A 56,944-nucleotide genomic window follows, 5' to 3' on the forward strand; every position below is an offset into this window, starting at 1 on the left:
GTTTAAAAAAGCAAACTCAACAAAGAAGCTTGTTATCGTTGGGAACTTCAACAAAAATGATCCGTATAGTAAACATCTCTTCAAACTGGCCAAGGGCAATGAGAATATACTTTTACTTGACCCAATCTATGACCGGGAAATCCTTGGAGTTTTAAGGAAGAATGCCTTTGCCTATATCCACGCCTATGAAGTTGGGGGGACAAATCCTTCCCTGCTTGAGCAGATGCTGTTCAAGAGACCTATCTTGGCATATGATGTCCCATTTAACAAGGAAGTCTTGCAAGAGGGAGGAATATACTTTAAAGATGCCGAGGATTTAGCCAATAAAATGGAGATGCTTGAGAGAGGGGAGTTCAATTTAAGGCTTATAAAGAAAACCCAGATTAAGAGAATAAAGAGACAGTACAACTGGGAGAAAGTTGCAGGGGAGTATGAAAGGTTGTTTAGACTAGTATTGCGGGGGCGGTCTTATGAGGGAGAATGATGTTAAAGTTTTTGTGCTGGGGCTTGATGGAGGCTCTTGGAATGTCATAATGCCGTTAATCACGGAAGGCAAGTTGCCCACATTCAAAAGGCTTCTTGAAAAAGGGGCTTATGGCAAATTAAAAAGTATCATACCACCAATCTCGGTTCCTGCTTGGAAATGCTATTTTACTGGAAAAGATCCCGGCAAGTTGGGGGTTTATGCATTTCTCAAGTTTGATCCAGGAACGTATAAACTAAAAGTCGCGGATTCTCGTGACTTTAAGTCTCTTGATCTTGCGGACATCTTGGGTATGCATAACAAAAGAATTGTAATCTACAAAATGTTCTCTACATATCCAGCCAAAAAGGTTAATGGTGTTATGATAACGGATTTTCCAAACTTGCCCAAGGGAACTTACCCGGAAGGGTTGTATGAGATCATTAAGAAAAAATTTGGGGAAATCTTTCACAATATTGCTTTTACTACGGACAGAGTACGCACCTATGAAATAGTGCTCGAGGAGACAAAGAGGGACTTTGAAGTCATTAAGTGGTTAATAACTGAAAATAATCCCGATTTCGTTCATATGAGTGTTCCCCACACTGATGGTGTCCAGCACTTCTTCTGGAGGGATATGCTAGATCCGGAATCTCCATATCATGATTACATAGAACGTATGTGGGTTATGGTGGACGGCCTTGTTGGGGATTTGCTGAAGTTCCTCGAAAGCACGGGAGATAAGTGGTATTTCTTCATAATGTCAGACCATGGTTTTACAGAGTGCAAATACCGCTTTAATATTGCAAACTGGCTGATAAAGAAAGGCTATCTGAAGCTGACTTTTAGAGGGAAAGTTATTAGGAGTGTTTCAAGAATTATCTCGCTTGATACTGCTTACAAGATTGTCGAAAAAACGATCAAGTTTGGCAATGAAAAACTGAGAATAAAACGACTTAAATGGGGAGTTCAGCACAAGCTGGCAGGTGACGTACTTTACCAGGTTATAGGCTTCAAAAACACGAAGGTTATACCCATTGAGGGCCAGCTGCTGTACCTAAACCGCCGGCTGTTCAAGAATGAAGAGGAAAGAAAACGCTTTGTCACCCAGCTTGTTAGTGAACTCAAAAATATAATAAGACCTGATGGTGAGCCATTTACACTGGAAATCTACGAGGGACATCAGTTATACAACGAGAATGCACCAGATATAATTCTGTTGCCCAATCAGACGTACGTGTATTCTCTTCCGTTCATCCATAGTGATTGGGACATCCCCCCAGAAGGCAAATGGACTGGAATGCATGATCTATATGGAATTTTTGTTGCCGTTGGAGGAGGGATAAAAGAAAATTATGAAGTTGATGGGGCAAGGTTGGTGGATCTAATGCCTACGATACTACAAGTGTATGGTATTCCGATCCCAAAAGATGTAAGTGGAAAAGTCTTAAGGGATATTTTTGAGGACAGAGAATTTAGAGAAGAGGAGCCTGAATATGTTGATTATAACCTTAAAATGCAAGTGAGGAAGATTGCAAAAAAGTTGAAACTGTAGGTGTGGTAATATGAGAATACTAATGACCGCTCCTCCTCTAGCCGATGTTTTATCTCCGGGGGGAATTTATAAAGTCATTAGGGAAATATCTAAAAATCTTGTTAAGAGGGGGCATGAAGTTATTGTTTTACAGTTAAACCCCCTAAATCGACCAAATGAGGAGGAGTATGATGGGTTTAAGATAATCCGAGTTGATTCAAAACATTTCTATGGACTGAGCCTTGGGATGTACTCCTACCTGAAAAAGCATTTAGCTGAGTTGGATCCAGATATTGTTCATGTTCATGGGTATCATAATTTGCTTGCCCCTGAAGTAATTTGGGTAATCAAAAGAAACTACCCCTCTGTACCTTTGGTATTTTCACCTCATTTGGATGTGGCTAGGAGCACATTGGGGGGTAGATATTTTTGGAGAGGTTATAATGCCATTATCGGAAAGAAAGCATTTGACCTAGCGGATCGTATAATTTCACCTTCTGAATTTGAGGTCAACATTCTTGTACACCAATTTAGCATTAGTCCAGATAAAATCTTAATAATACCACATGGTGTGGATATAATTGATACAGAAAAGCCTCTAAAGCAGAGAGATAAAATCTGCCTTCTTTATTCTGGTTATTTAATAAAGAGGAAAAGGGTTGAGTATGTATTGGAGAGCCTGCATAGCTTAGTTTATGATTTCGGAGTGGACGATGTTATCCTCACGATAATTGGGGAAGGTCCAGAGAAAAAAAGATTATTAGAGTTAGCTAGGAAACTAAGGATTATGAATAAGATAGAATGGAAACCCTTTTTACCAAGAAAGGAATTTATAAATAAAATAAAAAACGCAGATGTGTTTTTGTTGCTCTCTGAATCTGAGGCATATGGAATAACTGTTGCGGAAGCTCTAGCTTTGGGGACCCCGGTAATAGTAACAAAAAAAGCTGCTTTAAGAGAGTTTCTAACTGAGCCTGGGTGCTTTGGTGTGGATTACCCTCCAAATCCAAAAGAGGTTGCTAGATTAATACTAGAGATTGCTAATAATGATGTTAAAGTGGGGCCGTTTAGTAAAAAGATAAGAACTTGGAAGGAGGTGGTAAAAGACTATGAAAACCTTTACAAAGATATACTTGGAATATGAAGTCAAAAATAATAAAAAGATTAATGCTGTCTTCTTGAGTTGGTACTTTCCAAAAGGAAGTGGGGGATTTACATATCGGAAAAAACTTTTAACCTTGTTATCTTCACTTGAGTCAATTGGAAGGATAACGGTTTTGACAAGTGATAATGAGTTGAAAAAAATTCAGAATTCCAAAATTAGAGTGCTTATTTTAAATGATACTATTCCAAAAAACCCACTGTCTAGATTCCTTAAATTTTTGCTGTTCCAATTTAAGACAATACTCCATCTCATAAAACTTAGTAGAGATTACTCAATGGTGTTTGTCATGGCCGGAAACAATTTTACTTTTCCAGTGTTGTTTTCTAAATTCATTTTAAAAAAGAAAATTGTATATTTAATGTCTGGTGTGGGAGGCATGTCAGTATGGAAGTTATATTCAAAAAATCTCTTGTCAAGACTAGTTGCTATTTTGGATGAACTTGTTCTTCTGATTAGTGATTTCATTATCCTCGAATCTCCTGGATTAAAAGATACCCTCAAGCTTGATAGATACAGGGGAAAAGTTATTCAAAATGGACGTATGTATGTAGAATCAGAAAAAATGCAGTACATAACTCCCTTTTCTAAACGAGCAACTTTGGTTGGGTATATTGGTAGACTAAGTCCTGAAAAGGGGATTGTAAATTTTATACATGGAATATTAAAAATATTTAATGAGCCCAAAAGAAGTTCCCAGTGTGGATTTAATGTTATCATTGGAGGCAAGGGGCCTTTAGAGAGTAAAATTAGGGAATTAGTAATCCAGCAGAATGACGACATCAAAATGAAAATAAAAATTTTGGGGTATATCCCCGACAATGAACTAATAAATGTACTGAATAAGTTGAGACTTCTAGTGTTCCCATCCCCAATAAATAGTTTAGACGGATTGCCTAATATAATATTAGAAGCAATGGCATGTGGAACTCCGGTATTAGCAACGTCTACAGGAGCAATATTAGATGTAATTATTGATGAAACGACTGGGTTTATTATGGGTAGCAACTCTCCGGGGGATATCTCAAGGAATATTAAGAGGGCACTAATGCACCCAGAGTTGCTGAAAATATCGAAAAAAGGCATGGAATCCATAAGAAAAGAATTTAGTTTTGATAGTGCTTTAAGACGATGGGAGAGAATAATATCCACTTATCTTGGTGAGGGAAAATGGTAAATCGGATTAAAATTGTTATGTTAGTAGAGGCTATGATCTTAGCATTTGTTATATTGCTAGTAGATATCCTGACCAATAGGTTTTCTTATTACTCTGGGGATAATATCTTTATTGAATTTCCGTTATTGGCGTGGATTTTGATATTATTGATACCATGTATCGGTGGTTATATAATATGGACATCCAAAAACGAAAACAAAAAGACAACAATATTCATCCCTGTTGGGTTGATTTATGTACTTCTCCTTTATTCTCTTAACATATATTTTATAATTCCATATCGACAAGTTGAAACTACGAGTATTCCTCTTGCCATAAAACTACTCGTTAAATATCCTCACATTAACAAAGATCTTGCGGGTATTTATTCATACCCGGTTTCATATCCTCTTTTTTTCATAATGGCGAGATTTATCATGTTAATATCTGAGGTTGGAGCGACGACATTATACACTTTGTTCTTTATTATATTTCTTGTGATATTTTATTTTATTCTCCTATCATATTATTCTACTGATGAGGATATGTTTTCAAGTGTGTTAGCTGTTTTAGGATATACAGTCCTTTCTTTTTATGTGATAAATTTCCAATTCGCCCCTCAAACTTTCTCATTGATGTATCTTCCTCTTTTGTATAAGATTACGACATCTACATTACATTCAAATTCGATTGCAAAAAATATGGTGCTCTTATTTATTCTTTGGACATCATTAATACTCACACATCCATTTATGTTTATTTTTTATATTCTTCCCACATCTTTTCTACTTGGGTATCTGTATATAAATAAATCCTCGTATACATCAAAATTTGGGATAGCAATTTTTACTTTATGGGGGTCATACCTAGCGGGGTTTGTTTATATTTATTACCTCAAACTACGGGTTCCCCTCGTTTTGTTCTTTAGAACTATTGGAAGGTCAATGGGGGAAACTTGGTTGGTAATTAGGTGGTTTCTTAGAACAATGAGTAGCCCTCAGGCTCCTAAGGTATTCCCACACTATGATATGGTACCTAGATTTTTTAATGCCTTTCAAGCAACGGGCGTTAGATTGATACTAATTACGTTGCTTCTTTTGGTAATTTATGGCATATTCAAAGAAGTCATTACTGACAAAAGAACACTACAATTTGTGTATGATATCCTTGTGTTGATCTCTTCTGTGATTTTATTTTTAGTTGGACTTTTCACGATTTTTCTTGGTCAGAGAGCACTTCAGGTATTCATGATGCCCATTTCGAGATATATTAAAAATTTAAAAGCTTACAAACGTTTGTTATTAATGCTAATAATCATATTAATTGTGACGCCTTTTATGTATACTCTTAATGTCTTGATAAGTTTAAGTGTAGGGCCTCAGTTATTTGTCCAGGACACATATCTAGTGACATCAGGATTATTTGGAGAAATGAATTTTCCCGATGCTTGCAATATTTCTGTTGTGAGAGAAATATATCCAACAGTATATCCAAACCGTCATAAGTTTGAGTTTTCGACAGACTTCTATCCAAAGGCGAATTCCAACTGGGACTATTTATATTGGTCTCCAAAATTTACCCATGTGGCTAGATATTTCGGGATTTATGATGAGTATAAAAAAGAACAAATGGTATCAAATTGGATTTATAATAACTATATCGTAACTATACTGTCAGGATAATAATGAATCTAAGAACAGAGATAGTACATGTGAATCCCGATGTTTAATTGAAAGAATAATAATTCCGATGCTTATTTTAATGGCTACATGCAAAAAGCGATGAAAAAAGCTCAATCTGTCCGAGTGTTTCTGTATCAATTTAATATAATCTAAATGGGTCTTAATAAAGAGCTCCGGGGATACGCTTGCAACTTTCTTTCTGGCAACTCCCACTTTATGCCAAATCTTGGCTTTTGGAACATACATGTTAATCAATTCCCGTTTTGAGGCATGGATACAGAGATCAACATCTTCATTTCCAAAGAAATAGTCCTGACTTAGTATAGTTAGTCTTCCCAAGTTGTTAACTTTTAAAAGCATTGAAGCTCCAGTAATCCAATCCACACTAGTTGGGGAGGTGCTATACTTTTCGGCGATTTTTTGATCTCTGTGATAATAAAACCATCCAAATTGAGATAATTCTCCTCCGGCGAACCATATCACGTCATCCCTTCCATTGTAGTCGTAATAATATATTTTTGGACCAACAATTCCAATCTTCTCATCACTCTCTGCAACTTTAATGAGCTCTATTAAAAAGTTCGGATCTACAACGGTATCATTATTTAATAGTAACACATAGTCTGGGTTTAGAACACTCAGAGCAAACTTTATCCCAACGTTATTCCCGCCAGCAAATCCGTAGTTGTCTTCGTTTTTGATTAAAATCATCCTTCTATTGGAATCAAATTTCCCGTAATGAGGTCTGTTGAACTTCCCCTGTTTTGCTTCATTTTCAAGTATCTCAAAAACCTTAATCGGTTTGTTATATGGATTGTACTCAAAGAACTTTGAATTAACCTTGATTTTCCCCGCTGCATACTCTTTAATTTTTTGAACAGAGTCATCTTCTGACCCATTATCCACAACGATAACATCATAGTTGGGATAGGTTATCCGATAAAGCGATTCGAGGCATTCAATAGTGTCTCTCCAGCCGTTCCAGTTTAAAATGATAATCGAAACTCTAGGAACCTTCGACATATTTTTTCACCATTTTAACTACCGCATCCATATTTGCATACTCCCAACTTCCGAATCTTCCAATGCTGTCGATTCCTATCGTCTTTAAATAACTAAATATTGTTTTAAGATTTTCTTTATAATTCAGATCGTAAATCACATAGGCATACTTGAATCTATAAACTGTTGTTAGGATTACCTCATCCTTATCAATTATTCCTAACCTATCCAAATCTTCCACAGTTCTCTCTGCAATTTCTTTGTCACTCGCCCGGCTTACCCCATCCCCGTCTTTGTATGTTATCTCAGCCAGAACTGAAGACTTCCCTTGAGGAGCCCCATAAGGCGAATAGTTGGAGGGGAAGCTAACCCTGTGAGTTAAAACGTCCTTATCCGGAATGTAGAGCCATGAAAAGTCATTGAGTTTTGGCTTATCAACTCCTATTCCGACCGTTATTAGAGAGTTGAACTTCAAGTTATTTACTGCCTCGATAACTTCATTGGGCACGTCTTCTAGGGCTTTAATTAACTCTTGCAATGGAATTGTAGAAATTAGCTTATCAACTTCAAATTCTTGCTTCCCGTTCGAGATTATCCACTTCCCTTCTTCTTTTTTGATCTTTCTGACTTCAAAATTTGTAATTATGTTACCATTTATCGGCTTTTCAAAGGCTTTTGCCAGGCTCTGTATCCCACCGTATTTTGGATAATAGAAGTAGATCTGGTGAGTATAGCCTTCAGTTGGTATTCCAAGGGAGGACTTTATTATGTCCTCAACTGGTGGCTGGGGGATTCTATCGACCCAGACTGTGCTCATTTGATCTAGGGGGTACTTCCAAATCTTCTCGTTGTAGGGGATCAGATATTTTTCTGCAATTCCTTTACCAAATGTGTAGTAGAACCACTCTTTCATATTTCGTGGGGGGTTCAGTAGTCCCTTCTCTTTTGAGATTAGGTTCTGGACAAAGTAGTATAAGCACTCAAAATTGTCCCTCTTTGGCAAATCAGCTAAGCCGTTCTCGAAGGGATACTTTATGTAGTGTCCTTTATAAAGAATTTTAGTGTTTCTTCGGTTTCTAACAACGTTGTCTCCGAGCAGTGACACCATTAAATTGAGGATCCCTTTGTCCTTTGAAAATATTATGTGGGAACCGCCAATATCAAAGGTAAATCCATCTATTTGAATTGACTTTAACAATCCTGAAGTTTCTTGGTTCTTTTCGAGGATCATAAACTTATAGCTTTTTTGATTAAGAAAATATCCTAACGAAAGTCCTGTCAAACCACCGCCGAGGATCCCTATCTCTTCCTTCATCGAATATCCCTCACCTTTACAGCTTTAAATATGAAGGAAGATGAAAATAATTGGGGACGATACATTCTTTTAATGAGAGGATATATGGGCTGGAATCTTTTCCTTATAGTATACATCATGATCCCTATAGGCCTGTATAAGACTGCTCTGTCAGAGAAATCCTCTAAGATATCGAAGCCATAGGTACTTAGGAAATTTCTAAATCCTGAGTAGGTGTAGAACCGGATGTGAGGCCAGTTCCATTCGAAAAATTTCTCGTTTCTCCAATATCCCGCGTGATCCCGATATAGGTTCCCCCCAAACAGTATATGAATTCGAGACAGCAAACCGAAATGATTTGGAACGTCAACAATAAAAATTCCTTTGGGCTTTAATACCCTGTTAATCTCTTGTAATGTTTTATATGGCCTAACCAAGTGTTCTAAAACCTGGCTGCAGATAACTAGGTCAAAGGACTTGTCTTCAAATGGAAATCTTTCTTCAATATTAGCTTTAATAACGTTTATTCCCCTCTTCTTTGCCCTAGAAATTGCGACTTCGTTGATCTCTAACCCATAAACTTCATTCTTCTCGACTAACCATTCTATTTTTGATCCTGTGCCAACTCCAACATCTAGTATCCGCAGATTTTTAGGCTCCCCGATGATTTCTTTGAATAATCTCTGAGCTCCGTATCCTGTCTCCTCGTCTATATCTATCATCTTGAGGTAATCATTTTTGTAGTACTCCTCGATACTCTTCATACTATCCCATCTCCCTTCAGGGCTTTTTTGAATAATCTTTCTACATTATCAACAGTCTTATCCCAGGTGAACTGTCTTGCAGTTTTTGGACCTTCTTTTCTAAACTGTTCTCTTAAATCTTCATCTTCTAGCAATCGTAGTATAGCATCAGCCAATGCTTTAGGATCTTTTGGTGGAACAACTAGTGCATTTTTTTCATGGAATGCATAATCTTCTGTTCCGTATCTTGTAGTTACAACGGGGGCACCACACGCCATAGCTTCAAGCGGCGGGAGCGGGAAACTTTCGTACCAAGAAGGGGTTACAACGACGTCTGCGGAGGAGTACAACACGGCAAGCTCTTCGTCACTTGGTGATTGGACAAATGTGTAATTAACAGTGGGATGGGAGTACTTTGGCCTAGCTGGACCATATACTATAAATTCGATGTCTTTTCTGTGTTTAAAAACTATGGCCATAGCTTCAAGAAGTTCTGGGAATCCTTTCCATCTTCGATTTGAACCGTAAGCAACAACTCTTAATTTTTTCTTTTCTCCGTTAACTTCGCGAGGATAAAATATATTGTGGTCAATAGCAGGATTGAGTATGGGGGTTTCTACACCGTATCTCTCTCTGATGATATTGTGAAGCCATATGGAGTTTGATATCTTGTTTAGTGGTAAGTAATATGTGATCTCGGCCAACTTCTTTAGATAATGATCGTCAAAAAACAGGGTTTCATAATGTTGCATATGGTAGAATGGTATCCCTTTCCCACTTATGAAAACTGGATATGCCGTCAAACAATAGGTAGCGACGTTTATATCGCAATCGGGCATTCTTGCTGATAGTCTTTCTATCCCGTCGTATTGGGGCATGTGTAAGTTTGAAATCCTTCTTAGACCAAGTAGAAATAGTTTCCAAACTTTGTTCGGTCCAGTGTATATTAGATTAACCTTGGCGCTGATGGAAAATGGTATTTTTTTCACTTGTGGTTCATCCCCGAGAGTTGTTATAGAAATCTCATGGCCTCTTTCGGCTAGTCTATTTGCGATTTCAACTAATACTCGGTTCCCTCCGGTAGGGCCGATCCCGAACATGGTATAATTAATTCTCATATTTAGCCCTCCTTACCAAATTGTATTCCCCTTTACAGATTCTAATTGCATGAGTTGATGATTTTTTACCCACCCGGTTTCTTAACTCTTAAGATGTGATGTTAATCGGTGCATGTGGGCCTTGAGGACATTTCCGAAAATTCCCACCATTTTATCTTTGTTAAGGCGGTTTATATTTTTTTTGATACTGTCAGGATAAGCTGAGGGGTTATGTTTAAATCTGGTTATGACACCTCAGAAAAAGTGGTGGAGAAATATGAAGGCTGAAACCATTATTTACTGGTTGGTTTCAGCCTTAAAACCTTTTCGCAGGAATAAAATCCCAGTAGAGAAGAAAATTCAGGCGATAAACCTGTACTTACAGGGTTTGAGTTACAGACAAGTCGCCAGAATCCTCGGAATCAGTCACACAACCGTCTGGGAAGTGGTTCAAAAGTTCGGGGAGACTGTTTACCAGTTCAAGACTCTTGCAGTGAAGAAACAGCGGAATTTCATTGCAGTTGATGAGACTGTGGTGAAGATTAATGGGAAGAAGTGGTACCTCTGGGCGGCCATTGACATTGAGAGCCGGGAAGTGTTAACAGTCTGGATTACTCCTACCAGAAACCTGTGGATTGCCAAAAGGTTCATTGGGACTGTTTTAAACTCCTGTGAGGGGATACCGGTTTTTTGGTTGATAGGGCTGTCTGGTACCCGCCTGCGTTTAATGGTTTGGAATTGCCGTTTATTCACGTGACTTTTGGGCCCGGGAATTACGTTGAGCGTTGGTTTAGGACTGTTAAGGAGCGGATTAAGCGTTTCTGGAATAATTTCAGGGGTAAGGATTGGAGGAGGGTTCACAGGTTTATTTTCCTGTTTGCTTTCTGGTATAATTTTGTTAGGGTGCACTCCACGCTTGGTAGTCCTCCGGGCAATATTACCGAATGGTTTCAGGAGGTGATACCCCAGTTATCCTGACAGTATCTTCGCCGACTCGAACGTTATGTGCTATCACACTATTTGATATTGTAGTACCGAATCCTATAGTTGCGTGGGGATATTTGAGATTGTATATCACACTTCTCGCTATGAGGAAAATTGAGGTCAATAGTGATTTAAGGAGAGCCTCCACGTCTTACCATCAGACTCCTTATGAGTTTAAGTACTTCTTTTTCAATATGAGGACTAATCCCAAAGGCTTTTTTGGAATATATTATAACGTAGCTTGTTATGAATGCTTCGGTAAGTACAGTCGCAATTGCTGCACCTTCCGCTGAGAGCTGGGGGATGAGTACGAGGTTCAGAGCAACATTAATAAGGGCTCCGCTACCCGTGATTTTAGCAGAAATTTGTTGCTTATTAGATGCCTCCAAAAGTCGACCGTAAGGAGAACTTAAGTATACCGATACAGGAGCCCATATAAGTATCTTTAAAATCTTTGCACTTGGGAGATATTTGCTCCCAAATATGATTAAAGTAATGGAATTTGATAATGCTGTAACTGAAACACCTAGAAGGGCAGCAAGAGGTAGCATAAGTGTAAAGTATCCATTGAAAAGTTTATAAAATACTTTTTGATCACTTTTCCAATAATATGACATCGATGGATATATACTTATATTTAACAATGCTGGAACTGTAAGAGACAGCATTATTATCCTATATGCTGCATTATACCATCCTACGACTTCATCTCCTTTCATATAAGAAAGCATAACCGAATCAACCCAATAATAAATTGAAATAAATACTGCTGTTAGGGCAAATGGCCATGCTTCCCTCACAATGCTTTTCCAAAAATTTAAATCAGCCTCGATTTTGGGCTTCAAAAACTTCCAGGTGATTACAACTGTATGATACCCCAAAATGCACAAATTCACAATCAGGTAAATCATCGCAAAATATACCACGTCCAAGCCAAGTTTTATCACAGTTACTGCAAAAACTAAGTAAAGCATGCTCTGGAGGATCTGACCAAGGGACATGAACTCCATTCTCTCAAAAGCTTGATAAATATCACTGAATAGTTTATTTATCCCAGAAACAATAGTTGACAATGTTATTATGAGCACGACCATCTTTGTAATTTGTGGATATCCGGAGATATCTGCCACTATAAGAACAATCAGAAATGTTAGTGTCCCGAACAACAGCTTCAATACAAGTCCATTTGCAAGATATTTCTTAGCTAGGTTCTTATCCCTTGCAACTTCCCTGACGGTTAGAGGGTCAAGGCCGAAATTAGCAATAACTCCAAATATACCATTCAAGGCTAGAGCAAATGACAGAATACCATAATTCGCCGGGCCCAGATACCTTGCAGTGTACGTTATGTACAAAAAGCCAAGTAACAAGCTCGTTAGTTTAGCTACGAAGAGTACTGCCGTATTCTTTGCTATTCTCTTCCCGATATTCACGATTGGCTCTCACCTGAGAGTGTAATGTCATACTCATTTTTTAAGAATTATTGCGCTGTCTTATGATTCATTGTGTCAATATTAACTAAATAATAGCACTTGAAGAATTTCCGTTCTCTATAGAACGCCACCTCCCTTGGCAGGGCATTCTGGAAGCCTAGCATGGCAATAACAAGGGCTATATTTAAAACACTCAAGGCGAGGTTAAACACCCATCCTCCGCAGTGGAAAAGTGCCTCACTATTAGAGCCTTGCTCAAGAACCCGAAAAACATCGAAATAACCGTCCCGGCGAAGACAATCCCCGTCCCCCTGGCAATCTTCTGCACTGCTTGACTAGCTTCGCTCATGAGCGTCACTTTTACACAGTGGGTGAGGTATGCACTGTTCAAAGCGCGCTTGATGAGTCTTAATAAAAACAAATTAAGAGTGTACTGCATCGCTTTATCCAATTTGGGTATTAGAGATGCCCCTTCTCCATCAAATACTCTCTTAACGCATCACTCCATGGCCTCATCCAAATGCCGTGAGATTTTAGTTTTCCAACATTCAATGCTGAGAATTTTGGTCTCTTGGCTTTTGTTGGAAACTCGCTTGAAGTTATAGGGTTCAAATTGGCTTCCATGCCAGTTAGTTTAAATATCTCCTTTGCAAATTCATACCAGCTGCAAAAGCCGTCGTTAGTTACGTGATATATTCCATACGGCAACTTCTTCTCGAGTATCCTTTTAATGGCCAAAGCTGCGTCCTTTGTGTATGTGGGGGACATCACTATGTCATTAACAACATTTATCTCTTTGCCCGCTTTCCCAAGTTTTATCATTGTCTCAACGAAGTTTCCTCCTTTTCCACTGGCCCCTGCAACACCAAACAAGCTAGAAACCCTGATAATGTAGTGCTTGTCAGTTAGATATTTGGTTAAAAGTTCACCAGCGTACTTGCTAACTCCATAGACATTTATGGGGTCTGGCACGTCTTCTTCTGTATAGGGTTCTCCTTTGGTTCCGCTAAATACATAATCCGTGCTTATGTATATGTCTATTGCCTCTATCTCGCTGGATACAAGTGCAACGTTCCTAGCGCCAACGGAATTAACAAGAAATGTCTTTTCTGGGTTCTCTTCGCACTCATCTGTCTTATGATACGCGGCAGTGTTGATTATGACGTCCGGCTTCAATTCTTTCAAAATTTTCAGACTCTCAAAGTCTGTCACGTCTAAATCTTTGTGGGTTAAGGGAATAGCATCTTCTCCGAAAACCTTAACTAAATCACTTCCAAGCTGACCATTTGCACCGATTATTGCAACTTTCATCTGGATCACCTACCACTTAATTTTTGGAGATATAACCAAGAGAAATAAAAACCTCAAAATAGTTCCCCTTTTTCGATCAACTCTTTTAGAGTTGGCCACTTTTTGTCCTTTTCTGAGAGCATTGGCTCTTCTATCGGCCACTTAATTCCCACATCCGGGTCGTTCCATATCAGTCCGCCTTCGTGGTCAGGAGCGTAGATGTTGTCCACCTTGTAGGCTACTTCAGCCACATCACTCAGAACTACGAACCCGTGGGCAAAACCCCTTGGAATGTATAGCTGATACTTGTTGAACTCTGACAAGATGACACCAACGTACTTCCCGAAGGTCGGCGAGTCTTTTCTCAGATCAACGGCAACATCGTAGATGACGCCCCTAACGGCCCTCACTATCTTCGCCTGTGCGTAGGGCTCCCTCTGAAAGTGTAAACCTCTGAGAACGCCATACTTGGACTTTGAGTGGTTGTCTTGGATAAATTCCCCGGTTATTCCTGCTTTTTCAAAGTCGGACTTCTTGTAGGTCTCCATGAAAAAGCCCCTCTCGTCCTCAAAGACCTTGGGCTTTATTAGTATCACATCCGGAATTTCCAACCGTTTAAACTCGAAAGGCATTGACACCACCCCTATTTGTTCTTTTAATTTCATTTAAACATTTTTCTTTTTTCATTTATGGGTGATATGACCTCTTGATAGAATTTTCTAAGCATTCTCGTGTGCTCCTCTACCCACTCCCCGCTGACTTTTCTCCGTGCTACTCCCTCTTTCATGGCCTGTTCTGCGACGGCTCTGGCTTCTTTAGCGTAAACCTCGGGGTTTAAAGGGGAAGGAATTATATATTCTTCGTACAATTCATCATCTTCTACAACGTTTGCTATTGCCTTAGCTGCCTCGATTATCATTGTATCTGTTATAGTCTTTGCCATGACATCTAAAGCTCCCCTGAAAATTCCCGGGAACCCAAGGACGTTGTTAATCTGATTTGGAAAATCGCTCCTTCCAGTAGCGACGATTCTTGCCCCTGCATTCTTGGCTTCCTCGGGAAGTATCTCAGGCACTGGATTGGCCAGCGGGAAGACAATGGCATCGTCGTTCATCTTTGAAATCCACTCAGGTTGTATAATCCCCGGTCCAGGTTTTGTGAATGAAATCAAAACATCGGCCCCGTTTACGGCATTTTCGGGACCTCCCGTTATTCCATCACCATTCGTTTGGCTCAAAAGCCATCCCCTGTATGGAAACAGCTTTTCTAGATCCATGTCGCTTGTTAAAACCGCTGGCTTGCCATCAACGAGCTCGACAACCCGAACATTTCCGAGTTTTACTCCCGCTTTTGTTAGAATCCTGAGCACTGCAAAGCCCGCAGCACCGGCGCCAAAGAGAGCTATTGTAACTTCCTCAATTCTCTTTCCAACGACCTTTAAGGCGTTTAAAAGTCCTGCTAAAACAACGGCAGCTGTCCCCTGCTGGTCGTCGTGAAAAACCGGGATGTCTAGCTCCTCCCTGAGCCGGTCAAGAATGTAGAAACACTTAGGTGAAGCGATATCCTCAAGGTTTATGCCACCAAACGTTGGCGCTATCGCCTTGACGATCTCAATGAACTTGTCTGGGTCTTGTTCGTTCACCATTATCGGGAACGCGTCTACACCACCGAAATGCTTGAAGAGCAGTGCCTTGCCTTCCATGACGGGCAATCCCGCCAAAGCCCCAATGTTGCCCAAACCCAGAACTCTGCTTCCATCACTCACAACCGCAACAAGGTTGCCTTTGCTGGTGTACTCGTATACCCTCTCTGGCTCCTTGGAAATTCTTTTACACGGTTCCGCCACTCCGGGGGTGTATGCGAGACTCAGTTCATCTCTACTTTTCAGAAGGACTTTCGGGATGACCTCTATCTTACCATTCCCCGGAAAATTGTTCCTGTGAAAAGCTAAAGCCATTTCTCTAAGCTCGTCCATATTATTCACCAACTCTTAACTTTTCGACCCCAACGATTTCGGCTATTTGATTAAGCTCATCTACTACCTTCCTGTAAATGGGTATACCAAGTTTTAGTCTCGTTTCCTGTGTTAAGAAGCCTTTTTCACCATGAATCCATATCTTTTCAAAATCAGGATGCTTCTTGGAGCTCTTTATTTCTCTTATCATTTCGCTCATTCTTTCCTTGAATTCATCAAGGGGAAGGAATGCTTCGGTGTTTATTGCCATAAAGAAGTGGCCGACATCACTTCTTTTTTCGCTTGTATTCTTCACGTGTTTACTCCACGTTCCCCCACTGAGGATGCCTGCGAGAATGTCCACCATGAGGCTTAGACCATAACCTTTGTGTCCCGCGAAGAGCTCCCCAAAACCACCCAAGGGCAGTAAGGCACCTCCATTGAAGACTCTTTCGACGTCTGTTGTTATATTGCCCTCTGCGTCAATTGCCCAGCCTTCTGGAATTGGTTTCCCTTTCCTGCGATAAACCTCAAGCTTCCCAATTGGGACTACACTTGTGGCCATGTCGAGCAAAAACGGCTTATCTTTGGTCGGTACCGCCAGAGCGATGGGATTGGTTCCTATGAAGCGCTCTATCCCACTCGTCGGGGCGACTAATGGTCTTGAGTTTGTCATACTGATACCAATCATGTCTTCCTCCACGGCCATCAACGCATAGTACCCGGCTATGCCGTAGTGGTTGCTATTCCTAACTGCCACAATCCCGACACCACTTTCTTTGGCCTTCTCAATCGCCAGCTTCATTGCCCTATAACCAACAACCTGCCCCATTCCTTCGTCTCCGTCAATTAAAGCATAGGCTGGCCCTTCCTTAACAATCCTAATGTCCGGATGAAGGTTTATTCCCTCGTTTAGGATGCCATCAACGTAGCGCTTGAGCCTCTGAACCCCATGACTTTCAATTCCCCTCAAGTCAGCCATGACAAGATTATCTGCAACTATCTCTGCATCAGCATTAGGTACTCCAAGCTTTGTGAGAACTCTAACTATGAAGGAGAACAGTTCATCTTTCGGAACCCTTATATAATTTTCATCAATATTGCCTTTCTCAAACATGTCTCTCATCTCCCTTTGAAAGGATAAAAATAACGGAAAGAAACTACAGTATCACACCGTTCAATTCAACTTCTTTAACTATCCTGTGTGCTTCCAATAGGTACTTGTACCACTGGACAGTTCTAGTCTTTATGTCATCCCTAACCCTACCCTCTTCCAGTGCTTGGTATATCTCTTTTGCAGCGTCTTTGGGAGTGTATTTTGGTTTAAATCCAAGTACTTCCTTTATTTTTGAGAAGTCAACTCTGTAGGATCTTTTGTCGGGATCGCCATACCACTCGTACTGTAATTCCATACCAAGGGCCTCTGCCAGCATCTGTGCTAAGGGGAATATCTGATAGTTTTGCTCGTTGCTCCCCACGTTGAAGATTTGCCCATTAACAAGCTCATTGTCGGCTTCGAGAACCTTGATGAATGCCCTAGACGTGTCCTTAACATAAACAAACGGCCTCCACTGGGTTCCATCACGCATTATCCTGAGTTTTCCATCTTTCCAGAGGTACAACACCATGGCGTTTATTGCCAGATCAAAGCGCATTCTTGGCGAGAGTCCATACACGGTAGCCTGCCTCAGGAACGTCACACTGAACTCTCTGTCTCCCAAGGGCATTATATCTTGCTCCGCCAAAACTGCTGACTTTGCGTAAGTTGTAAGAGGATTTGTGGGAGAGTTCTCGTTTACAATCTCATCTTGGAATCCATAAACGCTGCAGGTTGATGCAAAAACATATTTCTCGGCTCCATGTTTTTTGGCCAGTTGCGCAACCCGTACCCTGCCTCTGTAGTTTATCTCTAGGGTCTTTTCAGGGTCAAGTTCACCAGAAGGGTCGTTGGATAATGCCGCTAGATCTATTACCGCGTCAATTCCCCTCATTAAGGAGGGATCGAACCATCTAATATCGTCCTTGACTAGTGTCAGTCTCGGATGTCCTTCAACCTCTTTTAGCGTTTCTTTACCAAAGAAAAATCTATCCAGCACCACGACGTCGAACCCTTCCTCCAAGAGCATGGGTACCATTACCGACCCAATATATCCGGCACCACCAGTGACTAACACCCTCATTTGCTTCACCTCATAAAACTACTTGTGATCTATCACCAAGTACTAGCTTTCTCCCAATTGGATGCTGGTTTGCCTCCACTATTTTGACCTCTTTCCCAATTAAACTTTCAACGATTCTTCCAGCGTTCCTGATCTCGCTTCCCTCCAGGACTATGGAGTCCTCGATTTCGGTGTTCTCAATGATGACGTCGTCCCCAATGCTGGTGTAGGGTCCAATGTAGGCGTTTTTGATCTTGCAGTTCTTCCCTATGATAACCGGCCCCTTGATAACAGTGTTCTCATCTATCTCGGTTCCTTCTTCGATTACAACCCTTCCGTGGATTCTCGCCTTTGTGTTAACCCCAATGTCGGTCTTTATGTCGTCGAGTATGAGCCTGTTGGCATCTAAGATGTCCTCCGGCTTCCCTGTGTCCTTCCACCAGCCGGTGACCTTTGTCCATCCAACCCGGTAGCCGTGGTCGATGAGCCACTGGATTGCATCCGTAATCTCAAGCTCGTTCCGCCATGACGGCTTTATGTTCTTCACCGCATCGTGGATAACCGGCTTGAAGAAGTATATGCCGACCAGTGCAAGGTTGCTCGGCGGAACTTTGGGCTTTTCAATGAGTCTCTTTATGGTCTTGCCGTCTTCGCTCAGCTCCGCGACACCGAACTGCTGAGGATTAGGAACCTCCTGTAGGAGTATGCTGGCATCAAAGTCGTTCTCTTCGAAGTACTTCTTGTGCTCCACTATTCCCTCGCGGAGAATGTTGTCCCCGAGGTACATTACGAAGTCCTCATCACCCAAAAAATCCCTCGCGATTAGAATGGCGTGAGCTAAGCCTTTTGGCTCCCCCTGGTAGATGAACTCAATGTTGGCGTCCCATTCCCTGCTTAAGACCGTCTTCTTAACCTGATCTGCGTTGGGACCGACTATTATTCCTATTTCGTGAACACCTGCTTCGATGACGTCCTCAATAGCGTAGAACAGCACGGGCTTGTTGGCAACTGGGATTAGCTGCTTCTGCTGGGAGTACGTTAGGGGCCTCAATCTTGTTCCATGGCCGCCAGATAGTATTAGGGCTTTCATATTAAACACCTCCTCAATATAATTCTCGGTACTCAATAAGATTTTCGTTGTTTCTGAGGTCAATTATCCCTATAATCCCCCTCAATCCCCTCTCTGTATCTTCGCGTGCCCTCCGACGAGGCTCTTCTTCAGCTCGAGGTTCCTTATTTCACACTTCTCGTCTATTATCGAGCGCCATATCGTTGCGCCCTTGAGTACGGTGCCGTTGAATACTATAGAGTCGCTCACGTCGGAGTTCTCTATGGTGCAGTTCTCCCCGATGTAAGCGTAGGGTCCGATTATTGATCGCCCCAGTATCTTCGTTCCCCTCTTTATGACCACCGGTGGGATTATCTTGGAGTAGGGGCTTATCTGAATCTCCTCGATGTGGCTCTCCTTCAGGAGCGTCTTGAGGGCCTCGAGGTAGCTGTCCGCCGAGCCTATGTCATACCAGTAGTCGTCGAAGCGGTAGGCGTAGACCTCAACACCCCTCTCGAGGAGCCACTCTATGAAATAGCCCGGGGAATCCCTGTTGCCCTCCCTCAGGTAGTCATCTATCATCGCGATGACTTCCCTGGGAAGGGCGTAGACGCCCGTGCTTATGAGGGTTGACCTCGGCCGGGCTGGCTTCTCCTGGAAGTCAACCACCCTATCCCCCTCGAGTACCACCACGCCGTACCTCTTTGCAAGCTCGAAGTCACCCACATCGTAGACCGCTATCAGCGGCTTCCCCTCGTATCTCCTGAGAAATTCCTCGAGGGAGAAGGAGAAGAGGTTATCACCAGCAACTATGAGGTAGTCATCGAGACCGAGTTTCGAAACCGCGTAGCTAATCGCCCCTATAGTTCCCAGCTTCTCCTCCTCGCGGAGGGTCTCCTCCACTATGAGCTCCACACCGTTTCTCTCCGCCCAATCCATGAAGTGCCCCTCAAAGAACTTGTTGGTGGAGACGTAGACCTCCCCGAGGTCGCGTGCCTTCTCAAGGATGTAATCGATGATGTACTTCTCCCCCACCGGAAGCAGGGGCTTGGGTTTACCCTTGGTTATGGGCCAGAGCCTTGTGGCGTAGCCGCCGGCCATTATTAAGACCTTCATCTACCTCACCTCACGAAGAATTTTACGGATGTGAGCTAAAAACTTCTCAATATCAGTTATGCTCTCAGTTATGATTCTGTATATCATCCGATTATCAACGTCCCAGTATATATGGACGAGCCGGTTCCTAAAACGAGCCATCAGGATAAGACGGTGCGCCAGTTCGCTATCTACGATACCATTCTCCTGGAGAACCCTAAAGGAGTCTGCATAATCTCTCGGAAGTCTTAATTTGTTTTTTGATATCAGGTGATACGCAATATCTATGCACGCCTCGATGGCGACCAGCAGGTTGTATTTGGCGCTCGAGATGTAGTGTTTGTTTCTTAGAAACTCCTCTTCATCAAGCTCCGCAAGTTCGTGGATTGTGAGAAGGGCATTCTCAGCCTCTGCCATCAGCCTTGTTATTCTCTCCTCCTCATATTCCAAGGGCCTCCCTCCTGTAGAGTTCGAGATAGTAGGCGTAATCGTGGTACTCCCCCATGGTCTCCTCCTCGAACCTGCATCTTGCCTTCTCGTCCTTCGAGAACAGCAGTTCCCCTCCAATGGCTCTGAACCTGAAGGTAACGGGAGCGTTGTTTAGAACCCTAACGTCTATCGGGTACCCTGTGAGCTTGGTGAGCTCATCCTCAAGCTCCATTTCGTAGAACGTATTCGGTTTCTCTTTCACGTAAACGGCTATATCAATATCCCTGAACGGTCCATTTTCAATGAAGGAGCCATGGACGTAAGCAAATAGAATCTCGTCTCTCCTCGAAAGAGACTGCCGGATCATCGACTTTATCTTCTCCCTCTCTTTGGGAGGAAGCTCGTAAATCCGCATCATGACTCTAAATCCACAACCCAGGTAAAAAAGCTTTCCCCCAAAGCTTAAGAACTTGAATTCAATAAATACCGCGGGGATGATGGGGATGAAGGCTCTAGTTACAGGCGGTGCTGGGTTCATAGGTTCTCACCTGGTTGACAGGCTGATGGAGAAAGGAAACGAGGTCCGCGTTCTCGACGACCTGAGCGCCGGGAGCATGGACAACATAAAGCGCTGGCTTGATAACGAGCGCTTCGAGTTCATCAGGGGCGACATGAGGGATGTTGGAGTTGTCAAAGATGCCGTTGAGGGCGTTGATGTCGTCTTCCACCTCGCCGCCAACCCTGAGGTGAGGATCGGCTCCCAGAGTCCCGAGATTCTTTACGAGACGAACGTGCTCATAACCTACAATCTCCTCGAGGCGATAAAAGATTCTAACGTTGAATACCTCGTCTTCACGAGCTCCTCAACGGTGTACGGCGACGCGAGCGTTATCCCTACTCCAGAGAACTACGCCCCCCTCGAGCCGATAAGCGTCTACGGAGGGGCCAAGTTAGCGGCCGAGGCCCTGATCAGCGGCTACGCCCACACCTTCAGGTTCAGGGCTCTAATCTTCCGCCTCGCGAACATAATAGGCGAGCGCTCAAACCACGGGGTAATATACGACTTCATCAACAAGCTGAGGAAGAATCCGGACGAGCTGGAAATCCTCGGCGATGGAACTCAGAGGAAGAGCTACCTCCACGTGAGCGATACGGTTGAAGGAATGTTCCACATCTTCGAGCACTTCAAGGGAGAGGACAAAACCGTTGACTTCTACAACCTCGGCAACGACGACTGGATAACGGTTAAGGAGATAGCCGAGATAGTGAGCGAGGGGATGGGGCTCAAGCCAAGGTTCCGCTTCACCGGAGGCGTTGACGGCGGCCGCGGCTGGAGGGGCGACGTTAAGCTCATGCGCCTCAGCATAGAGAAGGCGAAAACAACCGGCTGGAAGCAGGAGATGAGCAGCTACGAGGCCGTTAGAAGAACTGTTAGAGAGCTTTTGGAGACGATGTGATACCCGGAGGAAGGAGTGCTCCCGTCTCACAATTTCTTTTTTCTTGAAGGGGTTTTTGGTTTTCCCTTTCATTTCCGGCCACACTTGCCTCCGAAGTCCATTCTAAGGAAAAAAATAGAACAAGGCACGGATTAAATTGGCGGGCCTAAAAAGAAGTAGGGATCAGTATTTGGTGGGAGAAAGGTTATGCAAGGAATTTCTAATTAGGATCTCACCTTAACTACGTCGTGGTTCTCTCCAGTATTTCCCATAGTACCTTTATCCGGGGGTGCTTTTTCTTAAGCTTTTCCATCAGGCGTTCATACTCCTCGGCATCCGCTTTTTTAACGAGCTTCAGAAGCTCCGCCGCAAATTCATATGCTGCGCGGTTTTTCTTGGCAACCTCAAACTCCACGAGCTTCTCGATGCTCGGGAGTATGAGCATCAGCTCGTCTTCGATGAGCATGATTGCATTCAAGATTGTCCGTCGGGGCAGGGGGCCCTTCATGTACCTCTCGACGGCCTCAGGGAATAGCTCAATGATTCTTTCCCCGAGACCCAACTCAACCGCGCATAAAAACGCCACGTCCGGGCTTTCTTTATTCAATATCTCCTCAAAGACCTCAAATCTACCCGTGGCCTTTATTGCCTCACAAACATAGCTCGTGAGGTATCCAACGCCATCACTCGCCCTGTAGATGTCTATCACCTTTTCGTACTCCTTCCTTTTGCCAAGGTACTCTATAAGCAAACGGTGTTCCCGGTACTTCATTCCGAGCTCCTCCGCACGTTCCGGATTCACTTCGAGGAGAAGACCTACCTTCTCCCGCGGGCTTAAGTCTGAGCTTAATATCACCATTTCAGCCTTTTCTTTCTCTCCAATCTTTGCGAGCAACGGCGCTCTTAGCTCAACACGGATGTCCTCTGAGTTTAAAATATCCTCCCTAAAGACCCCCGCATTTCTCAGCAGTACTCCATAGGCGTATCTATAGACATCATCCGGAACATCCGAAGGCTCAAGGAGTCCTAAAAACCTGTCAAAATCTTCCTACTGATGTCCTTTTCTATAATTTCAAACAGGGGGCGCAAGACAACGTCGCCATAGTAAAAATCCCGATAATCATCGTAAAACCCACCGAAGTCGTAGTAGTGCTCGCGTATGTACTCAACCAGGTTCCAGGCTTCATCCTTTGAAAGACCACCCCTCCTGATTATCCTGCCCACTTCAACCGCGTCTTCATAGGAGAGGTACCCCTTAAAATAAGAGAAGATGTCTACCTCTCTTTTTATTTCGGACAGGAGCTCCGGATTGCTTTTCAGGAGTTCCTTTAAAATTTCCAGAATTTTCTCTTTGCTCTTCTCTTTCAGGGATTCGAGGAAAGCATCACCGTCGAGAAATTCCCCATTTGAGTACGCAAGAAATGCCGCCACACCATGTTTACAGTTCACCCCATAAGGGCATGTGCAAAGTGAGCTGAGCGCATTAAGATCAAACTCAACCTAGTACGTCTTGTTCCCCCTAACCCGGGCATAAACCACATCTCCAATTTTTATAGCGCTTAAAACCCTTCCTTCTCTGTAGTATTTCTCCCCTCTTGAAAATATCTTGTCCCCAAAAACCCTTCTCACTTCTTCCGTGTCCATTTTTAATACCCAAAAAGTGAGACTGAAGAGGAGTATAAAAATTTTACAGGGAAATAACTGGACAACGTCCCTTTGACAATATCACAGAGGTTCCTATCCCCATTGCTCTTAACACATCTTCTGGCGTAACACACTCTATGATCCAACACTTATCCCAACAGTCTTCCCACCCATCCGCGAAATCTTTATATATCCGGAAGGTTGCGTAATTACATGTCATTAAATATCATTAAATTCCGGAGGTGTTTGAAATGGCAGATGAGAAGAAGTACACGACCGTTTCCATACCAAAGCCCCTCTACGACAAGATAAAGGCCAGGATAGAGGGCACAGGCTTCACCTCGGTTTCCGACTACGTGACCTACGTCCTCCGCGAGGTTCTTGCGAGCCTCGAAGAGGAGGAGAAGGAGGAAGTCTTCAGCGAGGAGGAGGAAGAGAAGGTCAAGGAGCGCCTCAGGGCCCTCGGTTACCTCGACTGAGCAATTCTCCCTTTTCCTTTGAGGTGATACCATGGTTTCCAAACCCCACGGCGGCAAGCTTGTCAGGAGGATCGTCGCAGACAGAACCCGCGAGAGAATTCTGAGCGAGCAGAAAGAATACCCGCGCGTTGAGATAGACCACGGCCGTGCGATAGACCTTGAGAATATCGCCCACGGCGTTTACTCCCCGCTCAAGGGCTTCCTCACGAGCGACGACTTCGGGGGCGTCCTCGACCACATGCGCCTTAGCGACGACACCCCCTGGACCATCCCCATAGTCCTCGACGTCGAAAAGCCCAACTTCGATGAGGGGGACGCGATACTCCTCTACCACGACAGCCTTCCAATAGCCAGGATGCACGTCGAGGAGATATACACCTACGACAAGCGGGAGTTCGCCGTCAAGGTCTTCAAGACCGACGACCCCGCCCACCCCGGCGTCGCTAAAGTTATGAGCATGGGCAACCACCTCGTCGGCGGCGAGATAGAGCTCCTCAACGAGCTGCCGAATCCATTCGCGAAGTACACACTCAGGCCTGTCGAGACCAGGGTTCTCTTCAAGGAACTCGGCTGGAGGAGTGTAGTTGCCTTCCAGACCAGAAACGCCCCCCACGTCGGGCATGAATATGTGCAGAAGGCGGCACTCACCTTCGTCGACGGTCTCTTCATCAACCCGGTCCTCGGAAAGAAGAAGAAGGGCGACTACAAGGACGAGGTCATAATCAAGGCCTATGAAGCTCTCTTCAAGCACTACTATCCAAAGGACGCCGCGACCCTCGCTACCGTCCGCTACGAGATGAGATACGCCGGTCCCAGGGAGGCCATCCACCACGCGATCATGAGGAAGAACATGGGCGCGACCCACTTCATAGTCGGAAGGGACCACGCCGGTGTCGGCGACTACTACGGGCCCTACGAGGCCTGGGAGACCTTCGAGAACTTCCCCGACCTCGGCATAACCCCGATGTTCATCAGGGAGGCCTTCTACTGCAGGAAGTGCGGTGGGATGGTTAACGCCAAAATATGCCCGCACGACAAAGAGTTCCACGTCCACATAAGCGGCACCAAACTCAGGAAGATGATAATGGCCGGAGAGCAGCCGCCCGAGTACATGATGAGGCCGGAGGTCTTCGAGGTCATAAGGAGCTTTGAGAACCCGTTTGTGGAATGAGGGTTTCTTTGTTTATTACCCTATTTGCCGGTGAAGAGAATGGGGAACGCAGAAATCGGCATAGCGGATGTGGTTGAAAAGTTCAGTAGAAAGGTCAAAAGTGATGCCTTGAAGAAATTTATAGACGAGAGATCACGATTACCTCAGGCGGGGGAGAATCCTATGCACCTCATAATCCACCACTGGGACACGGACGGGGTGACCTCAGCGGCCCTTCTGGTGAGGGCGCTTAACCTGGAGGGGTTCACCAACCTAACCGCCCCCATCGGCGAGTTCCGCTTCGACGAAAGGATATGGGGTGCGATTGAGAAAGCAGAGAGGCTCTACGTCCTCGACTTCAACGTTCCCCACGAGGTCGAGAGGGTCAAAGTACCGACGCTCTTCATCGACCACCACACCCAGCCGAAGATCAACAACCCGTTCGTGGAGCAGGTCAACCCCTCGCTGGACGGCGAATATTATCCCTCGAATTCTCTCGTCCTCTCGGAGCACTTCGGAATATGGAACGCCTGGAGTGCCCTTGGGGTCGTCGGTGACATCGGCGAGAAGGCCTTTGAGATTGAAGCCGTTGACAAACTCCTCCGGAAGGCAAACCTCTCGCGGGCGGAAGCCTTAAGGCTGGTTGAACTAATTGACTCCAACTACATCGCGATGGAGAGGGAAGCCGTTGAGGAAGCCGTTAGGGTTCTCCTCGAAAACGACGTTAGGGTTCTCCTCGAAAACGAGCCGTGGGTCAGGAAGGCAGAAGCCATAAGGGAAGCTATAGAGAGTGCCGTTTCGAGCGTTGAAGATAGGAACGGCTTCGCCTTCGTTGAATTCGAGAGCCCGTTCAACATAATATCCAAGGTCGCGAGAAAGCTTGTCTGGGAGAGTGGCTACCGCGGTGCCGTTGTCTTAAACAAGAACTTCCACGGGAAGGCCCAGGTCTACTTCCGCGTCTCACGTGAAGAGGCGGAAAGGATAGATATGGGCGAGGTCATAGCCCGCCTTAGGGAGGTGGGCACAAACACAGGCGGCAAGCGGGAGGTGCTGGGCTGCATATGCGAGAGGGATAAAATCGGAGACGTTCTCACAATCATCAACGAATACCTGAGGTGAGAGTTATGGAGTTTGAAAAGAAAGTTAGGGATGGGATGGACGAAACCAAGAAGGTCTTCGTCATAGGCCTCGATTCGGCCCCACCTGAACTCCTGTTCAACCGCTTCATCGACGACATGCCCAACGTCAAGAAACTCCTCGAGAAGTCCGTTCACGGCCCGATGCAGACCGGGATTCCGGCGATAACCATCCCGATGTGGATGGTGATGGTCACCGGAAAGACGCCGGGCGAGCTCGGGCTCTACGGCTTCAGGCACAGGACTGGCTACTCCTATACGGACTACTGGATAGCCCACAGCAGGAAGGTGAAGGAGCCAACAGTGTGGGACTACCTCGGTGAGCGCGGGAAGGAGTCGATAATAGTCGGTGTTCCGCCGACCTACCCGCCGAAGCCGATACGGGGCCACCTCGTGGGCTGCTTCATAACGCCCGATGCCAGCGTCGACTACACCTACCCCAAGGAGCTGAAGGGGGAGATAGAGCGCCTGGTCGGGGAGTACATCTTCGACGTCCCCTTCAGGAGAGAAGCCAAGGACGAGGTCAGGGACGGCATATGGGAGATGACGGAGAAGAGGTTCGAGGTGATAAGGTACCTCCTCCAGGAGAAGGAGTGGGACTACTTCCACTTCGTCGAGATAGGCTTGGATAGGCTCCACCACGCCTTCTGGCGTTACTTCGATGAAAACCACCACCTCTACCCGGGCAAGGGGAACAAGTACGAGAACGTCATCCCCGACTACTACAAGCTCCTCGACAGGGAGATAGGAAAAACGTTAGAGCTCATAGACCTCGACGAGACGGCCGTTTTCATAGTCTCCGACCACGGCATAAAGGCGATGCACGGCAACTTCGCGGTCAACCAGTGGCTGGCCGAGGAGGGCCTCCTCAAGGTCAGGAACCCGGAGGTTCTCCACGACGGAAAGACCAAGCGCTTCGAGAGCCTCGACGTTGACTGGAAGGAAACCACCGCCTGGGGCTGGGGCGGCTACTACTCGCGCGTCTTTCTGAACGTCCTCGGAAGGGAGAAGGAAGGAAAGGTGCCGCTCTCGAAGTTCGACAAAGTAAAGGACGAGGTGGCGGAGCAGATAAAGGCAATCCGCGGGCCGAACGGCGAGAAGTGGGACACGAAAGTCTTCTATCCCGAGGACATCTACCCGGTAGCGAAGGGAAGCAAGCCTGACATAATGGTTTACTTCGATAACCTCAACTGGCGCGCCGCTGGAACAGTCGGCCACCCGAGCAACTACCTGCCCGAGAACGACACGGGGCCCGACGATGCCAACCACTCCGAGTTCGGAGTGTTCTCGATGTACTTACCTGGCTTCGACGAGAGCAAGGCAACGCAGCTGACCATCTATGACTTCGCACCTACAGTACTGCGACTCTTCGGGATAGAGGAGCCTCTGAGGGAGATGCACGGGAGGAGCATCCTGCCCCGGTGATGGCTTTGGCGATTAAATACATCCCCCACGCCCTGGAGAGGATGAGGGAAAGAGGGATAAGAAGAGAACTAATCGAAGAGGCCATTGAATCACCAGACAGTGTAACGGAAGGATATCTAGGAAGGAAAGTAGCTCAGAAGAGGTTAAACGGAAAAGTAATCCGCGTAATCTATGAGGAAGAGGATGAGGATGTGGTTGTCGTTACCGCGTATGTAACATCGAAGGTGAGAAAATATGGGGGTGTAAACAAATGAGGATATCCTATGACCCCAAACACGATGTCATGTACATAAAGTTCTCGGACGCAAAGATAGTTGAGACGGTAGAGGTCGAAGAGGGCCTATTGATTGACTACGGAGAGAACGGCGAGATAATCGGCATAGAGATAATAAACGCATCCCTAAGGACTCATTCAAGCCCTCTTAGCGAGATAACAGTTAGGATCGAAGAAGTAGCATCTCACTGAGTCACTCACTGGAGGGAGCTGAAATGACAGGACACAAAAACCTCGAAAAGGGATTCACAATCTGGCTCACCGGGCCCAGCGGGGCCGGAAAGACGACTCTGGCCGTTAAGCTTGCCAGAAAGCTCAGGGAGATGGGCTACCGAGTCGAGATACTCGACGGTGACACGATAAGGAAGACCCTCTACCCGGAGCTCGGCTTCTCTAAGGAAGCGAGGGAGATGCACAACAGGGTTGTAATCCACATGGCAAAGCTCCTCAGCAGGAACGGTGTCATAGCGATAGTCTCGCTGATCTCCCCCTACAAGGCAGTTAGAGAGTACGCCAGGAAGGAGATAGGCGACTTCATCGAGGTCTACGTCTACGCTCCCTTGGAGGTTAGAATACAGCGCGACCCCAAGGGGCTCTACGCGAAGGCCCTCAGGGGGGAGATAAAAGGATTGACGGGCTACGATGGGGTGTACGAAGAGCCCGAGAACCCCGAGGTAAAGGTGGACTCTTCAGAGATGACACCTGAGGAAGAGGTCGAGGCCGTGATTCAGAAGGCCCGCGAGATGGGATACCTACCGTGAGGGATTTCCATGGATCCCGTTTTTATCTTTCTTGGATTTTTTAGTGGGCTTCCTCGTCGGCCTCACTGGTATCGGCGGAGGCGCTTTAATGACGCCCTCCCTCATATTCCTCGGCGTCGAGCCGCTGACAGCGGTCGGAACCGACCTCCTCTACGCAACAGTAACGAGGGTCTTCGGCGTGTTCTTCCACCAGAGGAAGGCCAGGATACGGTACGACATAGCGCTGAGGCTCTTCGCGGGAAGCGTTCCGGCGGTGGTTCTTGGGGGAATAATCCTCCGCGAAATCGAGAGGGAAGTTCTCAACGATCACCTGACTTTACTGCTTGGAGTCATCCTCATCACGAGCGCAGTCCTGAGCCTCCTGAAAGGGGAGATCCACCTTCCAATTAAGCCAAAGTGGGCATACGTTTACCTCCTCGGCTTCGTGGTTGGCCTGACCGTCCAGTTCACCTCCGTCGGGGCGGGTGTGATAGTGAGTTTCACGCTGATGAACGTGGCCAGAATTGACCCGCGGGACGTCGTGGGGGTGACGATAGTCTATGGGCTGGCCCTCTCCGCCTTCAGCTTCCTGAACTACGCGAGCGTTGGGGGCGTGGACTACCGGCTGGCCCTCCTTCTAGTTAGTGGAACGCTTCCAGGAGTTTATTTAGGCACACACGTTAGCTCTAGTATGGGTGGGGAGAAGCTGGAGAAAATTATCAATATGATAATCATGATTATCGGAGGGTTGTTGCTTGTTCAGACGTTATAGAGTTCATAAGAAGGTTAAAATTATCTTGATAAAACAACGGAGAGGTGAAGCAGTAAATTCACCAACTAAGGTGCGATTTATCTCTCTAGTGTTCACTCATTTAGCCAGTAAGGTTCACTAAAAATAGTTTGATGCGGCGGTTGAATTCCCACCAAACACATTTTATGCATTATTAACCCTCGCAAATGTCGGATCAACACATCGGGAGTGTAAGGAATATACCAGAAAAATTTTAGTTCTGAAGAAAGACTTATATTCATAAATGCGTGGGACGAATGGGGAGAAGAGGGTTATTTAGGGCTAGATAGAAAGTTCGGATATGCCCACCTAATTCAGCACATGAAGCCTTTATTGGGGAATAGGCTATCGAATGCACAACGATTAGAAGGTAGGATTAGTAGTTATAAGACATTTTAGAGCAAAATCACAAATAAGGAAGGATGTGAATGAAGATGCTTGCCCCTAAAGTCTCAATAATAATCCTAAATTGGAACGGCTGGAGAGACACGATAGAGTGCCTAGAGTCATTGTACCGTATTGATTATCCTAACTATGATGTTATTGTCGTGGATAATGGGTCTACAGATGATTCTACTCAAAAGATAAAGCAATATGCAGAAGGCAAAATACAAGTCAACTCAAAGTTCTTTGAATACACTCCAGGAAACAAACCAATCAAGGTATTCGAGATTACTGAAGAGGAAGCCAAGCATGGGAAGTTTAATCGTTTACTCTACGAGAAATTTGATCCCGACAGGAGGATGATTTTAATAAAAAGTAAGAGAAATCAGGGATTCACTGGGGGTAACAATATTGGTATAAAGTTTGCGCTGAGTATTCTGGCTTCTAAGTATGTTTTACTCCTGAATAATGATATTGTAGTTGATAGAAGTTTTTTAAAAGACTTAGTGAACTTAGCCAGAAAAGACAAGACGGTTGGAATAGTGGGTTCTCTGGTAAGATTTTACAACAGCCAGGAGGTACAATCAGCGGGCATCAAACTTAATTTGAAATCTGGTAGAATCTATCATCTAAAAACTTACAATGAACGTGAACAATCCCTTGATTGTGTTATGGGATGCTCTATGTTAATTTCGAAGGACGCACTTTTGGGATCAGGACTATTCGATAATGTGTTTTTTGCGTACACTGAAGAAATAGATCTATGTCTCAGAGTTAAATCTAACGGATATTTAATTAATTTATCTCCTACTTCTGTGGTTTTTCACAAACACAGAGGGAGTACAGGATACAAGATAAATGGATTTATATTATTTCACAGATCTAGGAATTACCTGCTCATGATATATAAATTGTTTAGAAGTAAATGGGTACTCTTAACTACCCCCTATTTACTTAATATAATTGGCGAGGCAATACTATGGTCATTCACTCAGAAAGACATTTCATTATTGATTTCAACCATAAATGGGATTAGTAGTGCATTAAAGTTAATTATTAAGGGATATCCCAATGAAATGGGCGACTTTTATAAGAGTTAAGAGATATAACGTTCTTCTAACCCATTCTTCGAAGCCTAATCTTCCGTGTCTGGTCTTTTATCTTTTGAATTTCGTAGTGGTGTCTCAACATCCTTGCCGTCTGACTCTCCGTGTACAAATGGCTAAACAAAGCAGAATAAAGGTTAAAATACTGCTCATAATATTTTTCAAGACTTAATTCCTTCGTTCTATGCCAATCATAAAGATTAGCTTCCTTCTCCACGTATGCTCCATTTCTGTCTTTTTCAAGTATTACTTTAAGTTTATATCGGTCATTTCTAACTGTGAAAATTGTTCTTGAATGAGAGAATCCTGGGGACCTATCCAGAAGACCATGCAACTCCCATGCTTCTGAATAAAGGTTACGGTGAGTATATTTTTCAGGAATATTCGTGTTGGTTATAAGAGGTTTCAAGGATAATCCCCTCCCGCTGAACCATACTTTATTCTTTATGCCAAGTAAATCAAGGAGTGTTGGCATCAGGTCTATAGTGCTAACGGGACATTCAACATTTTTAGGTACTATTTCTTCAGTTAGTTTTTCTAAATTGTAAAATATTAGTGGAACATGGAGCAAATTATCAGAACTCGACTCGGGATCGTGACCAAAATAAGGAGAATTCTCCATAAATTCCTCTCCATGGTCAGCAGTGATAATCACGATTGTATCATCTGTTCTACCCGCTTTTTCAAGAAACTTGAATACGTCAGATATCAAGATATCAGTAGTTTTTAAGGATTCGATATATAGTTCCCTCAGTTGGCTTATGTGCCGTTTTAAGTTGAAATTTGATAGTCCTATGTAGTTTAGCTGATCGACTTCCTTCTCAGAAAAAACATCTGTATTGGGAGGCAAATACGGAAGATGGTTAACGATAGTGTGGATCCAAAGAAACTGAGGAGGTTTGAATTTAGAAGTTATGAACTCTTCAATCTGTGCCTTAAAAGCCTGATGGAGCTTTCTACGCTCCGTATATCTTTGGGTAGTATCGAAAAATCTTAAATTAAAAAATCTGTACATGCTGTACAGATTTTTCGAGAGTTTATAAACAAGATTATATTTACGTAACTTGGAACGTTTAAATGTGATATCTTGTTTTTGTAAGGTGTTCCCCTTTTTTTTCTGTTTTAGGAGAAATACATCCGTACGGTTCCGATCATTTTTTTCTGGAGACAACTTCAGAAAATGTTCTTGGTAGTCAAGACCTCGGCCATATCCATAGTATGGAGTGAGAAGTGCATTTGATTCATTAATAAGAGCGGTATTATAACCAAAACGTTTTAAGAGGGAATACATCGTTGGGACTTGTGGGGGCAATCCTACTCCAAAATGGTAGGGATAAACACCCCCAATTATAGCAGGAAACGCAAAGAACGTGTTTGGGCCGACACTAAATGCATTCTTAAATACGACGCTTTCGTTTACTACCTTTTTAAAGAATGGCAATAGATTGATATTTTCCAAGGCCAGATTGAAATTGAATGCATCAAGTGTCAACAATACTATGTTTGGGAACTCAGTATCCATTCTTAGTCACCCCGAGAGATTTAACCACTTCTAGCAGTTTTTTTGAATTTATGTCATAACTATAATGTAGCTTAAAACTTCTGTTACCCCAAATTCCGACTTTTAATGCACATTTTTTATTAAATGCAAGCGCATTAACGCTACGAATGATCTCATCAGGCTCAAACACAAAGATCTCTTTTCCCGAAGTAACATAACACAAACCGATTAGTCCCTTTGGAGTTGTAATCACGGGTTTAGAAAAGTGCATTGGTTCAAGAATTTTGTTATGCGGACCAAGTGTTGGAATGCGGACTGGGACTAAGAATGCATCAACAGAGGCAAGAACTTTGAAATATTCTTCCGATGGTAGATATCCCGTGAATACCAGTTTCTTATGGATCCTCTTTTTGGATACTTTACCAATAATGATGAATTTTATCACATCAATAAATTTATCAAGATGGGAATATAAAAACTCCAAAGCCCAAAGATTTTGAGGGGCATCGAAAGGCCCTATCATTCCAATTTTAAAGTACTTCCTATATGCTCTCGAAGGCCCTATGTTTCGCTCAAGTTTTAACTCTTTTAACTCCAAATACTTTTCATCAAGGAACAGCGATATCAAAAAGGTCCTCGAATTGCGCCGCCTATAGAATTTCCGGATGTTGGGAGCTAATGCAATAACTATATCGGCACGAGATATTACAAAGTTCTCAATATATCCCAAAAATCTGATCTTGAAATTAGATTTCTCATAAATACGATATTCCTCAGATAATATTGAATGAGCTTCAAAAATTATATGATATCCAAATATTTTCGAGAATGTATAGTAAACAAAAAAACCAAACCAGTCATTTGAACAGTAAACTACCTCTATTTTCTTCCTAAATTTTAGTATTTTATATGCACTCATGAGCCACCAAATCACTAAGAAAAAAAGAGATATTTCTAATAAAGGCCTCACTTTACCAAAACGTGAAAAGTCAACAATTTCAATCTTGTAATCTCTAGATAAAACCGAACTAACTCTCTTTGCCCGTACAGAGGTCCCTTCCATTCTTGACATGTCAGCAGGTACGGAGAGAACTATTCTCATGACTCACAACCTAATCTCTAGGATATGACAAAAATATATAAACTTAATCCTCCTAGAGGAATCCGAGTGGTGGTTGGCAAGATATGAATGATTATCCACTAATTTCACTTATACTCGCAACAAAGGGAAGAGACAAGGAAGTGGAAGAATTTTTGGACTCTTTACTGACTCAAACATACAAAAATTTTGAAATCATAATAGTTGACCAAAATCCAGATAACAGGATAGAAAAAATTATACAAAAAGGCAAATATGAAGATCTAAAAATATTGCACCTCAGATCAAGCCCAGGACTTTCTAAGGCAAGAAACACTGGGCTCAGACATACCTCAGGGGATATTGTGGGGTTTCCTGACGATGACTGTAGGTACCCCCCTACCCTGCTAGAGCACGTGGTAACTTTCTTTTTAAATCATCCAGAATTTGGGGGGGTGTCTGGGAAAATTAGAAATCAATCAGGACAAAGCCCAATTGGACATTTAGACAAAAAAAGTGGCAGGATTACACTGTACAATGTATGGAAACGTGGTGTATCAACTGCAATATTTCTACGAAGAGAAGTTGTTCTGAAAGTTGGATATTTTGATGAAGATCTCGGAGTTGGTGCGAAAACAAAATGGCAATCTGGCGAAGAGACGGACTACCTAATTAGAGCAATAAAAAAAGGCTTTAATCTTTATTATGATCCAGGTATTGAAGTTTACCATCCATTACCCTTTTATAAATCAATTTCCTCCCAAAGGGCCTATGGGTATGGGGGAGGAATGGGAAGAGTATTATATAAACATAAATTTCCACTATGGTTTGTGTTTCTGTCAATTTTAAATGGTGTATTTGGGATAATCTTGGGAATCATACTGCTTAATATGCCAATGATCAAATTTTACATCTACAACACAAAAGGTCGACTTTTAGAGTACCTCAGTAATCTCGGGGATTCTCCTGCTACTTCAGGGTAAAAAAGACAAATAAGACTTCTCAAGCCGCTCCGTGATTTCGTCCCAATCATACCTACTCGCAATGTTCATGGAGACACTCTTCATTCTTCTCCTTTTCTCAAATGCAATTAAAATCTTTTCCGCGAAGTCTCTCTCATCAACCCTAGCTATGAACCCGTTCTTGCCGTCATTGATCAAGTCCTTGGAGGCGTTCATATTGTAGTCCACTGTAACTACCGGTAAGCCGCTCGCGTTTGCCTCCACCACCACGATGCCAAACCCTTCTCTGAGCGATGGGAACGCAAACACCTTTGAGGCCTTCATAAACGCAATAACGTCCTCATGTCTCTTGAGGAACCCCCGGAACTCAACGTTTTTTTTGAGGCCGAGCCTGGAGGAAAGACTCTCGAGATGTTGCCGTTCCGGCCCGTCCCCTATAACAACGGCTTTGACATCCGGAATTTCCTCCTTTATCAGGGCGAGGGCTTTCAGGAGCAGGGAAACGTTTTTTTCTTTGATGAGCCTCCCGACAAAGATTATGTCCGACTGATAAGAAGAGGGCTCTATCTCCTGAATCCTCCTGAAATCAACCCCATTGGGGATTACAGTTATATCTTTCCTAAGACCCGCGTTGTGGAGGTCCTTCTTCGTCTTCAAAGACGCGGCCACGTGGTTGTCCGTCAGGTTAAACAGGCCCCGCTCAAGGAGTTTCCCAACAAGACCCACCTTCCCAAGGTAGTTGCTCCAGTAATCGCCCCAAAATTCGTGCCACGTTATCACGAGCGGAGAACGACTCGTCTTGGAGGCGTAGCAGGTAAAGTAAGGGGCCGCCTGACAATCAATAACGTCGTAGCGCTCTTTACTTAGAAGGGGAACTAACTTTATAGAATGCAGAAGGGGCGGGAGTATGGCCCTCCTCCCAGAGGAATAGAGCTTCTTGACACCTAAAGTGCCATGGTATGTTATGCCCTCTCCCTCGAGGGTGCTGCTCTCTCCCCAGTGTCTGTAACCGTATATATGAACCTCGTGCTTTTTGGCTAATCGTGTGGCCAGCTCGTAAATCCGTTTCTCCACTCCCCCCTTGACCCACGGGTAGATCACGTCGTAGACGAACGCGATTTTTAGTGTTTCTCCCATACCTCTGGATTTACGATTTAACCCTTTAAAATCTTGGCCCCGCACTACTTTTTTAAACCCTCCCCCCTACTCCAGTCAGGTGAGTGAAATGAGCACGAAACTTATAATCGCACTGCTCATCCTGGCAGCGTTCTGGGGCGTCCTCTACCTCATCTATGGAAGAAGGGAAGAGGAGGAACTGAAGGAAGAGGGTCTGGAGGTTGACCTCCTCGTTGCCATGTGGAGGACGAAGAGACTTCTCAACTTCATAGACCGCACGGCGAGAAAGGCAAAGCGCTTCTGGAAGGCTTACGCAACCATAGGGGTTCTCATTGGGTTTGCGGGGATGGCCTACGTGTTCTACGCGCTCTTTCAGACGGCACTCGCGAGCGTTAGGGGAGGTTTTAAGACCCCCGGCGTCCAGCTCGTCATCCCCGGTGTGACGATTCCCCTCTGGTACGGTCTGGTTGGCCTCGTGGTTGTTATGGTTGTCCACGAGCTCAGCCACGGTGTCGTGGCGAGGGCGGAGGGGCTCAGGCTTAAGTCCGTAGGTCTTGTACTCCTCGCGGTGATTCCTGGTGCTTTTGTGGAACCTGACGAGGACGAGATAAAGAAGGCACCGCTCCTCAGCAGGCTGAGGGTCTACGCCGCTGGATCAATGGCGAACATAGTCACCGCGCTCCTGGCGCTCTTGCTAATAAACTACGCCCTGGGTCCTGTTTTGGTCCCCAATGGGGTGGAGATAACGAACTTTGACCCCAACGGCCCGGCCAAGGACTTCCTCATGAAGGGGGACGTTATAGTCGGCATAAACGGGCAGAGCGTGATGAGCGTTGAGGACTTCCTGAAGGTCATGAACTCCACGAGGGCGGGGGAGACGATAGCGCTCCAGGTCGAGAGGGCCGGAAAGGTGGAGACGATTAGGATAACGCTCGCAGACAACCCCAGCAATCCCGGAAAGGGCTACCTTGGCGTCTATCCATCGCAGCGTCTCCGGTCAAAAATCGGGGCCGAGTGGCTCGTGCTCCCAATAGCGTTCTCCCTCTACTGGGTATACGTGCTGAACTTCGGAATAGGCCTCATGAACCTCTTTCCACTTGTACCGCTCGACGGGGGGAAGATGCTCGACGAAACGCTGCGGGAGTTCCTGCCTGAAGGTATAGCGAAGCCGATAAGCTACGCCTTCATCGCCATCGGCCTGCTCCTGCTCGGAATAAACCTTCTCCCGGCTCTCGCGGGCCTCGCGGGGTGAGGTGAGGGATGAAGTGTTCCAGATGCGGCAGAGAGGCGGTCTATCACGCGAAGTACGAGGGCAGGTTCTACTGCCACAAGCACTTCAACGAGCTCATCGAGGATAAGGTTAAGCGGACGGTGAGGCGCTACCACCTCATAGAGCGCGGCGAGAGGATAGCGGTTGGAGTCTCCGGCGGAAAGGACAGCGTGGTTTTGCTCCACCTGCTGGCCAAACTACAGAGGAAGTTCCCCTTCGAGCTGGTAGCGATAACGATAGATGAAGGCATAGCCGGTTACAGGCCACCTAGCGTTGAGATAGCTAGGAAAAACGCCGAGGAGCTGGGAATTGAGCACCGCATCTATTCCTTCAAGGAGTACATCGGCTTCACGCTGGACGAGACGGTCGAGATAATGGGGAGCTTCGAGAAGGGTGAGCGCGTTGGGGCGTGCTCCTACTGCGGCGTTTGGCGGAGGTGGCTCCTTAACTACGCGGCAAGGGACGTTGGAGCGGACAAATTAGCGGTCGGTCACAACCTCGACGATGAGGCGCAGATGTTCATAATGAACGTCCTCAGGGGTGACGTCGCGCGCTTGGGGAGGACGGGCCCCTACTACGAGGTAATCCACGAGGGGCTCGTGCCGAGGATAAAGCCTCTCCGGGAGATTCCCGAGAAGGAGATAGTGCTCTACGCCATCTTGAACAACATAGAGGTTGACTTCAGCGAGTGCCCCTACGCCGTCGAGGCTTTCAGGGCAGAAATCAGGGACTGGCTGAACGAGATGGAGGAGAGGCACCCGGGGACGAAGCACCAGATACTGAGGAGCTACGATAGGATGTTCCCATTCCTCTCGAAGTCCTACGCGAGGCGCGACCTGAACCGCTGTAAGATATGCGGCCAGCCAACCACCGGAGAGATATGCAAGGCCTGCCAGTTCAGGCTCAAGGTGGAGGAGAAGGCGAGGGAGAAGGGTCTGACCTTCCGGGTGGGATGAGGATTGGAGAAAACTCTCATAACTGCCGTGCCGCCTGGGGAGGTTCTTGAGATATTGAGGCGCTCGAAGGCCGGGATTAACATCGAGATCAGGGAGGGCGAGCCTTTTCGGGGGATGCCCCGCTGGAAGCTCAGAATAACCGGCGAAAAAGGGGAGATAGAGAGGTTCATGGAGTTTTTCATGCGTGCCCGGGCGGGCGGCTAGGTTATCTCGACCTTTCCCCTTCTCATCACGAATTTGTAGCCTCCGTCCCGCGGCTGGAAGTCGGGTAGGGGAGACTTCCTGATGTACATCTTTTCTGTGGCTGTGTCCTTCGATTGGAACTCGATAACGTACTGGCTGTAGAGGGCTACCCACGACGTCAGCCTCTCCGTGGCGCGCGCCCTGTTGATGAGCCATATGTTGATGGGACGCTTTCTCTTCTCCATGAGTCTGGCCTTTTCCTTCGTTGCCATCAGGCGCTGGAGTGTCCTCAGGAAGTTCTCCTCGCCGAGCAAAAAGGCCATGCCGTCTATGGTCAGGTCAACCCCCACGGGCCGCTTATCCCCTATCATTCTCTTTAAAAGCCTCGTGTAGAGCTGGACGTACTTCGGGAGGAAGGTCGTGGGGTCAATGCTCGTATCGGTGTAAATGAACTTCTCCGGGTAGTTTAAGCCGTAGAACGAGGAGAATATGTCCAGAACGGCCAGTTTTTCCCTTTCCCCCAGCTTTCTGATGTCGAGGTTGAGCGCCTTGAGCTCCATCTCCAGGGAGGACATGGGGAGCACAGAGTTCAGCACCACGCCGAAGTCCCCTTCCTCCACCCTGTTACGCAGTATCTCAAAGGCCAGCAGCCATCCCTGCGAGTACTCGTCGTATACGATGAGTAGCGTGCTGTCGGGCAGGAGGCCCCCGCCCAGGGCCTCGTCGAGAAGGGGAATTCCCGTACTTAATACTTCCATTATTGGCTCACCGTGTCCTTTTATGGTCACGGATGTATTTAACATTTGCTCCTGGGAGAATAATAGCAACACTGCGAATGGGCATAAAGCAATAATGGTGGAAAATTGGAACGCTTTCCGTGGGCTTTACTCCCCTTCGAGCCTCTCAACGAGTTCCCTCAGCTTCTTCTTCCCGTTCCCGATAATGGGACTCCCATGGGCGGGCAGGAGGTTCTCGAAGTCCACCTCCAAAAGCTCCACTATCCTTTTTCTGTTCATCTCAGGGTCGAGGGAGTACCGGTGGGGTACTTCCTCGAGCCTGCCGTCATGTTCTATGACAAGATCACCGACGAAGAGGCTTTTTGTGGTCTCATCAAGCAGGCAGATGCTTCCCATTGTGTGTCCGGGCTTGTGGAAAACCTTAAGGTCCTCAAAGACCTCTCCGTCCTTCAGCTTGATTTCCGGCCTCAATCCGGTTTTCTCGAAAATAAGGTCCTCCTCATCTTCGTGGGCCGCTATCACCGCGCCAGTCTTCTCCTTCAGGCACCTCAGCGAGCCCGTGTGGTCGAGGTGGCCGTGGGTTAAGACTATTGCCTTAAGGGGCTTCTCGAGCTCTTCAACGGTCTTGAGAATTTTCTCGCAGGTGGTGTCTATTCCCGTATCAACCGCCACCAGATGGTCTCCCCTCTCGATGAGATAAGCGTTGACAAACGTATCAAATATCCGGTGGATTCCCGAAATGACCTCATCGCGCATGAAGTTCACCTCATTCAGGTTTCCATCTTAACCCTAAAATCCTTTTCGGATAAACTTATTAAGGCCAGCTTCGAAGTATTTTGTAGGTGATTGTATGATGCACGTTCCAGTTTTCAACGACCTTAAGGTTATAGGCGATGAGAAAGTTACGGCCATCGGCATGGGCACGTGGGGAATCGGGGGAAGAGAGACCCCGGACTATTCAATGGATAAGCAAAGCGTTGAAGCCCTCCGCCACGGCCTTGAGCTCGGGATCAACCTCATAGACACTGCGGAGTTCTACGGGGCAGGACACTCAGAGGAGCTAGTTGGAGAGGCGATAAAAGGCTTTGACCGCGAGGATATTTTCATCATCAGCAAGGTGTGGCCGACTCACTTCGGCTACGAGGAGGCAAGGAAGGCCGCAAGGGCGAGCGCTAAAAGGCTTGGAACCTACATAGACCTCTACCTCCTTCACTGGCCCGTTGATGACTTCAGAAAAATCGAGGAGACGCTCCACGCGTTAGAGGAGCTGGTTGATGAGGGGCTCATAAGGTACATCGGCGTCAGCAACTTCGACCTTAAACTTCTCAAGAGGAGTCAGGAAGCGATGAGAAAGTACGAGATAGTCGCCAACGAGGTCAAGTACTCCCTCAAAGACCGCTGGGTGGAGGAGGGCCTTCTCGACTACATGAAGCGCGAAAAAATGGCCCTCATAGCTTACACTCCCCTTGAGAAGGGGAGCCTTGCCAGAAACGAATGCTTGGCCGAGATTGGGAAGAAGTATGGAAAGACCGCCGCCCAGGTTGCGCTTAACTACCTCATCTGGGAGGAGAACGTCATAGCCATCCCGAAGGCCGGAAGCAGGGAGCACCTTGAGGAGAACTTCGGTGCTATGGGGTGGCGTCTTTCTACGGAGGACAGAGAGAAAGTGAGGGGGTGCGTCTAATGTACGGCTACCATAACAAAATCGCGCGCGTTAACCTCACAACAGGTAAGGTGACCTACGAGGAGCTTCCGGATGAAGTTATAAGGAAGTTCATCGGTGGAAAAGGGCTCGGCTACTACATCATCTACAAGGAGGTTCCGCCGGGAACTGGCCCGCTCAGCCCCACCAACAAGTTCGTGTTCGCGGCTGGTGGATTGACCGGCCTCGTTCCGGGTTCGAGCAAGGTAATCGCTGTCAGCAAGAGCCCCGAAACCCGGCTCATCAGCGACTCGAGCGGTGGCGATGCATTCGGCCCGAAGCTCAGGGGCCACTTCGACGCGCTCGTAATAGAAGGGAAGAGCGAAGAACCCGTCTATCTGTACGTCCACGACGGAAAGGTCGAGATTAAGGACGCAAGCCATCTCTGGGGCAGGGGCAACTACGAAGTCGCTAGAGAGATATGGCGGGAGCACCCACAGGCGAGCATGGCAATGGTCGGCCCCGCCGGCGAGAGGCTCAGCAGGATAGCGAACATAATCTACGACACCGAGAGGGCCAGCGGAAGGGGCGGACTTGGAGCCGTCCTCGGGAGCAAGAGGGTAAAGGCCGTGGTCGTCGAGCCTGGTGAGAGGCCAAAGGTAGCAAACCCCGAGGAGTTCCAGAGGCTCTGGCAGGAGTACTACAACGAGTTTGCCACGAATCCAAAGTACGAGCACACCAGAACCTACGGGACGAGCGACGCCCTCCGGAGCTCAGCGAGCCTCGGCATGAGCCCGGCCTACAACTTCTCAAGGCCCCACATCCCGGACGAGCTTGCCTCTAAACTCGGCGGCGACGAGGTTAAGAAGTACGAGGTCGAGCCGGAGTGGTTCGTCCACGGGAAGAGCTGCCCGATAAAGTGCGCCCGCTACGTTGAGGTAGAATACAAGGGACAGAGAATCCGCGTCAAGCCTGAGTACGAGAGCATAGCCATGCTCGGAGCGGCCACTGGAGTATTCGACTTTCCAGCGGTGGCATACTTCATTCACCTCGTCAACGACTACGGAATGGACAGCATAGCCACCGGAGCGACAATCGGCTGGCTCTTCGAGATGGTTGAGAAGGGCCTAATCGGCGAGGACGAGATTGGCTTCCCGGTGAAGGGCTTCGGCGATGCTGAGGCCGAGGAGAAGCTCATACACCTGATGGCCGAGCGGAAGGGCATTGGTGCAATCCTTGCCGATGGGGTCAAGAGAGCCTGCGAGCGGTTAGGCAGAGGGTGTGAGGCAGCGGTCCACGTCAAGGGCATGGAGAGCCCGGCCTGGGACCCGCGCGGGAGAAGGACATACGGACTTAGCTATGCCACCGCCGACGTTGGCGCCTCCCACCTCCGTGGCTGGCCAAGGCCCCACCAGCTCCCCAACCAGGGGCCGGCTAAGGAGCTCGTGCCATCCCTTATTGAGGGAAGAGACGAGAGCTACATCACCGACATGCTCGGAACATGCAAGTTCGTGCCCTACAAGATGGAAGACCTCGCGAGGCTCTACTCCATCGTCACCGGCGAGGAGTGGACGGTAGAAGAGCTGAGAAAGAGGGCCTGGGGCGTCGAGAGCATAGCAAGGATACACGACGCCCTCGATTGGGTTACGCCGCCGCTCGATGACACCATTCCGCCGCGCTGGTGGGAGCCGGAGCCGGATGGGCCTGCAAAGGGCAACGCGGCCTTCATAGACTACAACGACTTCATCGAAGCGAGAAGGGAGTTCTACAGGCTTAGGGGCTGGCACGAGGAGCTTGGCGTTCCTCTGCCGGAGACAATGGAAGAGCTCGGCCTTCCGGAGTTCCGGGAAGATGCGGAGAGGGCGCTTGAGACGGTTAGGAAGAGGATGGGGGCGTAGTCCCCTGTTTTTAACACACTTGCCCTGTTACCCTGGCGGTGGTTAGACCCCAACCCTAAAATACCACCTCCTCTTAACCCTTTTGGTGGTTCCATGCGCGGCGTTATAGTTCCCCTTGTGACACCTTTCAACGAGGACTACTCGGTGGATTTGAACGCCCTCGAGGAGCACGTCGACTTTCTCCAGAAGGCTGGAGTGCACGGGATATTCATCAACGCGACGACCGGAGAGTTCACGAGCCTCAGCCTGGAGGAGATGAAGTTCCTGGCCGAGAAGGGCAGGGAGCTCGTAACTTCAGCCTTCTACCTCGTGGGCACAGCCTCGTCAAACACCTTCGAGGTTATTGAGCTCACGAAGCATGCCCAGGACATCGGCGCGGACTACGCGGTCATAGCGCCGCCCTACTACTGTCCGCTCAACGATGAGGCCCTCTTTAGGCACTACTCGATGGTCGCCGAGAAGGCAGATATTCCAATCATACTCTACAACATCCCCTCCTGTGCGAATCCCTTGAGTGTCTCTCTCATAAAGCGCCTCGCTACCGAGCACTCGAACATCGCGGGAATCAAGGAGACGATAGACAGCGTAAACCACGTCAGGGACGTTATCCTCGAGGTTAAGGGTGAGAGGGAGGACTTTAAAGTTTTTACGGGCCTCGACCAGCACTTCCTCAACACGCTCATCCTCGGCGGCGACGGCGGAATAATGGCCTGCGCCAACTTCGCACCCGAGCTTCACCTCTCTGTGTGGAAGGCCTTCCAGGAGAAGCGCTATGAGGAAGCCTTTCACTACGCCAGAAAGCTGGCGAAGCTTTCGAGGGTCTACAGCCTCGCGTCTTCCTTCGGCTCCGCTATAAAGCTGGCAATGTCGCTCAGGGGTTTCTCTATAAAGCCCGTCCTGAGACCGCCCTACGTCATGGACGGTGAGGAGACGAAAGAGGAGATAAAAAAGCTCCTCGACGAGGCCCTGGATTGAGTTCCCCGCATTTTATCATTTTCACGTACATTTCTACTCACATTTGACCGATAATATAATAAACCTGAACATCGAACTTTGGGCGGTGGGAGCATGGAACGCGAATTTCGGAGAATCATGGGGGAAGATTTGGCGAACTACCTCGAACTCCTGAGGGCCAAGATGGCCTTTGCGGAGGAGATGTACGGAATCAGGATGAACTACGTGCCGCTAATTACTGACGGGGAGATAGTTATCCTTGATAAGAACGACGGCAAAATCAAATGGCTAAAAACGAAGAGGCCGCTCACGCTGGAGGAGTTCAGGTCTCTAGCTGGAAGGATAAAAGAGAATCTCGAGAGCGGCCACGTCGAGGGCCTCCTTGCGATGAACATGCCGTGCGTGAACGGGCCGGGGGAGTGATCAGCCGCCGTAGACGACGGGGAGGACCTTCAAGGTATCGCCGTCCCTGAGGGAGTAATCTCTGTCAGCTTTTTTCTCGTTCACAAGGATGTGGTGCTCTTCCGCGCTTATTCCAAGCTTTTTTAGGAGCTCTCCCGCCGTTGTGTCCTCCTCTACCTCAAGCTCAAGCCTTGGGCCGTGCTTCAAAGCGTGCTCCCCGTAGAGAACCACCTTCACCTTCATGAACCTCACCAAAAAGGAAATCAGAGGCCAAGGCGCCGCCTTATTCTTCTCACCTCGCGCTTCGCCTCTTCGAGGCCGAGCTCTTCAAGCACATCTTCCCTCGGGATTCCGTGCTCGTCGTAGCCAATCTCCTCGTAGTACTGCATGACTTTGGCCTTTATCTCCTCCCTGTTTGGAGCTTTGCCCTTGACCGGCCCGGTCGGAAGGGGCTCGTAGAACCTCTCCGGGTTGTCGTCGTCCTTCCTCGGGTCCCAGTGGACGTCGGGCCCTCCGAGGAGGAGCAGGATCCTCTGGAGGTGGATTATTCTCAGGCCGGTCTCGTTGAACCACTTCTCCGGGGTCAAATCGAAGCCAGTAACGGCGTTCCCGAACTCTATGATGCGCTCGAAGCCGGGCCTCGTGGTGAACATGCATATCACGGCGGAGTCGTAGAACGCATTCACCATCTCGCCCTCGTAGCTCCTCGCCGGCAGGCCAGCGGTCGAGGTGTGGTCGCCGCCCTGGACTGAAACGGCGTAGCTTACGTCCCTCGTGTAATCCAGGTCGCTCCTGACGCCGTGGGCGCCAACCCCTATCCCCTTTACCTGGACGGCGTACTTCGTTGCGTCAACGCCCTTCATCTCGGAAATCCTCTTTGCGGCCCTGTAGGTCCCCTCCGCGAGGGTCTCTCCAACCCCTTTCCTCTCGACTATCATCTCTAAGAGCCTCGCGAAAGCCTTCTCGTCGCCCCACTCGAGCCTGAAGCCGAGGTCTTCCTCCGTTAGAACCCCGCGCTGGTACAGCTCCGCCGCAAAGCCGAGGGCGTTGCCCGCGTTGATGCCGTCTAATCCAAGCTCGTCCACGAGGTAGGAGAGGTAGACTATCTTCTCGGGCTCGAAGATGCCCAGGTTCGTGCCCATGTAGGCCATGAGCTCGTAGTCGGGCGCGTCCGTTATGGAGCCCTTGTAGGGCCCGTAGCGGAGGTAGGATATCTTCATGCAGTTCACAGGACAGCCGTAGTCCGCCCAGTACTTCTTCACCCACGCCTTTAGCTCGAAGTTAACGACGCTTATCCTATCGTCCTCGTGGTACTCCTCCTGCCAGTTCCTCACCGGCTGGCTTGAGCGGTCCTTTCCGACGCTATAACCGCCGGCCCCCGTCCCCCACTGGCGGAAGGTTGTGAGGGTTAGAAGCTCCCTCTGGAACTCGCGGAGAAGAGTTTTGAACTTCTCCCGGTCGTGAACCTCCGGGAGGGGCCCGTTCCCCTTGACGAGTATGGCCTTCAGGTTCTTGCTCCCCATCACGGCCCCAAAGCCGCCGTAGCCGGCCGCGTGCATGAGCTTGCTCATTATCGCCGCGAAGCGGACTTTATTCTCGCCCCCCTTCCCGATGTACATCATGGCGGGCTCCTTTGGAATCCCCTTGAGCTTCGCCTTCTTCCTGAGCTCGTCGTGGACTTCCTTAAGGAGGGTCCTGTGGAGCTCCACTCCCCCCATGCCCCAGTATTTGGAAGCGTCGCGTATCTCTACTTCATCGTCGTTTATGAAAAGATAGACCGGCTCCTTTGCCCTCCCCCTGAGTATAATCCCATCGTAGCCTGCTGCCTTGAGCTCTATCCCGAGCTCGCTGCTCAGGACGCTTCCAACGATTCCGTTGCTCTCGGGGGATTTTGCAACGACCGCCGTCTTCATTCCCGGATAGTAGCCCGTCAGCGGGCCGGTGAGGATAAGGAGGAGGTTCTCCTCGCCGAGGGGATCAACCTTCTCCCACCTCTCGCCGAGCTCGCGCCACAGGATGTAAGTGCCGAGCCCCCTGCCGCCGTAGAACTTGAGCATCTCCTCCGTAAGCTCAACCTCCCTGACCTCTTCCCTGCCCAGGTCAACGTCGAGGAGCCTTCCGGCGTATCCCTTCATTCCAATCCCCCCGCAAACTCCTCCCCATAGACCTTTCTCGCGAGCTCGGCGCTCTTCTCCACGGGGTCTTTGGCAAAAGTCCGGTAAATGGAGCGGTAGTTTCCTTTCACGACGGTCAGAGCATCGTGGCCGGCCTCATGGCAGACCTCCACGCACCTCGGCTCACCGCCGCAGAGGTCGCAGATGACGACACTTCCCTTGCCCTTTGGAATCCTCGGGACGCTTCCGGGGCACGCGAGAACGCAGGCTCCACATTCGGTGCAGTTCTCCCCCTTCACAATAACGGCACCCGTTTTCTCATCCACGCCCAGCGCATCGAAGTTGCAAGAGTTTACGCATGGATAATCGGGGCACTGGACGCAGGTGTGGGGGACGTTGATTCCTGGAAGAAGTTCGTACACCCTTATGCGCGACGCCTCCGGCCAGATTATGCCTTCGTGCTCAAGGGAGCACGCTATCTCGCAGAGTCTGCAGCCACTGCACTTGTCGGGAGTTATCAGTATCCACAACCTTTCGACATCGTCACCCATAGAAGCACCCAATATATGAATCGTACCTCAACCTATATAACGGTTCTGAGAACGTGAAGATGGCCGTATGTGGGATACCCTTTTATACCCGTGAAACCAGTCTCATACGGTGATGCCTATGCAGTTCGAGGAGGCTTACAGGGAAGTTTACGAGATGGTGAAGCCGAAGTACAAGCTCTTTACAGCTGGTCCCGTTGCCTGCTTCCCCGAGGTTCTTGAGATTATGAAGGTTCAGATGTTCAGCCACCGCTCGGCCGAGGCAAAAGCTGTTCACGTTGACACGCTCAACAGGCTAAAGGCCTTCCTTGAGGCGGAGAATGGGGAGGTAATCCTCTTCCCGAGCTCCGGAACCGGCTTCATGGAGGCAGCGGTTAGAAACACCGTCCCGCGCGGTGGAAAGGTTCTTGTAACGGTCATCGGCGCCTTTGGAAAGCGCTTTGCTGAGGTTGTCGAAGCCAACGGAAGGGAGGCAGTTGTCCTTGAGAAGGAGCCTGGAAAGGCCATCAAGCCGGAGGAGCTCGACGAGGCACTCAGGAAGAACCCCGATGTGCACGCGGTTACGATCACCTACAACGAGACCTCCACCGGTGTCCTCAACCCGCTCCCGGAGCTGGCCAAGGTGGTTCACGAGCACGACAAGCTCCTCTTCGTTGATGCAGTCTCAGCCATGGGCGGTGCTGACATAAGGTTCGACGAGTGGGGCATTGACCTCGTCTTCGCGAGCAGCCAGAAGGCCTTCGGCGTTCCGCCGGGGCTGGCAGTGGCGGCTGTCAGCGAGCGCGTTTTCGAGATAGCCGAGAAGATGCCCGAGCGCGGCTGGTACTTTGACCTCCCAATGTACAAGAAGTTCAACGAGAAGAAGAAGGGAACCCCCTCAACTCCGCCGCTCCCGCAGATATTCGGCCTCAACGTCGTGCTCCGCATTGTGGAAAAGATGGGCGGAAAGGAAGAGTGGCTCGGCATGTACAGGAAGAGGAGCGAGATGATAAGGGAAGGGGTAAAGGAGATGGGCCTCAGCGTTCTGGCAGAGCCGGGTTACGAGAGCCCAACGATTACCGCCGTGGTCGTCCCCGAGGGTATGAAGGGAGTGGACGTTTACAACGCTATGCGCGAGCGCGGCTTTGAGCTTGCCAAGGGCTATGGAAGCGTCGCGGAGAAGACCTTTAGGATTGGAAACATGGGTTACATGACCTTTGATGATATCAAGGAGATGCTCGCCAACCTCAGGGAAGTGGTGGAAGGGCTGAGGGGGTGAACCCTCAGGCTACCTTTTTCATCCCATCTTTTACGAGGTATATGCCGTCTATGCTCCTTGAATGGGTTCTGAAGTCGAAATCAAGCCTCACAACGAGCTCAAAGCGCTTGAACACGCTCTCGGAGATTTTGAGCCAGTGCTTTACCTCCCCCAGAACGTCTTTCGAGAGGGCCAGCGATGTTACCATGAAGGGGTAATCGTCTATCAGTGCATCAAGGATCGCGGGAACATCAACGGTGTGGATGGTGTCTATCACAACGTAGGTGGGGTTGATGCGTTTTATCTGCTCGATAACCTCCTTTGTGCGCCTCTTCGTCGGTCTTCCGTCGAATTCGGTGTTTATCACGAATATGTTGTCCTTGAAGGGCTTGAACTCGTTGTAGGCCGTGACGACCGCTATTTTCCAAGTGTCGGGCAGGAGGTGTATCATGGCCTCCACGAGCTTGGTTTTACCGCTCCTGTTGGAGCCGACGATGAGGATGTCACTTTTTCTCCTCAAAGCCTCCTCAAGAATCGCGATCTGCTCCCTGCTGGCGCTCCCGTAGCGCACAAGGTCTTCGGGGGTAAATATGTACACGCCCACTTTAATCACCGTAAAATATAGGCTTGGGTGGGATATAAACCTATCTGCCCTCGAGGGCCTTCACGATGGCCAGCAGGAGCGAGTTCCTTGGGGCGCTGAGCATAAGCTCCTCGGCGTACTCCACGATTTTGCCGTTTATGTAATCTATTTCCGTCCTCCGTCCTCTCCTGATGTCCTGGAGCATGGAGTTGTAGTTGTCCCTTGTGCGCTCCAGTGTGTCGAGGAGGAGCTCGATGGGGTGAACCTCGAAGTCAACTCCCCTCTGCCTCGCGACTTCACAGCCCTCCCTTACCACCTCAATCAGCTCCGAGAGCAGCCTCTCGTCGTTCTTCAAAAAGCCGTTTTTAACCCCAAGAAGCGCTCCCACGGGGTTTATGGCAGCGTTTACCAGGGCCTTCGCCCACTTCCAGCCCTCTATGTTCTCGCTTGCCTGTGCCTCAAGGCCCGCCTCCCTAAGCGCCCTCACGAGGGAGCGGGTGAAGTCATTCATCCCCCGCGGATAGGGCCCCACTATGGTTATCCCCTTCCCGGTCCACCTCACCCTCCCCCACTCCTCGAGGGCGGCCCCGTTGGTGGTTATCCCCCCGAGGACGTTTCTCGTGTACCTCATCGCCAGCTCCTCGTTCCCGAGCCCGTTCTGGATGCTCAGCACCCACGTGTTCTCTCCCAAAATTTCTCCCGCACACTCCAGCGCCGCCTCGGTTGAGTATGACTTGGTGGAGAGTATGAGGAGGTCGGGCTCTTCCCTGGGAGCAACGGTCTCGGCCTTCGGGTGAACCACGAAGTCCTCCACCCCCGTTATATGGAGGCCCCGCTCCCTCACGGCCCTCACGTGCTCTTCCCTTCCTATGAGCGTTACATCATGCCCGCTCCTCGCCAGAAGACCCCCAAAGAGAGAGCCTATGCTTCCCGCGCCGAGAACGTAAACCTTCACCTCCCTCACCGGAATCCCTTTAAGTTTTGACTCCTAAAAGCCTTCCGATGGCGATGATGGACGTTCGCGCGTTTTCCGTGAATGGCAGGGAAGTGTGGATAGGTGTCTTGTACGGCGAAAGGATAGATGGAATAACGTACTCGCTCGACGGCAGGGAATTCCTCATGGAGCGCCTTGCTCTCCTGGCAGAGTTTCTGAGGCGCCGGGGAGTTGAGGTGGGCCTTGAAATGAGGGATAGCCCCTACCTGGAGCTAGTGAGGGATGTGCTCCTAGGTAGGATCGAGAACAGGGCCGCCCTCGGGGCGCTCAGCTTCAACGGGCTCACGCCCTTTGAGCGCAAGGTTTATGAGGTTCTGACAAAAAAGGTAACACGCGGGGAGGTCGTAAGCTACGGTGCCCTTGCCAGAACCCTGGGAACATCCCCCCGGGCCGTGGGTGGGGCCATGAAGCGCAACCCCTACCCGATCCTGGTGCCCTGTCATCGTGTCGTTGCGGGTGATGGCATCGGAAATTACACGCCCAAAGTGGAGTACAAGATGTTCCTGCTGGAGATTGAGGGGGTGAAAAAGTGGACAGGCTGAAGGCTTACATCATAGGTTTCCTGGTGCTTATCATCGCGGTCGCCGCGGGAATAATATGGAAGTGGGGCTTCTGGATGCTCGTGCGCATAGTCCTCGCGCTCGGCTTCCTTGGAGTTACGGCAATGCTTGCTTTCTTCCTGGCGCTGACGCTCTACGCCGAGAGCTGGAAGTACGCTCTCTACCTTGTGGTTCCAACTGCCCTGAGCGCCTACGCCACATATCTTAGCGCCACGTGGCAGAGGCTCAACGTCGTCGGTGGAATAATCGTCCTCTTCGTCCTCGGGCTCGCCTTTGGAATCTGGTACATCAGCGAGCCCGATTTGGGTCTTGCCGACCGCTTCAGGAGTGCAGAGAGCCTCGAAAGGGCTGGGAAGTACAAGCAGGCTGCCAGGAAGTACGAGAAGAAGGGGAACTACCTGAAGGCCGCTGAGATGTACGAGAAGCTCGGCTGGATGGAGAGCGCGGCCTGGGCCTACGAGAAGGCCGAGAAGTACGAGAGGGCCGCTGAAATCTATGAAGGGCTTTACGACAAGGAGAAGGACACCTACTACCTCAAGGAGGCCCACGAGTACTGGAAGAAGGCCGGCAACATGGAGAGGGCGGCGAAGGCCCTCGAGAAGTACGCCGAGGAGGAGCCCTGGTTCTGGGAGGACGTTGCCAAGCTCTACGAGGAGCTAGGAAACGAGGAGAAGGCGAGGGAAGCCTGGGAGAAGGCACTCGAGTACTACAAGAAGGAAGCGGAAGAGGAGGGCGTCTTCTACGAGGACGTCGGGAATATAGCGAGGAAGCTCGGCATGGAGGAGCTCGCCAGGGAAGCCTACGAGAAGTTCCGTGACTACTGCCTCAAAGAGGCAGAGGAAGACCCGATGTGGTGGAAGCACGTGGCAGAGGCCTATGACTACCTCGGCGAGAAGGAGAAGGCGGAAGAGGCGAGGAAGAAGTACGAAGAGTACAGGGCGGAGATAATGAGGGCGAACGAAGAAACTTCTAAGTTCCCGGAGGAGAATAAGGAGTGAGCTCTGGCCCTGTTTTCTCCTCTGTCCTTTTTCTAAAACGCCCTTTTCACGTCAACCCTGTCGAAGTCCCTGTCGTTTGAGAGTATAACCCTGATCCCGTGCGTCTTCATCGTGGCGTAGTGTATAGCGTCGTCGAAGTCGAGCTTCTCGCATTCCTCCGCCATTTTGAGGATCTCGGGGGTCAGGGGGACAACCTTTATCCCCAAATCCTCTAAAACTTGGCTTATCCTGAGCCTGGCTCCTGAGCGCTTGAGAAGGATGTAGAGCTGCCAGACGGTCAATGTCGAGGTTATCATCCTGCCGTAGTGTTCCTCGATTAATTCCTTCGCTCTCAACCCGGACTCCTCGTTCGCCGTCAGGACGTAGTAGATCACGTTGACATCAACGTAGACCTTCAAAGCTCATCCCTCAGAAGCCTCTCGGTTTCTTTCTCAACCAGTCTGTCTATTTCTTCCGCACTCAGCTTCTCTCCCTTCACGATGCCCCAGTACCTCTCAATCTTCTTCCTGACGGGGATGAGGACTATCTCCCCCTCCCTCTCCTCAACGTAGAACTCTTTGGCCTTCAGCCTTTTCCTCAGGGATGCCGGGAGGTACAGCCTTCCGTTTTCATCCAGCCTGACAACTTCGACGCTCATGGTAGAAACTAGAACTTTGTCACTTAAGTGCTTTTTGGAAAATACGGGTGATTTGGAAACCCTGATGCTCCCCCGTTACGGAAAGTGAAGGGGTTGTGAAAGGAAAGAAGCGCTGAGGATATTGAGGCGGAGAATAAAAAAAGTCCCGGGAATTGCCCCGAAGCTCACTCCCCACCGTGCTCCTTTTCAAAGGCCTCTATTGCCTTCATGAGGGGTATGAGGTGCATTAGTGCGGGTCCGCCGGCCATCAGAACCGCCACAAGGCCTGCCTCAATGAGCTCTTCCTTCTTGGCCCCGGCCTCAAGGGCCTTCTGGGTGTGTAGGGCTATGCACCACTCGCAGCCGGCCGATATTCCGAGGGCGAGGGCTATGAGCTCCTTCTCCCTCGTGGTGAGAGCTTTGTTGTCGAGCGTCTCCCTCAGGAAGCGCGAGAATGCGGATATTTCCTTGGGGTGCTTCTTGCCAAGGGTGTTGAGGAGCTCCTCAATCTCCTGGAGTTTGACCATAACATCTTCGTTCCCCACGGTAACCACCGGATATAACTCGGAAATTCGGTTTAAAGTATTATCCGAAACCTTTGGTTAAAAACCAGGCTATTTCCGTCTGACCTCGAACTTGTTCCTTCTCCTCTCGAAGCGCCACTTCTCTATGGCCCTGACGAAGGGGCACCTCTTCCGCCACTCCTGGAAGAACTCCCTGAACCCCATCCTATCACCATAAAAAAGTGGGAGGCGTGGCTTAAAAACCTAATGCCACGTTACGACCCTCTGGGTTACCTTTCCGGCTAGAGCATCCCTCAAAGCCCTTTCCATTATCTCAAGGCCCTTCTCCGCCAGCTCCTCCGTTATGACGAGCGGAGGGGTTATCCTTGTCACGTTCCCGAACATGCCGTAGCTGGGGAGGATGAGGCCGAGCTGGAAGGCGCGCCAGCAGACCTTTCCCGTTAGCTCGGGGTCGGGTTTACCGTCCTGCTTGACGAGCTCCACTCCTATCATGAGGCCCTTCCCGCGGACGTCGCCGATAACCTCGTACTCCTCCTTCATCTCGAGGAGGCGCCTCATTATGAACGCCCCAACCTTCTCCGCGTTCCCGGGGAGGTCTTCCTCCTCGATTATTTTTAACGTCGCGTGGGCCGCCGCTGAAATCACCGGGTTTGCGGCCGGTGTCAGGAGTGAGGAACCGCTGGTGGTCTCCATTAACTCCTCCCTTCCTATGACGCCGCTGAGCCCCATTCCGCTCGCAACGCCCTTGCCGAAGGCGAGCAAATCGGGCTTGACCCTAAAGTGCTCGCTTCCAAACCACCTTCCCGTTCTCCCCATGCCAGTCTGCACCTCGTCCATGACGAGGAGAATCCCATGCTCATCGAGGAGCTTCTTGAGCTCTCTGAAGAACCCCTCCGGCGGAACCACTATTCCACCGTCGCCCTGAATGGGCTCGGCGAAGAGGGCCCCCACCTCGTCCGGAGGCACAACGTGGGCGAGGATGTAACTCTCAAGGTAGTCCATGAAGCGGTTTATCAGCTCGTCCGGCTCATCGTAGCCGTTTATTCCCCACACGTTCCTGTAGGGGTTTGGATAGGGCACCCACACGACGTTCGGGACGAGGGGGGAGAAGCCCCTCTTCTGCGAGCTCTGGAAGGCCGCTATCGAGGTCGCCCCGTAGGTCTGCCCGTGGTAGGCCCCTATGAACGCTATCAGCCACGGCCTCCTTGTCGAGAAGCGCGCCACCTTCATCGCCATGTCCATAGCATCGCTCCCGCTGAGGCCGAAGAGCACTTTGGGGCTTTCAACGGGTGCCTTCTCCGCCAGAATCTCCGCCACCTCTATGGCGCGCTTGCTGTAGGTGTAGCCTATCATGGAGTGCTGAACCTTCTCCACCTGCTCCTGAACGGCCTTCACTAGCTTTGGGTGGGCGTAGCCGGTTGAGGCCGCCGCGGCCCCGGCCAGAAAGTCTATGAAGACGTTGCCGTCAACGTCCTCTATGAGCGCTCCATAGCCCCTCTCGGGCACGAGGGGGAAGAGTTTGACTCCGAGACCCTGGGCGATGACCCTCTTCTCCCGCTCTATGAGCTCCTTCGCCCTGGGACCGGGAGGCTCGACCACTATACGCGGATAAGAAGCCATATATCTCACCTTTGGCAGATATAAAGAAAAAGAAAAGTTCACGGGTTGGCAGAGACGAACTCGTTGGTCTTCTGGCGCACGTAGGTGAAGAGCACCAGTAGGCCTATGAGGTTGGGTATGGCCATGAGGCCGTTCATCATGTCCGAGAAGTTCCACACTGTCTCGAGGACGGTCACTGAACCCACGAAGATGAAGAGCACGAAGAGGAGGTTGTAGATGAGGTGGAGCTTCGGGTAGAGGCTGGCGAACTTCTCCGGGTCCTGCTCGAGCCACTTAGCGAGGTACATGACGTTCTGCCTGCCGTAGAAGGACCATGCAAGTATCGTCGAGTAGGCGAAGAGCACTATTCCTATTGCCACCATAATCTCACCGACGTGTCCAAAGGCCTGCGCGAAGGCCGCCTGAGTGAGCGGGGCCCCGTTCTTGTCCGGGAACATCGAGTAGGCCTGCGTGACCACGATTGAGACACCCGTGAGTGAACATATGATCAGGGTGTCAATGAAGGGTCCGAGCATTGCAACGTGTGCCTGCCTTGAGGGGTGGTCCGTTTTGGCCGCGGCGTGGGCCAGAGTGGCAGTTCCGAGACCAGCTTCGTTGGAGAATAGGCCCCTCTTTACACCCCAGATGATGACCTGTCCTATGGCACCTCCCGCAACGGCCTGACCGGTGAAGGCGTCTTTGATAATGACGCTTATTGCGTGGGGTATCTGGCCCGCGAACTTGATCCAGACGCCGACTGCGAAGAGGAAGTACACTATGGCCATGAAGGGCACGAGCATCTCCGCGACTTCACCTATCCTCTTGATACCTCCCACGACAACTATGAAGGTTAGCACCGCGAGGGCCAGTCCCGTGACCCACATTGGGATGTTGAAGGCTGTGTGGAGCGCATCGGCCACCGAATTCGACTGCGTCATGTTGCCTATTCCGAACGCCGCTATTGCCGCGAAGAGCGCGAAGAGCAGCGCCAGAATCCTCCCAAGGGATGGAAGTGTGTCTTCTTTGAACAGGAGCAGGCCGAGGAGGGCGAAGAGTATGGCGATGATTATGGCGAGTATCCGGAGTCCGCCCCCTAGACCTAGGGCGTCCTTGGTGACGAAGGCCGCAAAGACCAGCATGAGGATTCCGGCGATGTACCTTCCTGTCGGTGGGAGCTTAACCTCCGAGAAGCCTCTTTCAAGGAAGGAGAACGTTCCTCCTATCATTGTCCCATCGGGGAGCTTACCCCTGAAGGCAACCCCAAGAAGACCCTCCGAGTACCTCGTGGCCATGCCGACGAGGGCAGTTACCCACATCCAGAACAGTGCACCCGGCCCTCCGTAGTGTATTGCCGTTGCAACGCCCGCGATGTTTCCAATTCCGACGGTTCCAGAAATCGTTGCCATGAGGGCCTGGAACGGTGTAATATCCCCCTCTCCAGTCTTCTTCCTCCCCTCAAATAGGGTAAACCTTATGGACCACCCGAGTCTCCTGAACTGTATTCCCCCGAGGGCTATCGTCAACAGCAGTCCCGTTCCAACGAGCAGGACTATCATGGGTGGGCCCCATACTTCACCATCGAGCCAGTTTATAAAGTCTACAATCGCTCCCATACATGCACCCCCTTGTTAAGTGCATTCATGTATCTTTTGAGGTGGCACTACCACGAATAATGCATTACTGTACTTTAACAATAAACCTATGAACGCTACATACTTTTAACGTTTGTGGGGGAAAGTGGGTGAATTTAAATTCCACCTTTTATGGTATCAACTTATCTCTTGAAAAACTGGGAGGTACATTTTTATAGTGTCCGGGCCTAGGGGGATGTGGGATGATGAGTCTAGATAGTAAAATAACTTCTATTGTCTATTCTAATGTGAAACCTCACCTACCTGAGTTGCACTCTGATTGGAGTTTAACCCAAGATGTATCACCATCCAATTTGTTTACATATAGTGCCAATATTAGTGAAAAATCAAAACAAAATACAATTAAGACTTATAAAGGTAATAACATCAAAGGCAAATTTTATAAAAACTGGATGCACAGGTTGGAAATGATAATGGAGGGGTATATGATGTCAATGGGTAATGGTAAAATAATGTCCCAGTACACAATGTGTTATCTCCAAGAAGTACTAAGCTGGGCTAGGGTTGAGTTCATGAGAGTATTCAGTGCTCTTGTTCAGGATTTAGCCACCTTGCTTAACATAGACCAATCAACAGTAGGGGAAGCACTTGAAGAGGTAATTGACTCACTGGTTGAAAGGAAGACCATACTTTTCACCAAACAACTTACCAAAGCAGTGGCAAAGCATTCAGGAGTGTATCAAATCAAAATACATGAGGGAGAAATCAAGGACATCTTGTGGGCTTACAATAAACTTAGAGAGCTGGGCTTAACCTCTGAAGGCTTTAAAATCAAAGTGTACATTGACACTTTAATTGGCATTAACAAAAGGTTAAAAGTTGAACTTAAGCTGAAAAGGAAAGAAGGGCAGTACTACATCTTCAAGGTTCCAACAGAAGATGCTGAGAAACTTGAAAGTAAGTTTGTAGATATCCTAGTGGTACTTGATAATAAAACCTCACAACTGATTCTCAAAGCTACTGAAGATGCTGAGAATATTATTGACAGTGTAAGAGAAATCATTGAATCAAGGAGGTTCATACCTTCAATTTCCTCATGGCCAGCACCTCCTTGTTTTTCAGACTTACAACATCCAGTTTCCCAAACAGGCCTAGGGCATCAAAATCTCTCTCAGAAGGATGTGGTAAAATCAGAGGGTAACATAGTCCAAAATCCTGTAGGACAGGATGCTAAAGAAAGTAAGAAGATACTCAAAAGAAGCAAGCTTTATGATGTGCTGGAAGGGGGTGTAGTCTTCATTAAGGTCAAGGATGCCCTTGAGGAATTCAAAAAATGGTCAATAAGGGACTTCAGGTATGAGATATATGAAAATGGGAAAACTAAAACAGTAACATACAATGATTGGGATGAATTTGTTAATGACAGAAACATGCCACCAGTCATTGAAAAAAGCAAGAGGAACATTCTCCAGAGGATAAGATATGTGGAGGTCTTCTTGGAGCACACTCAGGGTGTTATCACTGAGGAGACTATAGAGGAGTTCTTTGATTGGTTACAGTATAAGAAACCAATAACTAATGGGAAAACTGTGAGAAGCGGTGTAAGCAAAGACACATTCAACAAGTACAAGAGCCATATTAAGAAGTTCTTTGAATTCTTAAAACTCAGACACTACCAGGGTTATGTGGCCCAGGTGAACTATACTGTAAAAACAAGAAAGACTAATAGGGTTAAAGTTGTAGATGAAAATGACATTAAAAACTTGATTAGATACATTAGAAGCTCAAACA

General features: G+C 48.1%; 59 protein-coding genes and 2 pseudogenes (2 of these 61 cut by a window edge). 29 read left to right on the top strand and 32 right to left on the bottom strand.

Features of this window, described 5'->3' with window-relative positions; translation table 11 throughout:
- The 5 genes in view from PFER_RS07535 to PFER_RS07555 are tightly spaced (at most 10 nt apart) and all read left to right on the top strand, a layout consistent with a single transcriptional unit that may run on beyond the window.
- Window positions 1–484, top strand: partial view of a DUF1972 domain-containing protein gene (locus tag PFER_RS07535; protein WP_048150667.1) — the 3' end only. 710 nt of this gene lie to the left of the window's left edge; the window shows 484 of its 1,194 coding nt (coding positions 711–1,194); the start codon falls outside the window, past its left edge; the stop codon is at window positions 482–484.
- Entirely contained in the window at window positions 471–2,018 is a 1,548-nt protein-coding gene (locus PFER_RS07540; RefSeq protein WP_048150670.1) for an alkaline phosphatase family protein, read from the top strand. The genes PFER_RS07535 and PFER_RS07540 overlap by 14 nt, the downstream gene beginning before the upstream one ends.
- Window positions 2,019–2,028: 10 nt before the next feature.
- The gene (locus tag PFER_RS07545; RefSeq protein ID WP_048150673.1) at window positions 2,029–3,141 is read left to right on the top strand and encodes a glycosyltransferase family 4 protein; all 1,113 of its coding nucleotides are present in this window, start codon (window positions 2,029–2,031) and stop codon (window positions 3,139–3,141) included.
- Window positions 3,131–4,336: a glycosyltransferase family 4 protein gene (locus PFER_RS07550; protein WP_170218355.1), complete on the top strand. Its 1,206-nt coding sequence runs from the start codon at window positions 3,131–3,133 to the stop codon at window positions 4,334–4,336. Before PFER_RS07545 ends, PFER_RS07550 begins: the two co-directional genes overlap by 11 nt.
- On the top strand, window positions 4,330–5,997 hold the full coding sequence (locus PFER_RS07555) for a hypothetical protein (RefSeq protein WP_048150678.1): 1,668 nt from the start codon (window positions 4,330–4,332) through the stop codon (window positions 5,995–5,997). Before PFER_RS07550 ends, PFER_RS07555 begins: the two co-directional genes overlap by 7 nt.
- Here the strand turns inward: PFER_RS07555 and PFER_RS07560 are convergent.
- Genes PFER_RS07560 through PFER_RS07575 form a run of 4 tightly spaced genes read right to left on the bottom strand, consistent with a single transcriptional unit; the run spans window position 5,989 to window position 10,154 of the window.
- Complete coding sequence (locus tag PFER_RS07560) at window positions 5,989–7,020, bottom strand: glycosyltransferase family 2 protein (RefSeq protein WP_048150681.1); 1,032 nt, start codon at window positions 7,018–7,020, stop codon at window positions 5,989–5,991. The genes PFER_RS07555 and PFER_RS07560 overlap by 9 nt on opposite strands.
- Entirely contained in the window at window positions 7,004–8,314 is a 1,311-nt protein-coding gene (locus PFER_RS07565; RefSeq protein ID WP_048150683.1) for a protoporphyrinogen/coproporphyrinogen oxidase, read from the bottom strand. Before PFER_RS07565 ends, PFER_RS07560 begins: the two co-directional genes overlap by 17 nt.
- Window positions 8,311–9,057: a class I SAM-dependent methyltransferase gene (locus PFER_RS07570; protein ID WP_048150686.1), complete on the bottom strand. Its 747-nt coding sequence runs from the start codon at window positions 9,055–9,057 to the stop codon at window positions 8,311–8,313. The genes PFER_RS07565 and PFER_RS07570 overlap by 4 nt, the downstream gene beginning before the upstream one ends.
- Entirely contained in the window at window positions 9,054–10,154 is a 1,101-nt protein-coding gene (locus PFER_RS07575) for a glycosyltransferase family 4 protein (protein ID WP_048150688.1), read from the bottom strand. Before PFER_RS07575 ends, PFER_RS07570 begins: the two co-directional genes overlap by 4 nt.
- Window positions 10,155–10,410: 256 nt before the next feature.
- On the opposite strand from PFER_RS07575, the pseudogene PFER_RS07580 reads away from it, so the two are divergent.
- A pseudogene (locus PFER_RS07580) lies at window positions 10,411–11,111 on the top strand (IS6 family transposase).
- A 137-nt stretch (window positions 11,112–11,248) separates the two neighbouring features.
- Here PFER_RS07580 and PFER_RS07585 read toward each other — a convergent pair.
- From PFER_RS07585 to mntA, 10 genes are all read right to left on the bottom strand, one after another.
- Window positions 11,249–12,550, bottom strand: a complete 1,302-nt coding sequence (locus PFER_RS07585) for a flippase (RefSeq protein ID WP_052696202.1) — start codon at window positions 12,548–12,550, stop codon at window positions 11,249–11,251.
- 459 nt (window positions 12,551–13,009) lie between these two features.
- Window positions 13,010–13,861 (bottom strand): dTDP-4-dehydrorhamnose reductase, encoded by an 852-nt coding sequence (rfbD, locus tag PFER_RS07595; RefSeq protein WP_048150689.1) that lies wholly within the window; start codon window positions 13,859–13,861, stop codon window positions 13,010–13,012.
- A 53-nt stretch (window positions 13,862–13,914) separates the two neighbouring features.
- Window positions 13,915–14,472 carry a dTDP-4-dehydrorhamnose 3,5-epimerase gene (gene rfbC / locus PFER_RS07600; RefSeq protein WP_048150691.1) on the bottom strand — a complete coding sequence of 186 codons (558 nt, stop codon included), beginning with the start codon at window positions 14,470–14,472 and terminating at the stop codon, window positions 13,915–13,917.
- A gap of 29 nt (window positions 14,473–14,501) precedes the next feature.
- Window positions 14,502–15,815, bottom strand: coding sequence for an NAD(P)-dependent malic enzyme (locus tag PFER_RS07605; protein ID WP_048150693.1), 1,314 nt, complete (start codon window positions 15,813–15,815; stop codon window positions 14,502–14,504).
- Window position 15,816: 1 nt separating this feature from the next.
- Window positions 15,817–16,920, bottom strand: a complete 1,104-nt coding sequence (locus PFER_RS07610; protein WP_245612501.1) for an Ldh family oxidoreductase — start codon at window positions 16,918–16,920, stop codon at window positions 15,817–15,819.
- A gap of 34 nt (window positions 16,921–16,954) precedes the next feature.
- Window positions 16,955–17,974 carry an NAD-dependent epimerase/dehydratase family protein gene (locus PFER_RS07615; protein WP_048150698.1) on the bottom strand — a complete coding sequence of 340 codons (1,020 nt, stop codon included), beginning with the start codon at window positions 17,972–17,974 and terminating at the stop codon, window positions 16,955–16,957.
- Window positions 17,975–17,984: 10 nt separating this feature from the next.
- Window positions 17,985–19,043 carry a glucose-1-phosphate thymidylyltransferase gene (locus PFER_RS07620; protein ID WP_048150700.1) on the bottom strand — a complete coding sequence of 353 codons (1,059 nt, stop codon included), beginning with the start codon at window positions 19,041–19,043 and terminating at the stop codon, window positions 17,985–17,987.
- A gap of 81 nt (window positions 19,044–19,124) precedes the next feature.
- Window positions 19,125–20,117, bottom strand: coding sequence for a sugar phosphate nucleotidyltransferase (locus PFER_RS07625; protein WP_048150702.1), 993 nt, complete (start codon window positions 20,115–20,117; stop codon window positions 19,125–19,127).
- Entirely contained in the window at window positions 20,118–20,546 is a 429-nt protein-coding gene (gene hepT / locus PFER_RS07630) for a type VII toxin-antitoxin system HepT family RNase toxin (RefSeq protein WP_048150705.1), read from the bottom strand.
- Window positions 20,536–20,943, bottom strand: a complete 408-nt coding sequence (gene mntA / locus PFER_RS07635; RefSeq protein WP_048150707.1) for a type VII toxin-antitoxin system MntA family adenylyltransferase antitoxin — start codon at window positions 20,941–20,943, stop codon at window positions 20,536–20,538. The genes hepT and mntA overlap by 11 nt, the downstream gene beginning before the upstream one ends.
- Window positions 20,944–21,028: 85 nt before the next feature.
- Between mntA and PFER_RS07640 the strand changes: the two genes are divergently transcribed.
- The gene (locus PFER_RS07640; protein WP_048150709.1) at window positions 21,029–21,982 is read left to right on the top strand and encodes an NAD-dependent epimerase/dehydratase family protein; all 954 of its coding nucleotides are present in this window, start codon (window positions 21,029–21,031) and stop codon (window positions 21,980–21,982) included.
- A gap of 220 nt (window positions 21,983–22,202) precedes the next feature.
- On the opposite strand, the gene PFER_RS07645 is transcribed toward PFER_RS07640, so the two are convergent.
- From PFER_RS07645 to PFER_RS12175, 3 genes and pseudogenes are all read right to left on the bottom strand, one after another.
- Complete coding sequence (locus PFER_RS07645) at window positions 22,203–22,817, bottom strand: hypothetical protein (RefSeq protein ID WP_170218356.1); 615 nt, start codon at window positions 22,815–22,817, stop codon at window positions 22,203–22,205.
- A 170-nt stretch (window positions 22,818–22,987) separates the two neighbouring features.
- Window positions 22,988–23,431 (bottom strand): annotated as a pseudogene (locus PFER_RS07650) (SWIM zinc finger family protein); the annotation flags it as partial.
- A 30-nt stretch (window positions 23,432–23,461) separates the two neighbouring features.
- A complete protein-coding gene (locus PFER_RS12175) occupies window positions 23,462–23,605 on the bottom strand; it encodes an SWIM zinc finger family protein (RefSeq protein ID WP_157255154.1) in 144 nt (47 codons plus the stop codon).
- 251 nt (window positions 23,606–23,856) lie between these two features.
- Here PFER_RS12175 and PFER_RS07655 point away from each other — a divergent pair, with 251 nt between their 5' ends.
- From PFER_RS07655 to PFER_RS07695, 10 genes are all read left to right on the top strand, one after another.
- Window positions 23,857–24,084 (top strand): ribbon-helix-helix domain-containing protein, encoded by a 228-nt coding sequence (locus tag PFER_RS07655; RefSeq protein ID WP_048150718.1) that lies wholly within the window; start codon window positions 23,857–23,859, stop codon window positions 24,082–24,084.
- A 31-nt stretch (window positions 24,085–24,115) separates the two neighbouring features.
- Window positions 24,116–25,255 carry a sulfate adenylyltransferase gene (gene sat, locus PFER_RS07660; RefSeq protein WP_048150722.1) on the top strand — a complete coding sequence of 380 codons (1,140 nt, stop codon included), beginning with the start codon at window positions 24,116–24,118 and terminating at the stop codon, window positions 25,253–25,255.
- Between the two features lie 162 nt (window positions 25,256–25,417).
- Window positions 25,418–26,353 (top strand): DHH family phosphoesterase, encoded by a 936-nt coding sequence (locus PFER_RS07665; RefSeq protein WP_048150725.1) that lies wholly within the window; start codon window positions 25,418–25,420, stop codon window positions 26,351–26,353.
- A gap of 5 nt (window positions 26,354–26,358) precedes the next feature.
- Window positions 26,359–27,795, top strand: a complete 1,437-nt coding sequence (locus tag PFER_RS07670) for an alkaline phosphatase family protein (protein ID WP_048150727.1) — start codon at window positions 26,359–26,361, stop codon at window positions 27,793–27,795.
- Window positions 27,795–28,049 (top strand): DUF4258 domain-containing protein, encoded by a 255-nt coding sequence (locus tag PFER_RS07675; RefSeq protein ID WP_048150730.1) that lies wholly within the window; start codon window positions 27,795–27,797, stop codon window positions 28,047–28,049. Before PFER_RS07670 ends, PFER_RS07675 begins: the two co-directional genes overlap by 1 nt.
- Entirely contained in the window at window positions 28,046–28,261 is a 216-nt protein-coding gene (locus tag PFER_RS07680; protein WP_048150734.1) for a DUF2283 domain-containing protein, read from the top strand. The genes PFER_RS07675 and PFER_RS07680 overlap by 4 nt, the downstream gene beginning before the upstream one ends.
- A gap of 23 nt (window positions 28,262–28,284) precedes the next feature.
- On the top strand, window positions 28,285–28,830 hold the full coding sequence (gene cysC / locus PFER_RS07685; RefSeq protein WP_048150736.1) for an adenylyl-sulfate kinase: 546 nt from the start codon (window positions 28,285–28,287) through the stop codon (window positions 28,828–28,830).
- An 88-nt stretch (window positions 28,831–28,918) separates the two neighbouring features.
- Entirely contained in the window at window positions 28,919–29,581 is a 663-nt protein-coding gene (locus PFER_RS07690; protein ID WP_245612507.1) for a sulfite exporter TauE/SafE family protein, read from the top strand.
- 216 nt (window positions 29,582–29,797) lie between these two features.
- The gene (locus PFER_RS12645; protein ID WP_157255160.1) at window positions 29,798–29,998 is read left to right on the top strand and encodes a glycoside hydrolase family 99-like domain-containing protein; all 201 of its coding nucleotides are present in this window, start codon (window positions 29,798–29,800) and stop codon (window positions 29,996–29,998) included.
- A gap of 29 nt (window positions 29,999–30,027) precedes the next feature.
- The gene (locus PFER_RS07695) at window positions 30,028–31,083 is read left to right on the top strand and encodes a glycosyltransferase family 2 protein (protein ID WP_245612503.1); all 1,056 of its coding nucleotides are present in this window, start codon (window positions 30,028–30,030) and stop codon (window positions 31,081–31,083) included.
- Window positions 31,084–31,099: 16 nt separating this feature from the next.
- Here PFER_RS07695 and PFER_RS07700 read toward each other — a convergent pair whose 3' ends face one another.
- Both PFER_RS07700 and PFER_RS07705 read right to left on the bottom strand, forming a co-directional pair.
- Entirely contained in the window at window positions 31,100–32,611 is a 1,512-nt protein-coding gene (locus PFER_RS07700) for a sulfatase-like hydrolase/transferase (RefSeq protein ID WP_048150738.1), read from the bottom strand.
- Window positions 32,601–33,692 (bottom strand): glycosyltransferase, encoded by a 1,092-nt coding sequence (locus PFER_RS07705; protein WP_084593936.1) that lies wholly within the window; start codon window positions 33,690–33,692, stop codon window positions 32,601–32,603. The genes PFER_RS07700 and PFER_RS07705 overlap by 11 nt, the downstream gene beginning before the upstream one ends.
- 83 nt (window positions 33,693–33,775) lie before the next feature.
- Here PFER_RS07705 and PFER_RS07710 point away from each other — a divergent pair, with 83 nt between their 5' ends.
- Window positions 33,776–34,651, top strand: coding sequence for a glycosyltransferase family 2 protein (locus tag PFER_RS07710; RefSeq protein ID WP_048150742.1), 876 nt, complete (start codon window positions 33,776–33,778; stop codon window positions 34,649–34,651).
- Here PFER_RS07710 and PFER_RS07715 read toward each other — a convergent pair.
- On the bottom strand, window positions 34,643–35,767 hold the full coding sequence (locus PFER_RS07715; protein ID WP_048150744.1) for a glycosyltransferase family 4 protein: 1,125 nt from the start codon (window positions 35,765–35,767) through the stop codon (window positions 34,643–34,645). The genes PFER_RS07710 and PFER_RS07715 overlap by 9 nt on opposite strands.
- 88 nt (window positions 35,768–35,855) lie before the next feature.
- Here PFER_RS07715 and PFER_RS07720 point away from each other — a divergent pair, with 88 nt between their 5' ends.
- Genes PFER_RS07720 through PFER_RS07730 form a run of 3 tightly spaced genes read left to right on the top strand, consistent with a single transcriptional unit; the run spans window position 35,856 to window position 38,176 of the window.
- The gene (locus PFER_RS07720) at window positions 35,856–36,998 is read left to right on the top strand and encodes a site-2 protease family protein (RefSeq protein WP_048150746.1); all 1,143 of its coding nucleotides are present in this window, start codon (window positions 35,856–35,858) and stop codon (window positions 36,996–36,998) included.
- 8 nt (window positions 36,999–37,006) lie between these two features.
- Window positions 37,007–37,972: a TIGR00269 family protein gene (locus tag PFER_RS07725; RefSeq protein ID WP_048150748.1), complete on the top strand. Its 966-nt coding sequence runs from the start codon at window positions 37,007–37,009 to the stop codon at window positions 37,970–37,972.
- Window positions 37,973–37,975: 3 nt separating this feature from the next.
- Entirely contained in the window at window positions 37,976–38,176 is a 201-nt protein-coding gene (locus PFER_RS07730; protein ID WP_048150751.1) for a TIGR04140 family protein, read from the top strand.
- Here PFER_RS07730 and PFER_RS07735 read toward each other — a convergent pair.
- Together PFER_RS07735 and PFER_RS07740 are read right to left on the bottom strand one after the other, a co-directional pair.
- On the bottom strand, window positions 38,173–38,913 hold the full coding sequence (locus tag PFER_RS07735; RefSeq protein WP_048150753.1) for an RAD55 family ATPase: 741 nt from the start codon (window positions 38,911–38,913) through the stop codon (window positions 38,173–38,175). The genes PFER_RS07730 and PFER_RS07735 overlap by 4 nt on opposite strands.
- Before the next feature lie 126 nt (window positions 38,914–39,039).
- A complete protein-coding gene (locus PFER_RS07740) occupies window positions 39,040–39,648 on the bottom strand; it encodes an MBL fold metallo-hydrolase (RefSeq protein ID WP_048150755.1) in 609 nt (202 codons plus the stop codon).
- 94 nt (window positions 39,649–39,742) lie between these two features.
- Between PFER_RS07740 and PFER_RS07745 the strand changes: the two genes are divergently transcribed.
- The 4 genes from PFER_RS07745 to PFER_RS07760 all read left to right on the top strand — a co-directional run bounded on the left by PFER_RS07745 (window position 39,743) and on the right by PFER_RS07760 (window position 43,809).
- On the top strand, window positions 39,743–40,576 hold the full coding sequence (locus PFER_RS07745; RefSeq protein ID WP_048150758.1) for an aldo/keto reductase: 834 nt from the start codon (window positions 39,743–39,745) through the stop codon (window positions 40,574–40,576).
- Entirely contained in the window at window positions 40,576–42,432 is a 1,857-nt protein-coding gene (locus PFER_RS07750) for an aldehyde ferredoxin oxidoreductase family protein (RefSeq protein ID WP_048150761.1), read from the top strand. Before PFER_RS07745 ends, PFER_RS07750 begins: the two co-directional genes overlap by 1 nt.
- Window positions 42,433–42,525: 93 nt before the next feature.
- Window positions 42,526–43,407, top strand: coding sequence for a dihydrodipicolinate synthase family protein (locus tag PFER_RS07755; protein WP_048150764.1), 882 nt, complete (start codon window positions 42,526–42,528; stop codon window positions 43,405–43,407).
- Between the two features lie 93 nt (window positions 43,408–43,500).
- Window positions 43,501–43,809, top strand: coding sequence for a hypothetical protein (locus PFER_RS07760; RefSeq protein WP_048150767.1), 309 nt, complete (start codon window positions 43,501–43,503; stop codon window positions 43,807–43,809).
- Here the strand turns inward: PFER_RS07760 and PFER_RS07765 are convergent, their stop codons facing one another.
- From PFER_RS07765 to PFER_RS07775, 3 genes are read right to left on the bottom strand one after another with little or no spacing between them, the layout of a single operon-like run.
- Window positions 43,810–44,031, bottom strand: a complete 222-nt coding sequence (locus PFER_RS07765) for a MoaD/ThiS family protein (protein WP_048150769.1) — start codon at window positions 44,029–44,031, stop codon at window positions 43,810–43,812.
- A 20-nt stretch (window positions 44,032–44,051) separates the two neighbouring features.
- Window positions 44,052–45,923: an aldehyde ferredoxin oxidoreductase family protein gene (locus PFER_RS07770; protein WP_048150773.1), complete on the bottom strand. Its 1,872-nt coding sequence runs from the start codon at window positions 45,921–45,923 to the stop codon at window positions 44,052–44,054.
- Entirely contained in the window at window positions 45,920–46,453 is a 534-nt protein-coding gene (locus PFER_RS07775) for a 4Fe-4S dicluster domain-containing protein (protein WP_048150778.1), read from the bottom strand. Before PFER_RS07775 ends, PFER_RS07770 begins: the two co-directional genes overlap by 4 nt.
- Before the next feature lie 118 nt (window positions 46,454–46,571).
- On the opposite strand from PFER_RS07775, the gene PFER_RS07780 reads away from it, so the two are divergent.
- Complete coding sequence (locus tag PFER_RS07780) at window positions 46,572–47,708, top strand: pyridoxal-phosphate-dependent aminotransferase family protein (protein ID WP_048150781.1); 1,137 nt, start codon at window positions 46,572–46,574, stop codon at window positions 47,706–47,708.
- Window positions 47,709–47,712: 4 nt separating this feature from the next.
- Here PFER_RS07780 and PFER_RS07785 read toward each other — a convergent pair whose 3' ends face one another.
- On the bottom strand, window positions 47,713–48,291 hold the full coding sequence (locus tag PFER_RS07785; RefSeq protein WP_048150784.1) for a Flp pilus assembly complex ATPase component TadA: 579 nt from the start codon (window positions 48,289–48,291) through the stop codon (window positions 47,713–47,715).
- Window positions 48,292–48,331: 40 nt separating this feature from the next.
- Window positions 48,332–49,225 (bottom strand): 2-dehydropantoate 2-reductase, encoded by an 894-nt coding sequence (locus PFER_RS07790; protein WP_048150787.1) that lies wholly within the window; start codon window positions 49,223–49,225, stop codon window positions 48,332–48,334.
- 53 nt (window positions 49,226–49,278) lie between these two features.
- Here PFER_RS07790 and otg point away from each other — a divergent pair, with 53 nt between their 5' ends.
- The gene (otg, locus tag PFER_RS07795; RefSeq protein ID WP_048150790.1) at window positions 49,279–49,806 is read left to right on the top strand and encodes a methylated-DNA--protein-cysteine methyltransferase; all 528 of its coding nucleotides are present in this window, start codon (window positions 49,279–49,281) and stop codon (window positions 49,804–49,806) included.
- Window positions 49,794–50,822, top strand: coding sequence for a DUF4013 domain-containing protein (locus PFER_RS07800; RefSeq protein WP_048150793.1), 1,029 nt, complete (start codon window positions 49,794–49,796; stop codon window positions 50,820–50,822). The genes otg and PFER_RS07800 overlap by 13 nt, the downstream gene beginning before the upstream one ends.
- Before the next feature lie 32 nt (window positions 50,823–50,854).
- Here the strand turns inward: PFER_RS07800 and PFER_RS07805 are convergent, their stop codons facing one another.
- The 5 genes from PFER_RS07805 to PFER_RS07825 form a co-directional block, all read right to left on the bottom strand.
- A complete protein-coding gene (locus tag PFER_RS07805) occupies window positions 50,855–51,220 on the bottom strand; it encodes a type II toxin-antitoxin system VapC family toxin (RefSeq protein ID WP_048150797.1) in 366 nt (121 codons plus the stop codon).
- Window positions 51,217–51,459 (bottom strand): AbrB/MazE/SpoVT family DNA-binding domain-containing protein, encoded by a 243-nt coding sequence (locus tag PFER_RS07810; RefSeq protein WP_048150801.1) that lies wholly within the window; start codon window positions 51,457–51,459, stop codon window positions 51,217–51,219. The genes PFER_RS07805 and PFER_RS07810 overlap by 4 nt, the downstream gene beginning before the upstream one ends.
- A gap of 164 nt (window positions 51,460–51,623) precedes the next feature.
- On the bottom strand, window positions 51,624–51,992 hold the full coding sequence (locus tag PFER_RS07815) for a carboxymuconolactone decarboxylase family protein (RefSeq protein ID WP_245612505.1): 369 nt from the start codon (window positions 51,990–51,992) through the stop codon (window positions 51,624–51,626).
- 213 nt (window positions 51,993–52,205) lie between these two features.
- On the bottom strand, window positions 52,206–53,582 hold the full coding sequence (locus tag PFER_RS07820; protein ID WP_048150802.1) for an acetyl ornithine aminotransferase family protein: 1,377 nt from the start codon (window positions 53,580–53,582) through the stop codon (window positions 52,206–52,208).
- A gap of 38 nt (window positions 53,583–53,620) precedes the next feature.
- Window positions 53,621–55,174, bottom strand: coding sequence for an alanine/glycine:cation symporter family protein (locus PFER_RS07825; protein WP_048150805.1), 1,554 nt, complete (start codon window positions 55,172–55,174; stop codon window positions 53,621–53,623).
- 446 nt (window positions 55,175–55,620) lie between these two features.
- Here PFER_RS07825 and PFER_RS07830 point away from each other — a divergent pair, with 446 nt between their 5' ends.
- Window positions 55,621–56,944, top strand: partial view of a tyrosine-type recombinase/integrase gene (locus tag PFER_RS07830; RefSeq protein ID WP_170218357.1) — the 5' portion only. It continues 596 nt past the right edge of the window; only the first 1,324 of its 1,920 coding nucleotides appear in the window; its start codon is at window positions 55,621–55,623; its stop codon lies off the right edge, out of view.

It is taken from the genome of Palaeococcus ferrophilus DSM 13482 (assembly GCF_000966265.1).
Taxonomy (GTDB): Archaea; Methanobacteriota_B; Thermococci; order Thermococcales; family Thermococcaceae; genus Palaeococcus; species Palaeococcus ferrophilus.

Coding starts and splice junctions, on each gene's coding strand:
- PFER_RS07540 (WP_048150670.1), top strand. CDS start 471: ATGAGGGAGAATGATGTTAAAGTTTTTGTGCTGGGGCTTGATGGAGGC.
- PFER_RS07545 (WP_048150673.1), top strand. CDS start 2,029: ATGAGAATACTAATGACCGCTCCTCCTCTAGCCGATGTTTTATCTCCG.
- PFER_RS07555 (WP_048150678.1), top strand. CDS start 4,330: ATGGTAAATCGGATTAAAATTGTTATGTTAGTAGAGGCTATGATCTTA.
- PFER_RS07560 (WP_048150681.1), bottom strand. CDS start 7,020: ATGTCGAAGGTTCCTAGAGTTTCGATTATCATTTTAAACTGGAACGGC.
- PFER_RS07565 (WP_048150683.1), bottom strand. CDS start 8,314: ATGAAGGAAGAGATAGGGATCCTCGGCGGTGGTTTGACAGGACTTTCG.
- PFER_RS07570 (WP_048150686.1), bottom strand. CDS start 9,057: ATGAAGAGTATCGAGGAGTACTACAAAAATGATTACCTCAAGATGATA.
- PFER_RS07575 (WP_048150688.1), bottom strand. CDS start 10,154: ATGAGAATTAATTATACCATGTTCGGGATCGGCCCTACCGGAGGGAAC.
- rfbD (WP_048150689.1), bottom strand. CDS start 13,861: ATGAAAGTTGCAATAATCGGTGCAAATGGTCAGCTTGGAAGTGATTTA.
- rfbC (WP_048150691.1), bottom strand. CDS start 14,472: ATGCCTTTCGAGTTTAAACGGTTGGAAATTCCGGATGTGATACTAATA.
- PFER_RS07605 (WP_048150693.1), bottom strand. CDS start 15,815: ATGGACGAGCTTAGAGAAATGGCTTTAGCTTTTCACAGGAACAATTTT.
- PFER_RS07610 (WP_245612501.1), bottom strand. CDS start 16,920: ATGAGAGACATGTTTGAGAAAGGCAATATTGATGAAAATTATATAAGG.
- PFER_RS07615 (WP_048150698.1), bottom strand. CDS start 17,974: ATGAGGGTGTTAGTCACTGGTGGTGCCGGATATATTGGGTCGGTAATG.
- PFER_RS07620 (WP_048150700.1), bottom strand. CDS start 19,043: ATGAAAGCCCTAATACTATCTGGCGGCCATGGAACAAGATTGAGGCCC.
- PFER_RS07625 (WP_048150702.1), bottom strand. CDS start 20,117: ATGAAGGTCTTAATAATGGCCGGCGGCTACGCCACAAGGCTCTGGCCC.
- mntA (WP_048150707.1), bottom strand. CDS start 20,943: ATGATGCGGATTTACGAGCTTCCTCCCAAAGAGAGGGAGAAGATAAAG.
- PFER_RS07640 (WP_048150709.1), top strand. CDS start 21,029: ATGAAGGCTCTAGTTACAGGCGGTGCTGGGTTCATAGGTTCTCACCTG.
- PFER_RS12175 (WP_157255154.1), bottom strand. CDS start 23,605: ATGGACACGGAAGAAGTGAGAAGGGTTTTTGGGGACAAGATATTTTCA.
- PFER_RS07655 (WP_048150718.1), top strand. CDS start 23,857: ATGGCAGATGAGAAGAAGTACACGACCGTTTCCATACCAAAGCCCCTC.
- sat (WP_048150722.1), top strand. CDS start 24,116: ATGGTTTCCAAACCCCACGGCGGCAAGCTTGTCAGGAGGATCGTCGCA.
- PFER_RS07665 (WP_048150725.1), top strand. CDS start 25,418: ATGCACCTCATAATCCACCACTGGGACACGGACGGGGTGACCTCAGCG.
- PFER_RS07670 (WP_048150727.1), top strand. CDS start 26,359: ATGGAGTTTGAAAAGAAAGTTAGGGATGGGATGGACGAAACCAAGAAG.
- PFER_RS07675 (WP_048150730.1), top strand. CDS start 27,795: ATGGCTTTGGCGATTAAATACATCCCCCACGCCCTGGAGAGGATGAGG.
- PFER_RS07680 (WP_048150734.1), top strand. CDS start 28,046: ATGAGGATATCCTATGACCCCAAACACGATGTCATGTACATAAAGTTC.
- cysC (WP_048150736.1), top strand. CDS start 28,285: ATGACAGGACACAAAAACCTCGAAAAGGGATTCACAATCTGGCTCACC.
- PFER_RS07690 (WP_245612507.1), top strand. CDS start 28,919: ATGACGCCCTCCCTCATATTCCTCGGCGTCGAGCCGCTGACAGCGGTC.
- PFER_RS07695 (WP_245612503.1), top strand. CDS start 30,028: ATGAAGATGCTTGCCCCTAAAGTCTCAATAATAATCCTAAATTGGAAC.
- PFER_RS07700 (WP_048150738.1), bottom strand. CDS start 32,611: ATGGATACTGAGTTCCCAAACATAGTATTGTTGACACTTGATGCATTC.
- PFER_RS07705 (WP_084593936.1), bottom strand. CDS start 33,692: ATGAGAATAGTTCTCTCCGTACCTGCTGACATGTCAAGAATGGAAGGG.
- PFER_RS07710 (WP_048150742.1), top strand. CDS start 33,776: ATGAATGATTATCCACTAATTTCACTTATACTCGCAACAAAGGGAAGA.
- PFER_RS07715 (WP_048150744.1), bottom strand. CDS start 35,767: ATGGGAGAAACACTAAAAATCGCGTTCGTCTACGACGTGATCTACCCG.
- PFER_RS07720 (WP_048150746.1), top strand. CDS start 35,856: ATGAGCACGAAACTTATAATCGCACTGCTCATCCTGGCAGCGTTCTGG.
- PFER_RS07725 (WP_048150748.1), top strand. CDS start 37,007: ATGAAGTGTTCCAGATGCGGCAGAGAGGCGGTCTATCACGCGAAGTAC.
- PFER_RS07735 (WP_048150753.1), bottom strand. CDS start 38,913: ATGGAAGTATTAAGTACGGGAATTCCCCTTCTCGACGAGGCCCTGGGC.
- PFER_RS07740 (WP_048150755.1), bottom strand. CDS start 39,648: ATGCGCGATGAGGTCATTTCGGGAATCCACCGGATATTTGATACGTTT.
- PFER_RS07745 (WP_048150758.1), top strand. CDS start 39,743: ATGATGCACGTTCCAGTTTTCAACGACCTTAAGGTTATAGGCGATGAG.
- PFER_RS07750 (WP_048150761.1), top strand. CDS start 40,576: ATGTACGGCTACCATAACAAAATCGCGCGCGTTAACCTCACAACAGGT.
- PFER_RS07755 (WP_048150764.1), top strand. CDS start 42,526: ATGCGCGGCGTTATAGTTCCCCTTGTGACACCTTTCAACGAGGACTAC.
- PFER_RS07760 (WP_048150767.1), top strand. CDS start 43,501: ATGGAACGCGAATTTCGGAGAATCATGGGGGAAGATTTGGCGAACTAC.
- PFER_RS07765 (WP_048150769.1), bottom strand. CDS start 44,031: ATGAAGGTGAAGGTGGTTCTCTACGGGGAGCACGCTTTGAAGCACGGC.
- PFER_RS07770 (WP_048150773.1), bottom strand. CDS start 45,923: ATGAAGGGATACGCCGGAAGGCTCCTCGACGTTGACCTGGGCAGGGAA.
- PFER_RS07775 (WP_048150778.1), bottom strand. CDS start 46,453: ATGGGTGACGATGTCGAAAGGTTGTGGATACTGATAACTCCCGACAAG.
- PFER_RS07780 (WP_048150781.1), top strand. CDS start 46,572: ATGCAGTTCGAGGAGGCTTACAGGGAAGTTTACGAGATGGTGAAGCCG.
- otg (WP_048150790.1), top strand. CDS start 49,279: ATGATGGACGTTCGCGCGTTTTCCGTGAATGGCAGGGAAGTGTGGATA.
- PFER_RS07810 (WP_048150801.1), bottom strand. CDS start 51,459: ATGAGCGTCGAAGTTGTCAGGCTGGATGAAAACGGAAGGCTGTACCTC.
- PFER_RS07820 (WP_048150802.1), bottom strand. CDS start 53,582: ATGGCTTCTTATCCGCGTATAGTGGTCGAGCCTCCCGGTCCCAGGGCG.
- PFER_RS07825 (WP_048150805.1), bottom strand. CDS start 55,174: ATGGGAGCGATTGTAGACTTTATAAACTGGCTCGATGGTGAAGTATGG.